The sequence below is a fragment of the Nonomuraea sp. NPDC050540 genome, assembly GCF_044457485.1.
Lineage (GTDB): Bacteria > Actinomycetota > Actinomycetes > Streptosporangiales > Streptosporangiaceae > Nonomuraea.
Genome location: NZ_JBITHA010000001.1, coordinates 55,937 through 109,808, shown reverse-complemented (window position 1 = coordinate 109,808; position 53,872 = coordinate 55,937). Strand labels below are relative to the sequence as shown.

Here is a 53,872-nt window from a genome sequence, read left to right as displayed (position 1 = left end):
GTCGCGATGCCCAGCAGCCAGGGTCGCAGCGTCCCGCCGTCCGTCTGGATCTTGCGGCGGGAGCGCCACGCCTGCCCGAACGTCGCCGCGGTCACGTCCTCCGCCGTCGACCAGTCGCCCGTCAGCCGGTACGCGTGCGCGTAGACCTGCTGGGCGAATTCGTCGAACAGCGCCGAGAAAGCGTCGTGATCACCCGCCCGGAGGCGGACGCGCAGCGAAGGCTCCACACTGATAACTGTCCGCCAGAGGGCCCCGGGTTCCGTAATGTTCGGGTTCATGAGCTTCGCCGGCACAGCGCGGCCGCGACCCCGCTGGTACCACGCGCAGACCGACCTGGACGACTTCGCCATCATCAGCTACCGGGTGGACGCCGACGCCCTGGCCCGCCACCTGCCCGACGGCTTCACCCCGATGACGCTGGACTTCGCCGACGGCCCCGGCGGCCTGGTCTCGGCCGTGGCGTTCAGGGACCGCGACTTCCACTTCCGGTTCCTCCCGCAGGTCGGCATCGACTGCGGCCAGATCAACTACCGCGCCTACGTCACCGCGAACGGCCGGCCGGGCGTCTGGTTCTTCGGCACGAGCCTCGACCATCCCGTGGTCCTGATCCCGCAGCACCTGTGGGGCATGCCCTGGCGCCGCGACCGCATCCGCATCGGCGCCGACTGGACCGGCAGCCCGGCCCACTGGCGCCTCGACGCCGGCGACGCGCGCTGCGAGGCCGAGGAACTCCCCGAACCGCCCGCCCGCCTGGACGGCTTCGCCGGCGAAGCGGACTGGCTCGAACGGCTGACCCACCCCATGGACGGCTGGTACCGGCGCCGGGACGGCGGGGTCGGCGTCTATAGCATCTGGCACCCGGTCATGCGCCCCCGCTACCTGACGGCGCGCTCGGCCCGGTTCCCGGTGTTCGAGCGCCTCGGGCTGATCACCGCGGACGCCGCCCCGCACTCGATCCTGGCGCAGCGGCATCTGCCGTTCGACATCCACACCCCGCCCCGCCGTCTCTGATGCCCCTTCGGTCAGCGACGCGGGCAGCTGTAGGGCCACGACATCGCGGTGATCGTGTGCGTCGCCTGGAACGTGCCGCGCTGACCGGGAAAGACGCACCGCTCCACGAGCACCACCGACCCGCCCTGGCGCGGATCACCGTTGGTGTAGGAGGTCTCCAGCCGCCTGACACCGCTCGTGGCGTCCGCGGTACCGCAGGAGAGCGCGAGCGCGCCGGCGAGAACGAACGGGGCGGCTCTCATGACGTTGCGCACAGCGACAACACTGCGGGGATCATCTCCCGCCGGGTACCTCGCACATCAGAGGACGGTCAGCAGCGGGTGAGCCACTGGTGGGAGCGCGCCATGTAGGTCCCGGCGAGATTGCCCTGCGCGTGGACCGAGGTGCAGCCCTTGCGGCGCTGATGGTCGCGCTCCATGTAGAAGGCCAGGGCATGGTAGGGGTCCAGCTCGTTCGCGTTGTTGAACACCGACTTGATCGGCCGGGTCAGCGCCCACTCACAGCGCCCAGGCCCGGCCGCCCAGTCCTTGCTGGTCTCCGTCCAGCTGCACATCTCACCTTTGCCGTCGTTCTCCGAGAAGAAGCACGCGCTGTTCTCGGGACAGCGGTAGTACCCGGTCGTCCCCGGCTGCTCCCGCAGACCCGCGGCGCCGAAGCCCGCGAGCGCGCCGACGACCAGCGCGGCGGCGGTGACCGCCAGGAGCCGCGGACGCCTGCGCCGCCGCGGGGTGGTCGCGGCGGCGGCGGACGCCACTCGGGGCAGCAGGGCCGCGCTCGTGTGCGCGGCGCGCTCCTCGTGGGTACGCGCCAGGCAGTCGCGCACGATCTGCCGCCAGGGCTCGGGCAGATCCGGGGACAGCCGGATCCGTTCGGCGCCCCGGCCGTAGGCCTGCACGGCGTCCCGGCGAGCGGCCGGCGTACCGCCGGGAAACGGGTGCGCGCCGGTCAGGAGGAGATGGGCCATGATCCCGAACGCCCAGACGTCCGCGCTGGGCCGGATGACCTGGCCCCGCTCGCCGATCTCGGACCAGAGCAGCTCCGGCGCGGTGTAGTCGGGGGTGGAGAACGCGGGCGCGTAGGCGTGCGTACCCTCCATCTCGGCGGCCAGGTTGAAGTCGCCGAGCCGTACCGAACCGTCCGCCATGAGCAGCACGTTGCCCGGCTTGAGATCGCCGTGCACCCACCCGGCGGCGTGCAGGTCGGCCAGGCCCTCGCAGACCTGCGCCAGCACCACCGGCCCGCCCGGGACCGGCGCCGGCGCGACGAGCGAGATGAGGGAGATCAGCGCGTCCAGCGAGCTCTCCGCGCGTTCCAGCACGAGGACGGTGGCGCCGTCCAGCTCCGGCTGTCCGGCGTCGTCGACGACCAGGGTCTGGAACATCCGGATCAGGCGCGGGCGGCGCAGGGTGCGGTGGAGATCCACCTCACGGCGTACCAGGTCCTGGTAGTGGCGCAGCCGGCGCGGGGTGCCCGTGCCCGTGGGCAGGAACTTCAGCGCCGCCACCGCGGGCAGGTCGTCCGACGCTCCCACGCGGTGCGCGAGATACACACTGCTGAACGCCCCGGTGGCCAGCGGACGGCGTACCTCCCAGTCGCCGACCCGATAGCCGGAGGGGACCGGGACGGCGAAGAGCCCGCCCGGCTCCCCGATCACGTCGCGGCCCCGTCCAGCAGCGCCAGGTCGTCCTCACCGGCCAGATCGAACCGCAGGGCCAGCGAGACGAGCGTCGCCTTCTTGCTGTGCAGGCGGGATCCGCGGTCCGCGGTCTCCGGTGCCGGCTTCAGCCGTAACTTGACGGCCAGGTAGTCGATGTTCCACTGCACGGACGTCCGTGACGCGTCTGGCCACGTGGGCCGTAAGCGCCGCACCAGCTGCTCGACGGTCGGCGGCGGCGTGTGCAGTTCGCCCCGCAGCCGCGACTCGCACAACGCCACCAGAACCAGGAAGTACCGCGTGCCGCGGTCCAGCGGGAACGCCGGCGTGGTGAGCGCACCCGCCAGCTCGCGATCGTCCACGGTGCGGTAGTCGTGCCGCGGCGCCCACACGTCGAACCCGAGCAGTTCCTCCCCCGCGGGCAGCACCACCCGGGAGAACTCGAACGGCACCGGCGCCTCGGCCCGCCCCGGAGCGATCTTGATGTGCTCGCCCGCGCCCTCGGGGTTCTCCACCACGTACGTCTGGCGACGGCTCAGATTGCTCAGCGTCCAGAAGGTGCCGGTCGCCGTGACCTCTCCGGCGACCCTGGACACCCCGCCGTGGGCGATCGTCAGGTGGGCGCCGGTCCCCGACGGAGCCCGCCCGAAGACCAGCGTCTCCCCCGGCGCCAGCCGGATCTGCTCGTCCGGCCCCGCGCAGCCCTCGGGCACGACGATGATGCTGAACATCCACAGCCCCTTCCCCGCGGGGGAATGGCTCCCTCACTGAGGTCTGGTCCGTTTCAGCGTAGCCGTGGAGATCGAACGCGCGACACCGCTACTCCGTGATGCGGACGTTGCGGAACGAGACGGTGTCACCCGTCCCGTGGTTCTGCAGGCCGATGTGCCCGTCCTTCAGCGAGCGTGCCGGGTCGGCGTTGGTGTAGTCGTTGATCTTGACGCCGTTGAGGAAGACCTGGACCCTTTCGCCCTCGACCTTGATCTCGAAGGTGTTCCACTGGCCGGGCGGGTTCAGGGCCCTGTCCCGGGCGGCGATGTCGGCCGCCTTGAAGCCGTAGACCGAGCCCGTGGTGCGATCCGCCGCGTCGGTGGCGTCGATCTGGATCTCGTAGCCGTTGTTCACCGCCGACCACGGGTCGGTGCTGGCGGGGAAGCCGATGAAGACGCCCGAGTTGTCGTCGCCGGCCATCCTCCAGTCGAGCTTCAGGGAGTAGCCCCCGGTGTACTGCTTGGCCTTGTACCAGTACAGGCCCATGCCGCCGGTGGAGGTCAGGGTGGCGTCGGCGTTGGTGAACGACCCCGGTCCCGCCTGCTCCCAGCCGGTGACCGAGCCGTTGTACAGGGTCGTGTAGCCGGTCTCGGGCCGGCAGTCCGCCTGGGCGGCGCCCATGGCGTACGCGATGCCGCCCTTCAGGTGCTGCAGGAAGGCCGGCTCGGAGTAGGACGCGACCGTGTGGCCCAGGCCGGTGTAGAACGAGCGGCCGCCCTGGTAGACCTTGCACCAGGAGATCGGGTGGTCGCCGCCCATGGTGCCGCCCGTGTAGGAGGTCTCGTCCAGGGTGGCCAGGACGCGGGCGGCGGGCCTCGGGTTGGTGCGGAAGTTGTACCACTCGTCGGTCCTGGTCACGGTGGCGCCCAGGTGGGCGGTGGCGGGGTGTGCCCGGTCCCCGACGTTGATCCTGGCCTGCTGGATCGCGGGGTGGGAGGCGAACCAGGCGCCGGCCAGCTCACCGTAGAAGGGCCAGTCGTACTCGGTGTCGGCGGCCGCGTGCACGCCGGCGTAGCCGCCGCCGCTCCTGATGTAGCCCTCGAAGGCGGCCTGCTGCTGGGCGTTGAGCACGTCGCCTGTGGTGTTGAGGAAGACCACCGCCTTGTAGCCGGCCAGGTTCGCGCCGGTGAAGGCGGCCGGGTCCTCGGTGGCGGTCACCGCGTAGCCCATGTTCCTGATCGCCTGGATGCCCGCGGGGATCGAATCGTGACGGAAGCCCGCCGTACGGCTGAAGACCAGCAGGTCACCCGCCGCCGGCGTCGGCGGCGAGAACCGCTGGGCAGCACCGCCGTTGCACGCCCTGATGACGAGTTGCGCGCGGTCGGTGGCGTCCAGGCACTTGCCCAGCGCCTTGAACGCGCCCGCGTCGACGGTCCACTTCTGGGCGGCGGTGGCGTTGCAGGTGTAGATCTGCACCCGGGTGCCGTCGGCGGGGTTGGCGCCGGCGACGTCCATGCACTTGCCGAGCGCCTTGACCGTTCCCGGGCCGGGGTCGATGGTCCATCGCTGGGCCGCGGACTGGTTGCACGCGTACATCTGCACCTTCGTGCGGTCCGCCGGGTTGGCGCCGGCCACGTCGACGCAACCGCCGGGTCCGCCGATCGGGCCGGTGACGGGCTGGGCGACGGCCTCCCTCGACAGCGTGAAGGAGTCCACGTCGAACAGCGCGCCCGTTCCTCCGGTGAAGACCAGGAACAAGCCGGTGGTGGCCGTGGTGAGGCCGGTCAGCGCGGCGCGCACGTCCACGAACGTCTCCCAGCTGCCGGTCTGCGGTACGGCCACCCTGCCCGCGACCGGTCCGGTCTGCGAGCCTGTGCGGATCTCGACGGTCCCGCCCGCGCCGCCGGAGGAGACGCGGAACGTGGCCGACCTGGCGGCGCTGAGCTCGTACGGCGTGAAGGAGATCCAGTCACCCGCGTGGATGTCGCCGACCGTCTTGCCGCCCTCGGCCGCCGCCTTGTTGTACACCCCGATGCCGGAGGCGTTGGTGTAGTGCTCGGCCTGCCGGTGCCTGGGCTGGAGGGTGACGGACTTGCCGGTGGTCAGGTTGCCGTCGTCGGTGTAGGAGGCGTTGAACACGGCGAAGATGTTGGCGGCGCTGTCGTGCTCGCCGTCGGTGGGGATGGTGAGCGTGCCCTCGCACCCGTTCGTGGAGGTGATGGGGTGGCCGTGGCTGTCGTGGCCCAGGACGTACGACACCAGGACGGTCGCGCAGTCGACGGCCCCGTCCTCCGGGTCGGTGACGGTGACCTTGAACGGCACCGTGTCGCCCCACTCGAACAGCTGGCCCTCGCGCGGCAGCTGGAAGGTGATCGCCGGTGCGGTGTTCCCGACGGTGATCGGTACGCTCGACGTGCCCGAGTTGCCCCCCGGGTCCTCGACGACCAGGGTGGCGGAGTGGGTCCCCTTCGCCGTGTAGGTGTGCGTGGGGTTGGGCTCGGTGGAGGTGGCGCCGTCGCCGAAGTCCCAGGCGTAGGTCAGCGGCTGGCCGTCGGGGTCGGCCGAGCCCGCGGAGGAGAAGGCCACGGTCAGCGGCGGCTGGCCCGAGGTCTTGTCGGCGGCCACCCGGGCGACCGGGTTGCGGTCGCGGCCCTTCACGTACTCGATGCGGTAGAGGGCCGAGTTGGCGTCGCCGCCGAAGTAGCCGGTGCCGTAGTCGAGCACGTAGAGCGCGCCGTCGGGCCCGAAGGCCAGGTCCATGACCTGGGTTCCGGTCCACGGGAACGCGGAGATGTGGTTGTCGGCGAGGCTGACGGCCTTGATCCACCGGCGACCGAACTCGCCGAGGAACACCATGTTGTCCAACTCTTCCGGAAATTTCACAGCAGAGTTGAGCAAGGGGTCGTAATGGTAGACAGGTCCGCCCATGGGTGACTCGGACCCCGTGCCGAACTCCGGCGGGCTGCCCGCGTCCCCGCCGTACCTGATCCACGCGGGCAGCGCGGCGGGCAGCGTGCTCAGGCCGGTGTTGCGGAAGGAGTTGTTGGCCGGGCCGCCCGCGCAGTCGTACGTGGCGCCCGACGGCCCCGAGGGGAAGGTGTACTCGTTGTAGGTCTCGGCCGCGGTGTTCGTCCCCGTGCAGTACGGCCAGCCGTAGTTACCGGTTCTGCCGACCTTGTCGAACTCCACCTGCCCGGAAGGCCCGCGACCGGGGTCGGTGCTTCCCGCGTCGGGTCCGTAGTCGCCGACGTAGATCACCCCGGTGGTCTTGTCCACGCTCATCCTGAACGGATTCCGGAACCCCATGGCGTAGATCTCCGGCCGGGTCCTGGCCGTGCCGGGGGCGAACATGTTCCCGCTCGGGACGACATAGGCCCCCGTAGCCGGATTTACCGTGATCCGGAGGATCTTGCCGCGTAAGCCGTTGGTGTTGCCCGCCGTACGCTGCGCGTCGTAGGCCGGATTCCGGTTGGTCCGCTCGTCAAGCGGCGCGTACCCGGCCGAGTCGAACGGATTGCTGTCGTCCCCGGTCGACAGATAGAGATTGCCCTGGGCGTCGAAGTCGATGTCTCCGCCCACATGGCAGCACATGCCCCGATCAGCCGGAACGTCCAGGACCTTCTTCTCGCTGGCCACGTCCAGCGTCCAGTCGGGCTTGACGGTGAACCTCGACAGGCGGTTCACCCCCTGCCAGGCGCTCCAGTCCGTTCCCGTCGCGGGAGCGTCCCCGGCGGGAGTGGACAGCCGGGGCGCGTAGTAGAGATAGATCGTGCGATTGGTGGCGAAGCCGGGATCGGCCGCGACCCCTTGCAGCCCTTCCTCGTCGTGGTTGTAGACGCTGAGCGCGCCCAGAACCTTGGTGTCTCCAAGCCGGTCCGTACGCCGGAGCGTCCCGTCACGGGCGGTGTGGATCACCGACAGGTCGGGCAGGACGGCCATGCTCATGGGCTCACCCATGTCCGGCACGCCCTTGGCGAGCTCGACGCGCTGGTAGTCGGCGGGATCGATGGCCTCGTGGGCGTACGCGGGCGCGACGGCCCAGGCCGAGGATAAGACGATGGCGCAGAGTAAGACCGTGCCTTGACGAATCATGCCGGTGTCCATTCGCAGGGGGGTGGCGAAGTTTCGCGGCGCTGCGCCGTAATGTAAGTCGGTTCTCACATCACGTCCATCACTTTCGCCGCAAATCGACAGAAGTCTGCCTTCACCCCAGGAAAAGCCGAAAAGTCAGGCGTGTCCGGGCTCTTTCGCCTCCTGCCCCCGTGGGACAAAATCAGTGTTCTCCGTCGAGTGTCGGCATCGACAAGGGGATGAGCACGTGACCCAGCCCGGTACGGCCGCCGCCCCGGGGCGGACTCCCGCGTGGCGCTACGCCATAGGGATGTTCGGCACCTCGATCCCGATCAACATGATCAAGGGATCGATGATCTTCTTCTACGTCGACATCCTGGGGCTCGACGTCCGCGCGTACGGCGTGGTCATGGTCGTCTACGCGGTCATCGACGCGCTCGACAACCCGCTGCTCGGCCACCTCTCCGACCGCACCAGAAGCCGGTTCGGCCGGCGGCGGCCATGGCTGCTGATCGGCGCGCCGATGCTCGCGGCCTGCATGATCGCCTTCTTCTCCGCGCCCAGCTCGCTGGAGGGTTTCGGCCTCGTCCTGTGGTTCGCGGTGTTCGCGATCCTGTGCGAGGCGTTCGACTCGATGCTCAACGCCAACTACGGCGCCCTGCTCCCCGAGCTCTATCCGCGCGAGCGCGACCGCGCCGTCGCCAACAGCCTGCGCCAGGGCTTCCAGCTCGTGGCCCTGGTGATCTCGCTCGCGGTCACCCCCTTGCTCACCACGCAGGTGTTCGGCACCGAGAAGTCCACCGAAGGCTTCCAGACCACCGCGATCATCTACGGCGCCATCGCCGTCGTCGTGATCGTGTTCATGGCGCTCAGCGCCCGCGAGAACCCCCGCTACTCCACGCAGGAGAGGCTGCTGCCCAGCCTGTGGTCGATCGTCCGCAACCCGATCTTCTGGAAGGTCGGGCTCACCGGCGCCTGCTACGGCGCGGCCATGGCGCTCGTCCTGGCCGGCATCCAGCTGTACGTGCGCTACTCGCTTGGCCTCCCCGTCGCCAACGCCCTCTACCTCCAGGGCATCGTCATCCTCATCTCCGCGCTCGGCCTCGTCGTGTGGACGCGCGTCATCGCCCGCCGCGGCGCCCTGTGGGCCTGGCGCCTGTCCTTCGCGATCCTCGCGGCCAGCTTCGCCGCCCTGTTCTTCGCCACCGACCTCGTCACCGCCGTCGCCGCGGGCGCGCTCGTCGGCGCAGGATGGTCGGGCATGCTCGCGACGAACGACCTCATCGTCGCGCGGGTGCTGGACGCCGACGCCGCACACAACGGCGAGCACCGCGAAGGCCTGTTCCTGTCCGCGTTCGGCTTCTTCGGCCGCCTGAACGGCATCGTGACCGGACTCGCGCTCACCTCGCTCGGCGTGTTCTTCGGCTACAACTCCGGCAACGACCCCGGGGCCGACCCGGGATTCGCGTTCCGCGTGTACCTGTGCGTGTACCCGTTCGTGCTGACCACGATCGGCGCGGTGGCCGCACGATTCATCTCGATCCCGCCGGCCCCATCACCCGAGCCCGGCTCTCCCGGCTCTCCCGGCTCTCCCGGCTCTCCCGGCTCGGAGGAACCCCGATGACCCGTCGCGTCGTCATCACGGCCGACGATCTCGGCCGGGAGGCCGGGACGACGGAGGTCATCATCGCCCTGCTCGCCGAGGGGCAGGTCAGCGCGACAACCCTCATCCCCGTCTCGCCCCACGCCGACCAGGCCGCCGCCCGGATCCGCGACCTCGGCCTCGTACCGCGCCTGCACGTGACGCTCACCAGCGAGCACGGACTCCCCCGCTGGCGCCCCCTCACCGGCACGACCACCCTCCCCGACCCGGACGGAACCCTCACCGACGACCCCTTCACCCTCGGCGCCCGAGGCGAGACCGAGGACGTCATCCGGGAAGCGGACGCGCAGTTGCGCTGGATGCACGACCGCGACCTCCCGCCCGTAGCCGCCGACTCCCACTCCGGCACCTTGTACGGCCTGCACGGCCGATCCTGGCTGCCCCCGGCGCTGAAGTGGTGCGCGCACCACGGCCTGGCCTTCCGGCTGCCCCGCGACGCGGAGCCGTACTTCGGCGGCCCCCTGCCGCCGGAGCCGGCGGCTGCCCACGAGAGCGCCGTCACCCTCGCCGACACGCTCGGCGTGGCCATCCCGCAGACGATCGCGACCAACCGCCGGACCGCTGCCGAACTCGGCTCCTACGAACGGCTCCGGGATGACTACCTGCGCCGTCTGGCCGACCTTCCCGAGGGGACGAGCGAGCTGTTCCTGCACCCGTCCGGTGAGGACGCCGTGAACGGACCCGACGGAGTCGTGCGCACCTGGGAGACCCGGTTGCTGCGTGACCCCGCCTGGCACAAGGCCCTTGAGAGCGAGGGCGTCGAGGTCGTCGGAGGCTGGTGGTAGCCGCCTCACGCAGGGACAGGGGAGGCGGCGAACCGTCGGGACGTCAGGGTGCGTTGAGCGAGCAGATGCCGGCCGGCCGCCGTTCGGCCCACGGGCGCAGCTGGCGCGGACCTCTACTGTCGAAGGCCGGTCGTCTCGGGACCGGCCGGGACGGCGGTGGTTCGAGACCATGTCCAGGCGGAGCGCAGGATGAAGGCCAGGAGCAGCACCTCGATTCCGATGGAGAGGCCGTAGAAGAGGGCCCAGTCCCAGGACTCCCCTACCGCGTTGAACACCGAGTACGGGATGTAGAGCGATGCGACGACGAGGTTCGTGGCGCGGTTCACCCGGGCGGGCAGCGTCATGGAGAGCATCACCATCACGGCCGGGATCGCCACGGACGCGAGCATCGCGGTCAACAACGTCGGGCTGATGTCGAACTCAAAGACGACGCCGGCCCGGATGTTGTCGACGGTGCCAGGCTTGTAAAGGTGGAAGTAGTCGACGTAGATGTAGAGGAACATGAAGCTGGTCCATGCGGCGGCCAGTTTGACCTGCACGGGGACCGGCGGGTTGGCGAGCAGGTTCGGGGCTTTCGTCCGGACGGTCATAGGTTCTTCCTTCGAGAGGAGCGGTCCGTCCGCCGGGGTGGCGGCCGGTTGGGGCGTACATACGCACGGGGTTGGGTCGTGCTCGTCGGTCCGGCCGTCAGACGGTGACGACGACCTTCCCCCCGGGGTGGCCGACCGCGAGGTAGCGGAGGGCGTCGGCTGCTTCGGCGATCTGTACGGCGAAGCGGCGCTGGCCGCCCCGACGTGCCCGTGACCAGCACCGTCTGGCCCGGTCGAACGTTCGCGATCATGCGCGATGCCTGCAACGCCGCCATGTACCGAGGCCGCGCCCACCTGGACGAGCACATCGCCTCGACCGGACAGCGGTAGCCCGGCCTCGGACGAGTCGAGCACTGGGGGGCGGCCCGCATCGTCGTCGCCCCGGGCGTGCTCCGGCCTTCGATCGCCGTTCGATTCCCACACGAACCTCCTCACGCCCGAGCCGCGACCCTCGCCGGTTCGTACACTGTACTTCGTACGCCGTACTACGGTAGTACGCTGTACGATGGCCGTACGCTGAACGATTGTCAAGCCGTTCGAGGGAGCGAGGAGACCCGTTGCCTGCAAGGGAACGCCGCCAGGTCGCGTCGGATGCGGGGCTGAGCAAGAAGCGGGTGGTGGTCGAGGCGGTCCGGCTCGCCGACCGCGAGGGGGTCGGCGAGCTGAGCATGCGCCAGCTGGCTCGCGCGCTCGGCGCGGGCGCGATGTCGCTCTACCACTACGTGGCGAACAAGGAGGACTTGCTGGACGCCATGATCGACGTCGTGTTCGAGGAGATCGAGCTCCCGCCCGAAGAGACCGACTGGCAGTCGGCGATGCGACGTCGGGCGGCATCCGCCCGGCAGGTTCTCGCACGTCACCCGTGGGCGATCGGCCTGATGGAGTCACGGACCTCGCCGGGGCCCGCCAACCTCCGCCACCGCGAAGCGGTCACCGCCTGCCTGCGGAGGGCCGGCTTCCCGGTCTTGATGGCGACGCACGCCAACTGGCTGCTCGACAGCTACGTCTACGGTTTCGCCCTGCAGGAAGCCAGCCTGCCGTTCGACACCGTCGATGAGCTCGCGGACATGACCGAGGACGTCTTCCTGCCCCAGCTTCCTCCTGACGAGTTCCCCTACCTCAACGAGTCCGCCGCGGTGCTCGCCGCCGCCGGCTACGACCCGGCGGAGGAGTTCACCTTCGGCCTCGACCTCGTCCTGGCCGCCCTCGAACCCCTGAGAGTGCCAACGTGAGCCTCCGTCCATGATGTCGTTATGTGATCGTCTGGATTTGTAGTGGCACCGCCCGTCTGCGGGTCCAGTTGCGCTGGGATGGCGCGGCGACTTGAGCGCATGCCGTACCCGAACGACTGAGCCGACTCCCAGGGCATTGATCGAACCGGTCCCCACGGTATGGAAGGCGGCGCGCCCCTCGGTCAGCGGCCACTCCATGACCCGCTGCGCTGGCACCCGCACGAGAAGAAGGGCCGATGAGCCGACCCGGGCCCGGTCGTGCTGGACACCCAGAGCGTCCACGTCGCGGCCGGCGTCCCCGCCACCACGACCGGCCGGGACGTCGCCAAGAAGGTGCCGGACGTAAGCGGGGCCTGGCCGTAGACGTGCCGGGCCTGGTCATCGCGGTCGTCGTGCCCGCGGCCTCAGCGCACGAGAACCCGGCCGGGATCGCCCTGCCGGACCGCACCAGCACCTTCGATGCCGGGCAAAACCGCGCAAGCCATGCGCCGAAGGCGCGGACGATCAAAACGCCCGAGCGCAGCGAGGACCACATACCAGGGCGGGATCCAACCGCCCAACCGGGCAACGGGTGGGGCCCCAGAAGAACGCGCGTAGCACCATGCCCTTGGCGAGAAAGAAACGCCCGGCCGGAGGGAGGACCTTCAGGGGGCGAGCTTCAGCTCGACCGGAGAAACGCCTGGAACACCAACGCGCGAAGCGCGCCCATGTGAAAGACCTTGCCTGTGGACCTCATCGTCGCCTACTCGAACACCAGGTTTCAGGAGATGACGCTGCACCAGCCGATCGTCCGCTGAAGAGGGCTGACCATGCCTGACCGGTCGGGCATGATCCTTCCTGGGAGACGAACCTCTTGCGCTAGCCTGTCGCTCCGTGCGGTCGCGTCACGGCGATCACGTCCACCAGTCGTCCCAAGCCGTCGAAGTCCTTGGGGTTTGCCGTGAACAATGGCAGTTCATTGCTGGCGGCCGTAGCAGCGATCATCAAGTCGGCGGTCCGGCTCCGTGGCTGTCGGCCTTGCGCGTACACCACGGCGCAGAGCTGCCCGAACATCCGGGCCGCCTCAGCGTCGTACGGCAACGGATCGCCGAACGCCGCCTCGGCATGCTGGAGCACCGCGACTCTTCCGGCACGCTTGACCACATCATCGGTGGCGTACGGGCCACGTGACAGTTCACCGAGTGTGACAGCCGTGATCGCCGACTCCATAGGTAGTTCGGCGGGATTGAAGAATTTAAGGGCGGCCACGATGTTCGTGTCCAGAACGCCCCGCTCATGTCGGCTCACAGGCCGGTCCCCTCGAACGGATCACGCAGGTCATCGTCGATCGCCGTGTCCAGATCAGCCCGTACCTCGTCCCAGTCAACAGCCGGGGCGGTAGCGAAGACGCCCTGCGCCTCGGTTGTAGGAACGAATCGGCGACGTTTGATCGGCTTCACTTCGGCGAGCGGCTCACCGTTGATCGTCAGAATGTAGCGCCTTCCCTCACGCAAGCCGCGCGTGACGCTACCGGAGTCGTTGACGAACTGGCGCACGCTCACCTCAGTCGGACGAGACCTCTGAGCATCCATACCTCGACCATACCCCGCGGTACCACGGCGTACCACGGATCGCTAAGTGGTTCACCGGTTCGAGCAGCCAAAACAGGCTCCAGCGACGTCTCGCCGCTGCTGCCATCAGCTCTCGGCCTGTGAGTTCAGCGTCTTGCGCCCGCATTCCAAGCGCCAGTTCAGCGCCTCCGACGACTGAACTTGCTGACTGAACGCGCAAACCGCGCGCCGAAGGCGCACACGATCAAAACGCCGAGCGAAGCGAGGACCACAGACCAGGGTGGGCTCCAACTGCCCAACCACCCAACTGGGCAACGGGCGGGACATCGAAAGAACGCCCGTGCGAAGCGAGGACGACCAGGTGTCGGGGCCGCGCCCCGACTGGAAGAACGCGCGAAGCACCCTGCCTTTAGCCCGGAAGACGCCCGACCGGAGGGAGGACCTTCAGGGGTCGAGCTTCAGCTCGACCGGAGAAACGCCTGGAACCTTGAACGCGCGAAGCGCGCCCATGTGAAAGACCTTGCCTGTGGAGCTAAGGGGATTCGAACCCCTGACCCCCTCCATGCCATGGAGGTGCGCTACCAGCTGCGCTATAGCCCCATGCCGCATCACGGCACCGCATCAGTGTATCCGACTCCCAGACTCCCCGAGTTCGGGATTAGCCTGCGTCACCGTCTTGCTACCGTGCGTAACGTGACGACTGTGGAGGCAGTGCCTTTGACGGCGCGGTGTGCGCGTATCTTCGCCGGGCGGGAGCATGCACTGCTCGGAATTAGCGCTATGAATGGATATTTCAGTCTTGGGGCTATTACGGGGCTGCTTCACTGGGCTCGGGGGCACTTCAAGCGGGTCGATGTGCTCGTTCCGGGGATCGAGCTGGCCGGGACGCTCGCGGCCCGGGGGGATCTGCCGCCGCACAAGGCCAACAAGAAGGCCCGTGCGGCGATCAACAACACGCGTAACCGCGTGGTTCACGCGCTTTCCGCCCTCGAAGCGCCGGACGTCGGCGTCTACTCCTGGACCGAGCTTCACGACCGGCCCGCCTACACCGGCCTCCGGAGCCGCCTGGACGAGCTCTATCTGGGCGATTCGGTCTTCCGCGAGCTCTGCGACGCCGCGCTGGAGCCCGTGCTGGGCACCTCGCGGCCCACCGCCGACCAGGTCCGCGAGGCCATTCCGTTCCTTTTGTCGGAATTGCCGCTCATGCTGGATACTCCGGCGATTTTGGAGACGGAGTCGTCATTGTTCTGCTATCCGCGCATGCTCCCGGTAGCGAAGTGGCTTTATGCCGGGATGATGCCGGTATATCCCAGCACTGGTCAGGGAATGTTGACGACTCGGTTGACAGGTATTGATGCAGGTGAGAACCATTAGTCCTGAGTAATTTACCGGGGTGGGGCGGGGCGGCCATGGATCCTCACGCGCGTAACGCGGGGTATGCATTCGACAGTAGCGACATGGGTCATGACGGGTTCCTCGACGAGCACGACATGATGCTCGTCGGCGTCGCGGTCTGTGATCGGCTCAGTGTTCCCGAGCCGTCCGAGCAACGCGACGCCGTCGTCTCCGCCTACCGCCAGGCCTGGCAGCACGCCGTCGACCTCATCGGGACCGACGACCAAGGGCGCATCAGCCGCGCTTCCTATGTACGGCACGCGATGCGCCCCGCCTCCGGCCGCATGACCTTCGTGGCCCGGATCGTCTGGCCCATCGGCGACGCCCTGTGGGACGCCCTGGACACCGACGGCGACGAGCAGCTGACCCGGGCCGAGTATCTACGCCTGTTCGCGGCCTACGACGTGGCCGGCCGTACCGCCAGAGAGGCCTTCGAGCGGCTGGACGCCAACCGCGACGGCCGGCTGTCGAAGGACGAGTTCGCGCAGGCCCTGTACAACTTCTACTACGGCCGCGACCCAGAGATCCCGATCTTCGGCCGCCCGGGATAGACGCTTCCCCCGGATACGGACAAACGTTCAGGCCACCTCCGCGGCCTTGCCGATCAGGGATGACAGCTCGGTGACCATCGGGTCCTCCGCGGCCGCCGACAGCCGCCCCGCGTGCTGCGCCAGCGTCCTGAGGTCCAGGCCGAAGGCCTCCCGGTCGCGCATGTACACCGCGAAGGCCGCCGCCACCACATCCACCTGAAGCCGCACCGGCGCCTTGCTCCAGAGGTCACCGCTCAGGTCACCGACGTCCACGGCCTTCCCGGCCTCGGCCGGATTGCGGGTGTCGGGATCCTGCCAGCGCACCGTCGCCGCGGCGAGCTGGCCGGTGGCCCCCGGCTTGAGCTTGACCGAGTAGAGGGCGGTCACCGAGTGCCCCGGCCCGATCTCGCCGCCGTCCTTGGTGTCGTCCCGGAACTCCTCGGCCGCCAGCGCCCGGTTGTCGTACCCGATGAGCTGGTAGGACTCCACCGCGCGCGGGTTGAAGGCGACCTGGGCCTTGGCGTCGCGGGCGCGTAGTTCGATGGTGGTGGTGAGCTGGTTGCCGAAGATCTTGGTGGCTTCCTCCTCGGTGCTCATGTAGACGGCCGCGCCGTCGGCGTTGTCGGCGAGCTGCTCCATGAGCTCGTCGCCGTACTCCCGCCCGACGCCGACGGTCAGCAGCGTGATCTGCTTGCCCGCCTGCTCCTTGACCTTGTCCAGCAGCGACCGCCACTGGGTGTCGCCCTGGTTGGCCAGCCCGTCGGACAGCAGGATCACGCGGTTCGTGGCGGCGGCGCGGAAGGCCTTGGCGGCCTCGTCGTAGCCGAGGCGCAGGCCGGACTCCAGGTTGGTGCCGCCGCCGATGGCCAGGGAGTCGACGGCCGCGTGCAGTTCGGCGCGGGAGACGAGCGGGGTCATGGACGCCAGCAACGTGCCCTGGTCGCTGAACGCCACGATGGACACCTGGTCGCCGGGCGCGAGCTGGTCGAGCAGCGTGTGCAGCGACTTGCGCACGAGGTCGAGCCGACCGGGCTCGGCCATGGAGCCGGAGACGTCGATGACGAAGGTGAGGTTGGCGGGACGGCGGGCGGCCGCCTCCGAGGCGCGCGTCTGCAGCCCGACGCGGACGACCGCGTTGTCGCCCTCGCCCATGCGGGCACCGTCGACGTGCACGGTGAAGCCGTTGTCGGCGGGCTGCGCGTAGTCCTGGCGGAAGGAGTTCACGAACTCCTCGGGACGGATCCGGCCCGCTTCGGGCCAGCGTCCTTCCGCGAGGGTACGGCGGGCGTACCCGTAGGAAGCGGTGTCCACGTCCAGCGCGAACGTGGAGACCTGGGCCGTGGTCGTTTCCGAGTCGGTCCGGGTGGTCGCCGGCCGGGGCTGCTCGGGAGACGAGTCCCGCCTGGGCGCGACGTGGGCGGGCGCCTTGGCCTCGGATCCGGAGGAGCCGCCGCCGGGCCCGCCGCACGCGGCCAGCAGCAGCACCCCGGCCAACCCGACACCTACCGCTATAGGACGAAATTTCATGGATAACCACCTCCACGCCCTATGACGGACCCGCATAACCACTGGCCGGGCCGGAGACGCAAGCGAGCACAAACCGTGTTCACCACGTGATCGGTGTTTTCGAACCGTGACCCGTTGTGCCAGGCCAGGGCCATCCGGTAGGCATGGATGCCGTGCGCGTCTATTTAGGACTGGCCGCGAAAGGCCAGGCGATAGATCCTCGTATCCTCGACCGGGCCAGGTCCGTTATCGAAACGGCCTTCCCCGTGCCCCCCGACGTCATCCGCGGCCAGGAATGGCACGGCGCGGGCGTCTCCCTGTTCGCCTGGTCCAACGAACCCGACGACACCCGCCACCCACCCCTCCTCCACCGGCGCCCCGGCGACGGAAAGGTCACGGGAGTCAACGGCCACCTCGCCGACCCGGCCGACGTCACCCGCCTGCCCGACCCGTCCGTAGGCGGCTGCTACTCCGCCTGGACCGCGAGCGACCGGGCGCTGACCGCCACCACCGCCGCCAACCGGATCTGCCCCGTCTTCCACGCCGAGACCACCGGCCTGCACATCGTCGCCAGCCGCGCCCTCCTCGCCCACCTGGTCGCCCAGCGCGACGAGAACCTCGCGTTCGACGTGATGGCCTTGCAGACGATGGTCAGATCGGGCTACTTCCTGTCGGATGAGACCCCATACCTGGGCGTGACGGCGCTGCCGCCGAACTCCCGGCTCGACGTGCGCGGCGGCAGCCGTACCGTCACCGGGGAGGAGTTGCCGCGGGCGGCGCCCGCGCCCACGACGCGGCGGGAGAAGCGTGCGGCGCTCGACGAGCTGGCGGCGGCGCTGCTGGCGACGGTGGCGCCGCTGCGGTCGGCGGCCGAGCCGGTGAACCTGGCGCTGACCGGCGGGCGCGACACCCGCGTCCTGGCGGCGCTGCTGCATGCCGCGAAGGTGCCGTTCCGGGTGACGACGAACGGGCTGGACACCCATCCGGACGTGATCCTCGCCCGCCGGATCGCGGCCGAGCTGAAGCTGGAGCACACGGTCATCGCGCCACCGCAGACGGAGGACCGCGACGCGATGCTGGTGGAGCACCCGCTGGCGCGCGCCTGGGAGACGCTGCGCACCTGTGAGGGCATGACCTCGGCCTACGAGTCGATCGTGGGCTACCTGCCGTACTCGGCCACGCCGACCATGTCCGGGCAGGGCGGCGAGACGCTGCGCGCCGGGAGCCTCAACCTGCTGCAGACGGATCTGAGTGACAGAGCGCTGCTCAGGCGGATCGGCGCCACGTTCCTCAAGGACGAGAAGCTGTTCACCGCGGCGGCCAACGAGCACGCGCGCGAACAGGCCAGGCCGTGGCAGGAGCGCCAGGACAAGCTGGAGGCGCTGCACCACATCTACCTGTCGTACCGGGTGGGCCGCTGGCAGGCCGGTGCCCGCGCGGGCGCGCTGCGCCGCGGCGACTCGGTGCGGCCCTACCTGGACAACCGGGTGGTACGCGCCGCGCTGAGCCTGGACCAGCGCTGGAGCCTGTCGGAGGAGCCGATCTACTCGCTCATCCTGCGCTTCGCCCCGAAGCTGCGGAAGATCCCGATCGAGGGGAAGCCGTGGCGGTTCGTCGACGGGCGGGCCGGGCGATGGCCGTGGTCGCACGTGCCGCCGCCGCATCTGCCGACGGCCAGGACGGGCGGCGGGTGGAGCTGGCGCACCAGCCCGGGTCCGGCGCTCACCGACGTGCTGCGCGAGCAGGTGCTGGGCGGCCTCGACGCGCTGGAAACGATCGTGAACCCGGACGAGGTACGCGCGATGTTCGCCGGCCCGGTGGTGAGCAAGCCGGCCACCGCCTGGAACCTCTACACGGTGAGCACGCTGCTGACCGGCCTCTACCCGGGCAAACGCCCCGAAGCGCTCGAACGCGTCACCGTGCACCGGCCGTAGGTACTATCCGGCCATGATGCCGTTCAGGCCGCACACCGTCGCCGTGCTCGCCTATGACGGGATGGCGCCCTTCGAACTCGGCTGCGTGGTCGAGATCTTCGGCCTGCCCCGCCCCGAGCTCGACGTCCCCTGGTACGACCTGAAGGTCTGCGCCGAGACCGGCGGCCCGCTGCGCGTGGTCGGCGGGTTCACGATGCGCGCCGAGCACGGACTCGACGTGCTCACCTCGGCCGACACGGTCATCATCCCCGGCGCCGACATCACCAGGCCGGTGTCCCCAGCGCTGGTCGGGGCGGTCCGCGCGGCGCACGCCCGCGGCGCCCGCGTGGTCTCCATCTGCTCCGGCGCCTTCACCCTGGCCGCCGCCGGCCTGCTCGACGGCCGGGACGCGGCCACCCACTGGAAGTACGCCGATCTGCTCCAGCACCGTCACCCCGAGATCCGGGTCAACCCCGAGGTGCTCTACGTCGACGACGGCGACGTGCTGACCAGCGCCGGCAGCGCCGCCGGGCTGGACCTGCTCATCCATCTCGTCCGCAGGGACCACGGCGCGAGCACCGCCAACGCCGTGGCCCGCCGCCTCGTGGTGCCGCCGCACCGGGAGGGCGGGCAGGCGCAGTTCATCGAGGCCGCGGTGACGCCCGTCGGCGAGGACGACGGCGTGGCCAGGGCGATGGCGTGGGCGCTCGACCATCTCGCCGAGCAGATCACGGTGCGCGAGCTGGCGAGGCGGGCGCACATGTCGCAGCGCTCGTTCATCCGTCACTTCAAGCGGCAGACCGGCACCAGCCCGCTGCGCTGGGTGATCTCCCAGCGGGTGGCGGCCAGCCTGACCATGCTGGAGTCCACGACCGCGCCGGTGGAGGCGATCGGCGCGGCGGTCGGGTTCGAGAGTCCGGTCACCTTCCGCCACCATTTCACCCGCGCGATGCGTACCTCTCCGTCGGCCTACCGGCGCGCGTTCAGCGCGTGAGGGTCAGCCGCCACAGCGAGGTGACCTCGGCGGCGCGCGCCCGGTGCAGCGGGTCGTCGCTCTTGGCGGCCCGCCCGTGCCTCGGCGTGGTCTGGAGCTGACCGGCGACCGCCAGCCCGGCCTCCTCGAACCAGTCGAGCAACTCCTGCCGGGAGCGCAGCTCAAGATGTTCGGCCAGGTCGGACAGGATCAGCCACGCCTCCCCGCCGGGTGACAGGTGATCACGCAGCCCGTTCAGGAAGCCGCGCAGCATCCGGCTGTCCGGGTCGTAGACGGCGTGGTCGAGCGGGGACATGGGCGTGGCCGGGATCCACGGCGGGTTGCACACCACCAGCGGCGCCCGTCCCGCCGGGAACAGGTCGGCCTGTTCGACCAGGACCCGGCCGGACAGGCCCAGCCGTTCCATGTTGTCGCGGGCGCACTCCAGGGCGGAGGGATCGAAGTCGGTGGCGATCACGCGGCGTACGCCCCGCCTGGCCAGCACCGCCGCCAGCACGCCGGTGCCGGTGCCGACGTCGAAGGCCACCTCGGCGTCGGGCAGCCGCGCCCGGGCGACGAGGTCCACGTATTCGCCTCTGACCGGGGAGAACACCCCGTAGTGCGGGTGGATGCGCTCACCCAGCGCCGGGACCTCGACGCCCTTGGCCCGCCATTCGTGCGCCCCGATCACGCCCAGCAGCTCGCGCAGCGACCCGACGGCCTCGCCGGCGGCCGGGCCGTAGACCTCGGAGCAGGCCTCGCGCACGTCGGGCGCGCGGCGCAGCGCGATCTCATGCTCTCCCGTGTACGGCACCAGCAGCATCCCCAGAATCCTGGCCCGCTGCGACTGGGCCTGGCGCTGCCGGTGGAACCCGCTGCCCGGCCTGGGCCGGGGACAGCGCCGGTCCATCGCCCTGAGCAGTTGCCGGGCGTTGTGGTAGTCGCCCGTCCACAGCAGCGCGGTGCCATCGGCGGCCAGGCTGTGCGCGGTGTCGGCCTTGGTGGCGTCGTCGGCGAGTTCGACGTGTGCGGGCTCGGGTGCTCCCGCCGCCGATCGCCAGGCTGCTCGCCGCTCGTGTCCCGCCTCGTTCCAGGAGATCATCGTCTTCCGACGGTGTCACGCCACCTGGTCACGGGCAACCGGTTTAACACCTGCGATCAGCCAAAAGGGACCTCAGACCAGCACGCCGGGATTGAGCACGCCCGCCGGGTCCAGCGCGTCCTTGGCCGCGCGCAGCGCCAGCGCGAACGGCTCGGGACGCTGCTCGTCGTAGAAGGGGCGATGGTCGCGGCCGACCGCGTGGTGGTGGGTGATGGTGGCGCCGTGGTCGAGCAGGATGCGCGAGACCCGGGCCTTGAGCTCGTCCCACTGCGCGACCTCCGCGCCGCGCTCGGCGGGCAGGGAGACCGTGTAGTAGGGCGCCGGCCCGTCCGGATAGACGAACGCGAAGCGGCAGGTGGCGTCCACCGCGCCCGTGACAGCCTCGTGCAGGGCCGGGAACCGGTCCCACGTGACCGCGGTCTCGAACGTCTCCACCACCCTGCCCATCCCTGGAAAGGCGTTGCGGAAGTAGGGCATCCGGGTGAACGTGCCCTTCCACTCCTGGTCCTGGCGTACCCCTCCGGTCTCGCCACCGGCGATCTCCAGAGCCCTGGCCATGGCCGCGTCCACGGGGTGGTCGGCCGACTCGAAGCCGAGGATGAGGACCGCGTGCTCGCCGTCGCCTCCCGCCGCGAGCTGGGCTTCGGCGGCGTCGAGCAGGCGGCAGTTCGACGGGTGCAGCCCCGACTGCGACAGCTCGCGCACCGCCTCGACCGCCCGCGCCCACGAGGCGAACCGGACCGACGCCGACAGTTTGTGCGCGGGCCGGCGCTGCAGCCGCACCCACGCCCGGGTGATGACGCCGAGCGCGCCCTCTGATCCCAGCAGCATCCGGTCGGGCGAGGGTCCCGCGCCCGAGCCGGGCAGCCTGCGCGACTCCCACACCCCGGCCGGGGTGATCGCGCGCACCGACTCGACCAGATCGTCGATGTGGGTGTGCAGGCTCGCGTAGTGGCCACCGGCCCGCGTCGCGATCCAGCCGCCCAGCGTCGAGAACTCATACGACTGCGGGAAGAAGCGCAGCTGCAGGCCGTCGGGCAGCTGGGCGTTGAGCGAGGGCCCGCTCGCCCCGGCCTGCACGAGCGCCGCGCGCGAGACCTGGTCCACCTCCACGACCCGGTCCATCCCGCTCAGGTCGAGACAGATCGCCGGCCCGTCGAAGCGGGCCTCGACACCGCCGACCACGCTCGTGCCGCCGCCGCGCGGCACCACCGCCACCTGCCGCGCGGTGGCCCACTCCAGGACCTGCTCGACCTCGGTCTCGGTGCGGGGCAGCGCCACCAGATCGGGCGCGCAGGTGAAGTCGCCCCGGTAGGCGCGGATGAGGTCGCGGTAGGCCTGGCCGTAGGTGCGGCCCGCGCGGGCGCGCGCCTCGCCGGTAGCGAACTCCTTCCACGCCTCCGGTACGGCCAGCCGTGGCGGCGGCAGCCGTACCCGGTCGAAGGGGACGGGTTCCTCGAAGTCATCGCTTCCGCTGATCATGCGGGCGATGCCCCGCAGCTCGTCCAGGTCCGGCTCGGCGCCCCACGCCCAATGGCTCATGGGTCCTTGCTACATCATCGGCGGCTTGGACATCATCGGAGCCATGGCTCGAACGGTACCGGCGTGATCAAGGCCGTGCTGGCCCTGCTGGCCGTGGTCGTGCTGCTGCTGGGGTTGCTCTGGGTGTTCCAGCGGCGGCTCGTCTACCTGCCCGACGCCGCTCCCGTGCCGCCGGCCGCCACGGTTCTGCCCGGCGCCCGCGAGGTCACCTTCACCACCGCCGACGGGCTGAAGCTCGGCGCCTGGCACCTGCCCGGTGACCGGGGCGTCACCGTCATGGTGATGGGCGGCAACGCGGGCAACCGCCTGCATCGCGCGCCGCTGGCCGCGGCGCTGGCGCGGGAGGGCTTCGCCGTACTCCTGATGGACTATCGGGGCTACGGCGGCAACGCCGGCTCGCCCACGGAGGACGGGCTGGCGCTCGACGCGAGGGCGGCCCGCGCGACGTTGTCAGGGAAGGTCCTCTACTACGGCGAGAGCCTCGGCGCGGCCGTCGCCACGCGCCTGGCGACCGAGATCCCGCCGGACGGCCTGCTGCTGCGCTCCCCCTTCACCGACCTGGCCGACGCCGGTCAGCACGCCTACCCCTTCCTGCCGGTACGCCTGCTCCTGCGCGACCGCTTCCCGCTGAAGGAGCAGCTCGCCACGGTGCGGGCCCCTGTCACCATCGTGTACGGCTCCCGCGACACGATCATCCCGCCCGCCCTGAGCCGGGCCGCCGCCCCGCCGGGAGCGACTCTGGTCGAGGTCCGGGACGCCGACCACAACGACCGCATCCTGCTCGACGGCCCCGAGCTCGTCGCCGCCGCGGTGGCGCTGGCTCAGAGGGTGTAGTCGAGGACGTAGGAGTGCGAGCCGTCGGGCGCGATGAGGATGTCCATCTCGCCCCTGATCCCGGCCAGTCCGCCGACGCCGGAGTCGGGCACGATCGTGACGCGCAGCGACTGGCCATCGGGCTCGCTGACGGCCGAGTGCGCGACGGTGAAGGCGCCGGTGCGGCCGTCCAGGGTGGCGTCGATGCGCTCCAGCGCCACGTACGCCTTCGACTCCTCCACCGGAGTGCTCACCATCAGCATCGTGACCAGGCTGGTGCCGGTCAGGTCGCCGTGGAAGGTCTTGGTCAGGGTGACGACGCCGAGCGAGACTCCGTCGCGGTCGTCGTAGGGCGGCTGAGGGGTCCAGTCCGCGAGGTCGAAGGTGCCTTTCGCTGTCATGGAGCCCAGCGTGGCACAGGTGCCTGTCATCTTCTGTCAGGTACCGGCCAGCCGTTCCACGACCGGGGCGAACTTCTCCATGAACTGGGCGCTGATCGAGACGTAGGAGATGCCGAGGCGGTCGCGGCGGCTGCGCAGCGTGTCGGCGATCTGGTCGGCGGAGCCGGTCATGATGCCGTAGCCGCCCCTGGCCACGATCTCGCGCGGGTCCGCGCCGAGTTGCTGGGACAGCCAGCCCGGCAGCTCGTCGCCGACGGCGGCCAGGTTGGTGTTGATCTCCAGCCGGTTGAAGCGGTCGCCGGCCAGCTCGTAGAGCTCGTCGAGCTTGGCGGCCAGGTCGTCCTCGGTGGCGGTCGCGGGCAGCCCGAGCGCCACCGTGTCGGCCCGCTCGGCGGCCAGGCGCAGCAGCCGGGTGCTCGCCGCAGCGATCAGCACCGGGACGTCCTTCACCGCGTCGAGGGTCTCCTCGACCCGTTCCACCCGCTCGGACGGCGTGCCGAACCGCACGCCGAGCGCCGCCGCCTCCTGCTCGGCGCCGGGCCGCCCGGCGCCGATGCCGAGTTCGAAGCGCCCGCCGCTCAGCGCCTGCAGCGTGCTCACCTCGCGGGCCACCACCGCCGGAGTCCGGTACGGCGCCGCCGCCACATACGTGCCGACCCGCAGTCTGCTGGTCACGGCGGCGGCAGCGGCGGCGGCCGTGAACGGGGAGAGCGTGTTGAGCGTGTCCGGGATCAGCAACGTGGAGTATCCGAGCTCCTCGGCGCGCCGGGCCAGCCCGGTCCACGCCTCGCCCGTCGCCGCGAAGCCCCCGACGGTTCCGAATCTGAACGCGTGAGAAGTCATGCCTCCCACCTTCTCTCCGGACGGCCGCCGGGACATCGTCCACAGGACCGGTGATCTCCTACCGCACCGGACGCAGCGGGCCGCCGGCGCCGTACTCCCGTGGCTGTACAGGGGTCGGTGCGTCTGTTACCTTCCGCCCGTGCTGTACCTCTACCAAGCCATGGGGCTGGCCACGCTGGTGCTGTGGATCTACTGCCTCTTCGACGCGATCACCACGCCCGACGAGGCCGCGCGCAACCTTCCCAAGATCCTCTGGGTGATCATCGTCCTGCTGTTCCCGCTGGTCGGCTCGCTCTTCTGGCTGGTGGCGGGCCGTCCACAAGGTCAGGCGCCGCCGCGCATGGCGGGCCAGGCGAAGGCGACCAGCCCGGACGACGACGAGGAGTTCCTGCGCCGCCTGCGCGAGCGCGCCGAGGAGCAGCGCAGGAACGCCCCGAAGGACAAGCCGGACGACAAGGAGTAACCAGGTCCTACAGGGCCACCGCGCAGCGGCCGCGGTCGGCCCTGCGGGGGCCCTCGGCAGTGGGCTTGATGTCGAAGTCGAAGATGGCGGTCGGCAGGTAGAGCGAGCAGCACGCGTTGGGGATGTCGACCACGCCGCTCACCCGTCCCTCGATGGGCGCCGAGCCGAGGATCAGGTAGGCCTGCTCGCCGCTGTAGCCGAACTGCTTGAGGTACTCCACGGCGTTCAGGCAGGCGTTGCGGTAGGCCAGGGTGGCGTCGTTGTAGTGGTTCTCGTTCGTCTTGTGGTCGACGGAGATGCCGATGAACGACAGGAACTCGGTGTAGCGCGGCTCGACGTTGCCCGGCATGAAGATCGGGTTGGTGGAGACGGCGTACTTGCTCATGCCGTCCTTGATGAGATCGACGTGCATGTCGATGAAGCCGCCCATCTCGATGGCGCCGCAGAAGGTGATCTCGCCGTCGCCCTGGCTGAAGTGCAGGTCGCCGCCGGAGAGCTTGGCGCCGGGCACGTGCACGGGGTAGAGGACGCGCGAGCCGCGGGAGAAGTTCTTGATGTCGTGGTTGCCGCCGTTCTCGCGGGCGGGGACGGTGCGGGCACCCTCCCTGCCGACGCGTTCGAGGTCGGCGCCGTCGAGGGTGCCGGCCAGGACGCCCTCTTCCAGCGGGGGCAGGGCGAGCGGGGGCACCCGGCCGGGGTCGGTGGCGATGAGGGCGCGCTCGCGTTCGTTCCACTTGGCGAGCAGGTCGTGCGAGGGCGCGGTGCCGAACAGGCCGGGGTGGGTGATGCCGGTGAAGCGCACGCCGGGCAGGTGACGGGAGGTGGCGATCTGGCCGCGGAAGTCCCAGACGGCCTTGCAGGCCTGCGGGTACTCCTCGGTCAGGAAGCCGCCGCCGTTCTCCTTGGCGAAGATGCCCGTGTACCCCCAGCCTTCGCCGGGCGCCTCGCCGCGGGTCTGGGGAACGGGACCGAGGTCGAGGATGTCGACCACGAGCAGGTCGCCGGGCTCGGCGCCCTCGATCGCCACGGGTCCGCTGAGCATGTGCGCCACCGACAGGTCGACGTCGCGTACGTCCTTGGCGGTGTCGCTGTTGAGGATCTGGCCGTCGGTCCATTCGCGGCATTCGATGCGGATCGAGGTGTCGGGCGGGACGGTGGCGACGGCGGGGATGTCGGGGTGCCAGCGGTTGTGTCCCGGCGCGGCCTGGTCGCGCATGGATCGGGACTGGTCGACGGAGAAGACGACGTCAGGCATGGGACGGCTCCCGTTCTTTGGGGAGGCGGGCGTACATCCACAGGCCGCCGAAGGCGACGACGCAGACGCCCGCCAGGATGAGCGCGAGGGTGGCCGAGGGGGTGTAGCGGCCGGTGAGCAGGAGGAAGGCGGGGATGACCGCGGTCAGCCAGGCCTCGACGAGCGTCACCCAGCCGGTGTAGCGGGTGAGCTCCGCGCGCCCGAGGCCGAGCACGAGGAAGAAGAGCAGCCACAGGAACGACCACAGCACCCAGATGACCGCGAAGGGGTAGTCGCCCACGACGAAGGCGTTGTGGGCGGCGTAGACGAGCGCGGTGATCGCCACGAACAGGGAGAACCACCCCACGCCCGTGCCGGAGAGCCCGGCCAGCAGGCCGATGCCCACGTAGAGGTAGGTGAATCCGAACAGGTAGATGCCGGAGGCGCCCATGATCGTGGGCAGGTCTCCGCCCGCGGTCATGATGATCACCGTGGGCGTCACGACCTGCAGCGCTCCGACGAACAGGTTGAGGATCGCCGCGGCCTTCTCCTCGACCTTGCCGAGCAGCATCATCGCGTTGACGAACAGCACCGCGCCGACGTACAGCAGGCCCACGCTGGCCATCGCCGTCACCTCCTGACGACTCGGGGCTCGTGCGCGCTGGCCTCCTGCGCGTCCAGGGCCCGCCGCAGCCCCGGCGTGATCTGGCGTACGGCCGGCGGCGAGAACCGCCGGGCAGCGGCGGCGCCGCATCCTTCGCAGGCGGCCTGCTCGGGCGCCTGCCCGATCGGGTGCCGGGCGTCGAAGGGCCCGCAGGTCCGGCACGTGTACTCATAGACAGCCATGGCCACTCCTCCGCCCAGATACTTCACACAGAAACTATTATCCTGGGAAGTATTGTCAAGACCTCAGAGTTGCTGCAGCACGCGGAAGTCCATGCCTTCCGCCTCCGCGAGGAACACGGCCTGCTCCAGATGACGTCCGCGCATCCGCATCGTGCCCCGCGGGCCCTCGTACACCAGGCCCTCGGCGATCCGCCCGATGCTGCGCAGATCCAGCTCCCCCGCCCGGTTGAGCAGTTCGCCCAGCAGCAGCACGCCCTCGAAACAGGACTCCCCCATGCTGTTGAGCACCGGCGCGTCGGGCCCGAACCTGGCGTGGTAGCGCCCGCCGAGGTCGAGGCTGCCCGCGGTCCCCAGGCCCTCGAAGAATCCCGCCGCCGAGTACAGCCCGCGCGTGCTGGCCGCGCCGGTCGCCATCAGCATGTTCTCGTCCATCAGCGGGCTGAAGCGCACGTGGTCGCGGTCGAGTCCGGCCGCGGCGAAGGCCCGGTTGAAGGCCACCGCGTCCTGGCCGACGAGCAACATGAGCACGCCCTCGCCGCGCCCCTGGGCGATCCGGCCGAGCGCGCCGCCGAAGTCCTCGGTGCCCAGGCGCACGTAGACCTCGTCCACGATCTGGCCCCGCGCCTGCCTGACGTAGCGGCGGGCCGCCCTGGCCGACTCCCTTGGCCACACGTAGTCGTCGCCGACCACCGTCCAGCGCCGGACGCCGAGCTCCTCGGCCATCCAGCGCAGCGCCGGGCGCAGCTGCCGTCCCGGCGTCTCGCCGGTCAGGAAGACCCACGGGGTGTGCTCGCCGCCCTCGTAGAGCGGGGTGTAGAGGTACGGCACGCGCCCGGCTATCCGGGGGGCCACGGCCTGCCGTACCGCGGAGATGTGCCAGCCCGTGACGGCCTGCACCTGGCCCGCGGTGATCAGCCGGTCGACCTCGTCGGCGACCTCGCGCGGCGGGCGGCCGCCGTCGACCACGCGGAAGACCAGCTCGCGGCCGAGCAGCCCGCTCCTGGCGTTGATCTCGTCGGCGGCCAGCCTGGCGCACAGCTCGCACGAGGGACCGAAGATGCCGGCCGGCCCCCGCAACGGGATCACCAGGGCTACCGCGAGAGTGTCCATGGCGCGCCCCTTTCGCGGTCACTTTATCCGCGAAGTATTTGCGCGTGAACTGTTAATCTGGAGTGAACATGGAGACAGCACGCCTGCTCACGCTCGCCGAGCGCCAGTTCACCCAGCGGATCTCGACCGCGCTCACCTCGGTCGGCGGCACGGTCGATCAGTGGCGCGTGCTGGGCCTGCTCGCCGACGGCCAGGGGCACCCGATGACGCAGGTGGCCGAGCACGTCATCCTCGCCGCGCCGACCGTCACCAAGATCGTGGACAGGCTGGTGTCCCAGGGGCTCGTGTACCGGCGGGTCGACGACGCCGACCGCCGGCGGGTGCTCATCTACGCCTCGGCCCGCGGCAAGGCGGCCCTGCGGCGGTGGGACACGGCCGTCGAGGGCGAACGTGCCCGGCTGGAGCAGGAGGCGGGCGAGGACCTGGCCCAGCTCGCCGAGGTCCTGACCAGGATCGTCGCCCGCCTGCGCTGACCTACGCGCCTTTCTTCCAGATCTGGCTGCGCAGGTCGGTACCGCGGATCACCTGCACCCGCCACGGATCCAGCCGCAGCACGTGCAGCTTCGGGTCGGTCGGACTGGTCCAGAAGTTGCCCAGGTCGTAGCCTGCGCCCCGCGGGCTGGTCTTGCGATACAGGTCCCACACGCGGCGCTTGACCTCGACGTCCGTCACCCATTCCGCGACCGTGTCGACGTTCACCGCGTTCTGGCGCGCGGTCCAGTAGGAGAACGTGGTGTGCGGGTTGTTCGCCAGATGCGCCGCCTTCACCGGAGTCCTGTACGTGGCCAGCCAGCCCAGCGGCTCGCCGTCCACCACCTCCCAGATCGGGATCAGCACCCGCGCCCTGGGCCGGTTCCGCTTGTCCACCGTCGTCATGGTGGCGTACACGATGTCGCCGATGTAGGCCTCGAAGGCGTCCTGGATCTCGCTGAACTTCGTCATGCCGTCTCCTCCAGCACCACGACGGGGATCTCGCCCCTGGCCGCGTTCGCGTAGCGCTGGTAGACCGGTTGGCGGGCCACCAGCTCGTTCCACAACCTGCGCCGCTCTGCGCCGTGCGCGGTGTGCGCGCGGACGCGCAGCTTCTTGTCGCCCAACTGGACTTCCGCCTCTGGCTGGGCAACCAGGTCCCGGTACCAGCCGGGCAGATGCGGACCTCGTTCCGAACCTGGGCCTATCAGCACCAACTGCCCTTCGTCGGAACTGTAGGCGTGTGTCGTCGTTCGCAGGCGGCCGGTCTTGCGGCCCACTGTCGTGATCACCAAGTCACTCATACGGGCAGCATGGAGGGCGGGACTTCAGCTTTCCTCCAGACTCCCTCCGGGCCCTTAGGCTGCTGTGTCATGTCTGAGGAACTCGCCCGCGTCCACCGGTTCCAGCGGGACTTCAACCTCCGCAAGGCGCGGCGGACGATCGAGGTACCCGGAGGCGTGGCCGTCCTGAACGACCGCTTCCCCGCCTCGCACGACGACAACAAGCTGCTCCTCTGGGCGGGCGACGCCCCCGCCCCCGCCGTCCAGGCCGCCGACGAGGCGCTGGCCGGGCTGGGCCACCGCTACGTCCACGTGCTCGACGACGACCTCGGCGCCGCCTTCGCACCCGCCTTCACCGCCGCCGGGTACGAGCACTCGCCGTACCTCACGATGGTCTTCCGCGGCCAGGCGCCGGCCGGCGTGCCCGCCGCGGACCAGCTCGGCCTCGACGAGATGATCTCGGTGCTGCGGGCGAACTGGCGTGAGACGCTGCCCGGCGCCGCGGACGAGGAGGTCGAGGCGCTGGCCCTGCGCATCGAGGACCGCGTGCGCGGCGCCGCGACGGTGGCCTTCCGCGGCGTACGGGCGCCGGACGGGGAGGTCGCCGCCCGTGCCGACCTGTACGTGCACGACGACATCGCCCAGATCGAGAGCGTGTACACCGCCGAACGGCACCGAGGCAAAGGCCATGCCCGCACGCTCATGGAGTCGATGCTGGCCGAGGCCGCCGGCGCCGCATTGATCTTCCTCTACACCGGAACCGACAACTGGGCCCGCGACTTCTACACCCGGCTGGGCTTCGAGCCGCTGGGCCGTACCCACGGCTTCCTGCGCATCGAGTAAAGCCGTGTTGTGCGGGATGTCCAAGATCGCCTAGGGTGGGCGCTTCCACCAGAGGCAGGGGGCTGCTGCGTGCCGAAGCGTCACCCGGCGACACCCGACGACTGGTCGGTCGCCTACACCCGGGCCGTCGCCGGCAACATCCGCGCCCACCGCGAGCGCCGCCGCATGTCCGTGCAGGCGCTCGCCGATCGTTGTACCGCCCTGGGCTATCCGCTTGAACGGACGAACCTGAACAAGCTGGAGTCCGGCGGCCGCGCGTCCATGTCCGTGGCGGAACTGCTGGTGCTGGCTCGCGCGCTCGACACCCCGCCCATGCTGCTCCTCGTCCCCCTGCACGACGAGCCGGTGGAGATCCTGCCCGGCGTCGAGGCGCCGGCCGCCGAGGCGGCCGCGTGGCTGGACGGTACCGCTCCCGCCCCTGACGCCGACGACGCAGAGGCGGGCGAAGAGCGGCGCGACGCGTTGCGGCTGCTGCGCGACCACCACCGCGCCGTCGAGGAGTGGACGTCGCGCTCGCGTGCCGCACGCACAGCGGGTACGCGCGCCGCCGACGCCCAGGACCCCAACCAGCGGGAGTGGCAGGAGGCGGCCCACCAGCACGCCGACCAGGCGCGCCACGCCGCCGACCGGCTGGGCTTCCTGCGCGACGGCATGCGGTTGCGCGGCGTGCCCCTGCCGGAACTGCCGCCCGGCCTGATCCACCTGGACGACACCCCGGCCTGACCATCAGGACGGTTGGCCACTCAGCTGGTCGGCCCAGAAGCGGCGGGCGTACATGCGGCGCCACACGCTCATCATGAACGTCAGGGCCTCGATCTCCGGCGGCGTCAGTTCCGGATGCCAGAAGTCGAAGAGCAGAACGGTCCGGCGCTGATCGCCCTCGTTCCACACCTCGTGCTCGAAGGTGTCGTCGAAGACGAAGGCCCTGCCCTCCCGCCACCCCCGCGTCTCGTCCGCCACGCGGATACGCGAACCCTCCGTCGCGACCAGCGACAGATGACACCGCAGGTGAGCATTGGTGAATCCGGTGTGCGCCGCGATATGAGTGCCCCTTTGGACACTGGAGAAGAAGGTCATATCGCAGTTGGAGGCTCCGGGCAGGGCCGAGAGGATCTTGAGTGTCAGGGGGAAGGCCTGGAGGTTCTTGGCGTACGGCCTGCCCATGGTGCACAGGTACAGTGCGCGCCAATCGCCTTTCGCCGTGTGTTCTCCCCAGTGCGACAGGGGCGGACTGGTGTCCAGGTCAAAGGCCAGGAGTTCCTGGCGGATGGTGGGCGCCGCCGCCTCCAGCTCAGCCAGCCAGGGAAAGTCCGCGCCGCTCCACCAGGGCCGGGCGGTCAGCCCGGGAAAGAAGACCTCCGGCCCCTGGAGCTTCGCCACCTCCCGGATTCCCCCGTGAGCCGAGATCTCCAGCCCCTCGGAAACACGCGACACGTCATCGCGATCGACGCTCCCCCGCGCCAGCCAACGCTCGAACTCGCGAGGCCCTTCGGTAACCCATGGCTTCATCGTCGTTTCTCCCGTCGGTCGTCGATGGCGAAGGGTCAGTCGGACCCGAGCAAAGCCGTCAGGCGTGCGAAGTTGCTCATGGAGCCACGCTGCTCGTCAGGGGGATCGGCGGCGAGGAATCCCGTCAGCGTCTGCCGATGCACCGAGCCGGCTGTTCGATCCACCCGTTGAATGCAGTGGATCGTGCCTTCCTTGACCAGGACGAGCCGGTTGGGTTTGGGCACGATGGCCGTCAGGCAGTGCGGCGCCTGGTTCACCTTGGCCGCGACCAGTTCCCGTGGCGGCAGCGTGGGGTCGGCGACCTCGATGGTCTCGGGGTCGGCGTCCAGGAGGAGGAGTTCTCCGCTCCACGACGCCTGCCAGGTCGGGTGGAGGAAGAGGATGAATTCGCCCTGCCGGCCGCTGGCGACGTCGTTGTGCCAGCTGAGCCGGTTGCCGGCCGTGTACTTCCAGAAGCTGAATCCGATGATGGACCAGGCGTCGCCGGGTGCGCCGAACAGGTCGGTGTGCGCGCCCAGCCCTCGGATGATCGAGTTGTAGGCGTTTCCCTCACGGGCCGTGTCGTGGCGGAGCACGGAACTCCGTGAGCGGAAGGCGGTCCCGTCGGTCTCGGGGTCGACGACGCTGGCCACCTCCTCGAAGGTGCTCCTGTCCATCAACTGGCGGACTTCCTCCAGTTCTGCGGGGTTCAGGAAGTCGTCGATGACGCGGAAGCGCGCGCCGCCGGCCACACGTTTCATGGGCAACTCCATTCCGTGAATACCGTCCATCAGCGCGTGGGCCAGGCCCAGGACCGTGTATGCCTCGGGTGCGGAAGCGAACTCGTCGGGGAAGACGAGGCCGAACCTGTTCTCCAGCGCGGTCAGGATGGCCATCCAGGTCAGCGAGTCGACCCCGTGGGTGGCCAGGGAGAGGCGTAGGTCGCTCTCCTGGGAGGTCATCAGAGCGCGCAACCGGGCGAGGGTCGTGTCGTCGGCCGCCATGTTCTTCGCCGCGTCCAGAGCCTCGCTGATCACGGCTCCGACGGCACGCTGCGCGGAGTCATCCATCTCGCCTGATCCATTCTGTGAGCGCGGTTCTGTCGAGTTTGCCGAGGACTGTGCGTGGGAGTCGCTCGTAAAAGCGGAGGCGGGGGACGAGGCCGCGGTGCGCGGTCGTGCGGATGGCCTGCTCCGCTGTCGCGCGGTCGACCCGGGGACCGGCCACCACGGCATAGACGTCGTCACCATCGGGCTGACCGGCCCGAGGCAGGACGACGAAGGCCACATCCCTCACCCCGGCGATCTCGGCGAGGGCCTGCCGTACCGGGCCGACGTCCACGAACGCGCCGTTGGCCCGGACCGAGCCCTCTGCCCGTTCGGCGAACCAGACCTGCCCTGAGGCGTCGCGCTCGACGATGTCCCGCGTGTGCCACAACGTGGCCGGTGGCCGTCCGTCTCCCAGGTAGCCGAGTACGGGTGCGCTCGTCGTCACCACCAGCTCGCCGCGTTCCCCGGCTCCGGGCGCGACGATCTCGACCGAGGGGATGGGCCGGCCGATCCCTCGCGGCCCGATGAAGATGCCGCCGGTCTCGGTGGATCCGTAGCCACGCGTCAGGGCGACTCCGAACCGCTCCTGGCAGGCGGCCTCCAGCTCCGCGGAAGCCGGGCCCGCCCCGACGAGGATGCCGCGCGGCCGTTCGCCGCCCCTCGGCCTCGTCCGCACCAGCAGCCGGGCCAGAGGCGGGGTGAGGGCGACGTGGGAGGCCTGTCCGGTGTCCAGATCGGCGGCCAGGCTCGCGGGCGTGGTGCACGCGCGGACGTCGGCTCGGCAGCCCGACAGAAGCGCGCTGAGCGCGACGCCCCAGCCGAGGGAGTGGGTGACGGGCAACGGCACGCGCACGGTGTCGCCAGGGGTCAGGCCCAACCCCTGCCGGTAGCCGATCTGTTCGGCGAGGAGGCTGGCGACGCTCCGCTGGACGAGTTTGGGAGTGCCGGTGGAGCCGGAGGTCTCGTGCACCACGGCGAGGCATTCGGGCGCCTGACCGGGTACGGCCGGGCCACGCCGTACCTCCGAGTCTGCTGTGACCAGGACGGACGCCGGCTCCGGCGGCCGGTCGAACCCGCGGGGGGACACCCAGACCGCCGCCCCCAAGCTCCAGCAGGTGATCGCCATGGTCAGAAGCGTCTCCGGCGGCAAGGCGGCGAGGAGGACGAGATCACCCTCGCTGACGCCGGCTTCACTCAGCACGTCGTGGCCCGGTGCGCCGATCACCCCGCCGGAGGCGACGATCGTGTGGGCGAGGTGACGCCGTCCCTCAGCCATGACTCGTACGCCCCTGGAGCAGTCGATCCATCCCGAGGATGGGAAGGACCGTCAGGCAGGTTCCGGCCACGCCCAGCCACATGGCGGGCACCACTCCCACCTGGGCGCCGAGCCATCCGGCGAGAATCGCGGCCGGCGGCATGCTGCCCCACACCACGAAGCGGATCGAGGCGGTCATCCGGGCCAGTAGTTCCTTGGGGCAGACCCGTTGCCGCACGCTGACCTGGGTGATGTTGAACGTCACCGCGCCCCACGTCATGCCGAACTGGCCGAGGGTCAGCAGCGCCGCCGACCACAAGGGCGACCACTCCCGCAATGACCCCGCGATGGGGAAGGCGGCCGTGGAGGCCGCCGCCAGGAGCAGGCCGGCCGCCATGACCGTGCCCGCGCGCCGGCGCTGACGAAGCCTGGCGACGACGAGCGAGCCCGCGAGACCGCCGAGCGTCCCCACGCCCAGAATCACGCCCATGGCGGTCGCGCCCAGGCTCAGCTCGGTCAGGATCAGCAGGGGGGTGAGCGTCATGACGATGGTGGCGAAGAAGTTGGAGACCCCGACCGCGAGGCACAGTCTCCGGACCACCGGGTTCCCGAGCACGAAGGCGATCCCGGCGCGGATCTCGGCCGCCAGCGAATGCCCGGCCCGCTGCCGGGGGCGACGGCGGGGCTCGGTGTCCTTGATTGTGGCCAGGAAGCCCGCGGACAGCACATAGGCCAGGGCGTCGAACGCCAGAACCAGCGGAGCGCTGACGACCTTGAGGAGGAGCCCCGCCAGGGCGGGTCCGCCGGCGGCGGAGATCTGGGCGGAGGCTTCCAGCCGTGCGTTGGCCGGTTCGATGGCCGCGTCGGAGACGATGAAGGGCAGGTACGACTGGTAGGCGACGTCGAAGAAGACGGAGGCGATGCCGATGACGACGGCGGCGCCGTACATCCACGTGAGCGTGAGGTGCCCGCCGGCCCACAGCCCGGCGAGGAAGGCGAGCGCGAGTGCCCGCACCAGAGCCGAGGACATCATCGTGGTCTTCTTCGGCCATCGATCGACCCAGGCGCCGGCGGGCAGGCCGACGAGCAGATAGCAGACGGTCAGCGCCGCCGTGAGGTAGCCGACCTCCGTGCTGCCCGCGTGCAGGATGTCGATCGCGGCGACGGGCAGGGCCAGGAGGCCGAACCGCTGGCCGAGCTGGGACAACGATTGCGCGGCCCAGAACCGGGGGAAGGCGCCGGAGGTCGTCTCGGCCGCGGCGTTGGTCATCGCCGGCCTGCTTCGGTCGTCGCCTCGTTCAGGAAGGCCGATCCGCGCAGGTCCAGGCCCGAGGACTTTGCCACGCTCCGCACGTGATCGAGGGTCACGACGAAGCGGTCCTTGCCGTAGATGAGGTAGCGCTTCTGGTTGGCGGCGCCGGAGAAGTTGACCGTCATGACGTTCGCGCCCGCTTCGAGCCCGCGCGACTGGCCGCCGTCGTCCACCCGCTCCAGCGCGCTGACCGACGGGATGAGCAAGTGCGGATAGCACAGCCGCAGGCAGGCGATCACGTTCAGCGCGAGCTCGTTGTCACCCATGGGCGCCACGCTCAACGGGGTGTCGGGGGCGGGGATGAACGGGCTGACACTGCACATGTCCACCTTGAGCGCGCCGGCGAGGCCGATGTCGTCGATGACGCTGTCCAGCGTTTGGCCCGGCAGACTGGAGATGAGGCCGGTGCCGACCTTGAACCCCACTTCCCGCAGGTCCCGCAGACACCGCAGGCGGGTTTCCAGCCCCTCATGGCGGATCGCCCTGTGCAGCTCGGGATCACTGGTCTCGTGCTTGAGGATGTAGCTCAGCGCGCCCAGATCACGCAGCCGCTGGTACTGGGAGCGCCGCAGGTTGCCGAGGTTCAGCAGGATCTCGACCCGGTCATGGAACAGGTGACGGATCCGGGGAATCGCCTCTTCCAGGATCGGCAGCACCGACGGCGTCTCCCCGCCCTGGAGCAGGATGATGTCGATCCCCGCGCCCTTGATCGCCCTGGCCCCCTCCACGATCTGATCACTGGTCAGGAAATAGCGGTCGTTGACCGGAATGTTGTCGCGCCGCATGGGGCAGTAGTCGCAGTTCACGCGGCACACGTTGGTCAGCTCGATGACCCCGCGCACGACGGCCTTCCTCCCCCAGCGGGCGTCCCGGGCCTGGCGTGCTCGCGCGAACCACTCCTGCTGCTCGTGCCCACGAGCCAGGAGCAGCCTGCGTATCTCATTGCGAGTCAGCATCGCCTACCTTCTCACCACTGGTCTCGGACAGCTCGATGTCCGCTGCCATCTGTGCCATCCGGCCGGGATCGGCGCCCGCCGCCCGATAGCCGGCTATCGCCGCGTGCGTCGACGGCGTGAACTCGACGTGCCGGGTGACCCCGTTCACCGTGACGCGGATCCGCCCCGGGTTCACGATCCGGTCGCTGAGGAACAGCCGGAGATACGCCGCGTGGGCCGTCCGGATCTCCACGTGCGAGCGGCTCGCCACCCGGGCGTCCACCCAGCCCGTACGCCCCGGAGTGATCCGCTCGATCGCCACCCAGTGCGCGCGCCCGCCGTCGCACTCACGCGCTTGGTGACGCACCCGCGCGGGCCAGGTCCGGCGCCGGCCGGACCGCAGCCGCCGGATGACGAGATCGGTGTGCGGGCTGCCGGGGGTCCAGCTCATCGTGCTGAGCCTGTGCTCTCCTCCAGCCACTTCGAGGTACGACAGGTCCGGGTGACCGAGGGCGCGAAGCCTGGCCACGCCTTCCTTGTCCAGGGCGGGCGGGATCTGCTGGTCCATGCTCCCGTGCACCACCACGAACGGCAGGTTGACGAGGTTGGGCAGAAGGTCACGCATGGATTGGTCCGGCCCGAAGAGTTCCCAGATCGAGGGCGCTCCGTTGATCGACGCGGCCAGGCTGAGCTCGTCCCAGCGTCGTGCGGCCAGATTCCAGGCCGTGATACCGCCCATGGAGGTGCCGGCCAGAGCGCAGCGGTCGGCGTCGACCGCGAGGTGCTCCCGCGCCCAGCGCAGCGCCTGAGCGGGAAAGTCGCCCGGAGCCGGCGTCCAGCGCGCCTCGGTGAACCGGCTGCCGAACAGCCCGGCCAGGTCGAAGTTGCCGGTCCGGCCCACCGGACGCTGTGCGGTCGGGCACAGCAGGACCGCGCCGCAGGCGTCGGCAACGGGACGGAAGTACGGCTCGAGATCCGCGCCGGAACCGCCCACGCCGTGCAGGGCCACGATCACGCCCAGCGGGTGACCGCCGTGCGTTTCCGGCACGTACACCGTCATCTCGGTGGTCCGTCCCCAGCCGTCCGTCAGCGGGACGGTTTCCGTGCGGGCGGGTTCGGGTTCGCGGGCCACCGCGCTCAGCAACGACCGGAGCCGGGACTGCCCGATGCCGCGTCGTTCCAGCGCCGCGGCCGCCTCGTGGACGGTTCCGGTCAGGCACAGCCGACGTGCTTCGCGTGGGCTCGTCATCGCGCCTCGGCCCCGAAGGTCGCGACGCCCAGGCTCACCGGGGAACGGCTGAGCCGCTTGGCGCCCATTCCGGCCAGCTGAAAGGCGGTATGAAGGTCGGCTGCCTCGAAGAGAACCTCGATGCCGGTCGCCCCGGTCGCCGCCGCGGGCGTCGCCGTCGCCGCCACCAGGACCGGCAGGTCGGTGACCGTGGCACAGGGGTTGCCGCTCAGCAGCAGGCGCGTACGGTCCAGGGCCCAGCCCAGGCGGGTGTTGCCCGGATCGTCCTGCTCAAGGCCGAGCAGCTCCTTGACCATGGGGGCGCCGTCACCGGGAACGGTCACGATCCCGGTCGCGGGTACGGCAGGCGCCGCGCTGCCCGGCGAGCACGGCAACGGGATGAGATAACGATGGAGAAGCGGGCTGGAGGGCCGCAGGCGCAGCCGTTGAGCGAGGTGCGATTCCGGACGGCCGTGCTCGATCCAGGCGAGAATGCCCGCCAGGTTCTGCTGCCGGGCCCACTCGCGGATGGCGAAGGCCGCGCGCAGACCCACGCCCGATTCCCGGAACCGGTCGGCGACGAACAGTCCCTTGAGCAGCAGGTGCCGGTGCCAGCGCATGCCGCGGTGCAGGGCGGCCGGCGTTCCGTCCGGCGTGTACAGCCCCATCCAGCAATACAGGCTCCCGGCGCTCAGCTCCCGCTCCACGACCGACGCGTCGACGTCGTCGAAGGAACAGAGACTCAGCACGGCGTCCGCTTCACCGGCGACCAGCGGACGGGCGTGTAGGTCGCGGAGGTCAGAGGTCACTACCACGGCCTTCCACGCGAGTGGCCAGCGCGAGATAGGTCACCCCGGGCCGCGATGCGACCGTGGCCATCCTGCGGGCGGCGACGCGGCCGGCGAGCAGGTTCATCATCAGAGGGGGGCTGATGAACCGCGCATCCAGATCCTGGAGGACCCAGTCGAACAGAGCCAGGTCGAAGGGATAGTAGGTGGGATAGAGGAGCGCCTCCTCGTCCGTCCCCACCTGGCGAGACAGAGCGGTGCTGGGCAGAATGCGGTAGCCGATGTGCATGACGAGTTCTTCGGCGCTGAGATGGTCGTTGATGAAGCGCGCGCTGTTGCGTACCGTCTCGCGTGTCTCGCCCGGCCCGCCGAAGACCACGTTCACCCGGACCGGCAGCTCGTTCTTCCGGCTTCGCTCCAGGAAGCGCGCCATGTGCCGGGTGTCGAAAGTCTTGCCCAGATTGCGCATCACCTGGTCATCCAAGCTGTCGGGAGAAACCACGACCGCTTCGACGCCACTGCCGACAAGAATGTCGCCGAACTCGTCGTCGAAGGGCTTGGGGGTGAAATACGCCGACCACGTCATCGCCTTGAGCGCGAGTTCGTGGAGTAGTCCGACGACCTGCTTGGAGTAACGCAACTCGCTGTTGAAGATTCCGTCGGTGAAGAAGATGCGCCGGAATCCCGCATCGTAGATGCCCTGTATCTCGGCGGCCAGGATGTCCATGGGTTTGAGGTCGCCGGCGTTGTCGCCGTCGATATAGGCGTAGGGGCAGTAGACGCATCCCTGGTAACACGTCTTGCGCCGCGTTTCCACACCGATCATGGCTCGGTGGGCATTCGTGTAGGCACCCATGAGGGACGTGGGGTGACTCAAGGTCTCCGACAGGAATCCGGCGTGTCGCTTGCCCTGCAGAACGGCCTTGCGGCCCTTGAACGCGCAAGGGTTGCCGGCTATCTCCAGCATGACCTGCTCGCCGGGGCCCACGACGCCCACATCCAGTCCGAGCCTGTCGAGAAGGACACCGGCGAAAAGACTGAACCCCGGGCCGCCGCCGATCAGCACCGGATCCCGGCCACACCGGTCGAGCTCCCGCCGGACCCTGTCGACGAAGGCGATGTAGTCGTCGACATGAGTACCGCAGGAAATCTCGATGGGATCGATGTTCCGCAAGGTGAACCCGATGACATCCCAGTCATGGCCGAGCCACTCCAGGCTCGCCAGTTCCCCCGGCGCCTCGACGAAATCTACCAGCGCCGTCACGTGGCCGGCCCGATCCAAGGTGTCCTGAACACAGCGGACGCCGATCGGGAAAATCGGTTCGTTGCCGGCCATGGGAAGGCTGGCCAGATTGACGAGTGCGACGCGCGCCATGCGATACCTTCCCCCACGGGCTTGGCCAGGGCACGCCGATCCGGAGTGCCCTGGCGCCGGGCCGCGAATTGACTCAGCCGCAGGACGGGACGCCCATGGCGACGAGGAAGTCGGAGTCGACCAGGTCGAACAGCGCCTCGGACACCAGGTCGAAGCGTGCGGGGTCGACGAGCATGAGTGCCTCCATCGACTCCTTCTCCAGCGTCAGCCCGGCGTCGGCCAGGGTTTGGCGGGGGCTTTCCTTCAGCGCCGCGGCGAAGGTGTCGTCGTCGCCGAGCCGGCGCACCAGCGCCTCCAGGGCCTTCGCGGCGTTCTCCGCCTGAGCCATTTGCTCGGTTGTGAAAGTGCTGGTGGAGTTGACCATTTCTCGTCTCCTTCACAGAGCGGTGATTGACGTGCTCCTGATGGTGCGGTCACGGAATGTCACGTGCCCGATGACAGAACTCCCTCGTCATAGGACTTACACCGGCGAGATATGACGATAGAAGCGCGGCCTACATTTCCCCTATATTCCATATCTCGCTAGTTCTGCTGGAGAAAGGCGAGTACGGCCAGCACGCGGCGGTGGTCGTCGCGGGCCGGTGGCAGGGTCAGTTTGGTGAAGATGTTGCTCACGTGCTTCTCCACGGCCCGCTCGCCCACCCGCAGCAGCCGCGCGATGGCCGTGTTCGAGCGGCCCTCCGCCATCAGCGCGAGCACGTCGCGCTCGCGCCCGGTCAGTACGGCCAGCGGATCCCTGCGCCGCCCGGCCCGCATCAGCTGGGCCACGACCTCAGGATCGAGAGCGGTGCCTCCGGCTGCCACGCGGTCGAGGGCGGCCAGGAAGTCCTCGACCGCCGAGACCCGGTCCTTCAGCAGGTAGCCGACACCGCCCGGGTTGCCGGTCAGCAGTTCGGTGGCGTAGCGGGTCTCGACGTACTGCGAGAACAGCAGGATGCCGACGCCCGGGTGGCTTCCGCGGAGCGCGATGGCCGCGCGCAGTCCCTCGTCGGTGTAGCCGGGCGGCATCCGGATGTCCACCACGGCCAGGTCGGGCAGGTGCTCGGCCACGGCCGCCCGCAGTTCCTCGGCCCTTCCCGTCTCGGCCACCACCGTGTACCCGTGGTGCGTCAGCAGCCGGGACAGCCCGGCCCTGATGATGGCCGAATCCTCGGCGATCACGATGCGCACCCCGGTCACCGCCGGTGCGGCAGTTCGACCACCGCCGTGGTGGGCCCGCCCGGAGGGCTGGAGATGCTCAGCCGGCCGTCGACCGGGCGCAGGCGATTGGCCAGCCCGTCCAGCCCGCCGCCGGGTGTGGTGGCGGCGCCGCCGTACCCGTTGTCGTGGACGCGCAGCACCAGAACGGACGGCTCGCGGCGCACCTCGATCGCGGCGCGGGTGGCGTGGCTGTGCTTGAAGACGTTGGCCAGCAGTTCGGCGGCGCAGAAGTACAGGATGCTCTCGGTGGCGCGGTCGGCGCGCCGCGGCATGGAGACGCTGACCTCGACCGGGATGCCGCCCCGGGACGTGGCCAGCGTGGTCAGCGCGGTGTCCAGGCCGTGATCGAGCGCGGGCGGGTGGATGCCCCTGGCCAGGTCGCGCAGCTCGGCCACGGCGCCCGCGGCGTTCTGACGGGCCAGGTCGAGGAGTTCGCGGGCCTGGTCGAGCTGGGTGGCGTCCCGCAGCAGCTTGCCGGCGGTGATCAGGTCCATGGTGACGGCGACCATACGGGCCTGTGCGCCGTCGTGCAGGTCGCGTTCGATCCGGCGCAGGGTGGCGGCGGCGTCGTCGACGGCCTGGGTGCGGGTGCTTTCGAGGTGGCGCAGGCGGTCCGCGCCCGTCGGGGTCAGCAGGGCTCTGGCCAGGAGGCGTTCGAGCGCGATCGTGCCGCGGACCGCCCAGGGGGCGCCGGCCAGCAGGAGCACGCCCGTGCCCGCGGCGAGCAGGGAGTGAGGCTCGATTCCGCCCCATACCTGGGTGAGGCCGCCGATGTGCCGCCAGACGGGGTACGCGAGCTCGGCCACGCCGACGGCCCAGAAGAGCAGGGCGGCGGAGAAGGACAGCAGCGCGGTAAGCGGCTTGAGCAGGGCGAACGCCACCGCCCGCCAGCCGGCCCCGTGTTTGAGCCGGGCGGTCAGCCATCCTCCCGGGCCCGGTCCCGGCGGGGTCTCGATCCGGATGCCGAGCAGGCTCGCCTGGCGCCGCCGTTCGACCGAGGCGAACCATCCCGCCAGATCGGCCGCGGCGGCCACCAACGGCAGTCCGGCGAGGACGAGCGCCAGAGCCAGGCCGGGGACGAGCAGCACGCCCACCCCCACCAGGCCGGCCAGCGCGATCGGCAGCGCGGTGACGGCATAGCGGAATTCCGCCCAGATGCGTCGCACGCTCCCAGCCTGCCAAGGATCACGCCCGTGTCCATCGGGTAAACCGAACCATCGACGGCCGAACGGCACGATCGCCCGCGCGCCGCCGGGTTCCCAGCGTCGGCGGCATGCTGACACCACTGATGCTCACCCTCGCGCTGCTCGCGCCGCCGCCCCAGGACGCCTGGTTGCGGCGCGGCCTGGACGCCGTACGGGATCTGGGCGTGATCGGCGCGGTCGCCGAGGTCCGCGACGGCGCGCGCCTTCTGAGCGCGCGCACCGGCACGGCCGACCGCGCCACCCGGCGCCCGGTCCCCCGCCGGCCGCAGATCCGCATCGCCAGCGGCACCAAGGCGTTCACCGCCACCGTGCTCCGGCAACTCTGTGGCGAAGGCAAGCTCTCCCTGGACGACTCCGCCTCCCGATGGCTGCCCAGGCTCGACGCCCGGATCACCGTCCGCCACCTGCTCCAGCACACCAGCGGCCTGCCCGACTACTTCCGCGACCCCGCCGCCTGGCCCCAGCTCCGCGCCGCCGCCGGCTTCCTCGCCCGGCGGCTGCGTACCCACCGGCCGTCCGAGCTGGTGGCATTGGCCCTGAAGCATCCGCCCCTGTTCCCGCCCGGCACCCGGTGGTCCTACTCCAACACCAACGACATCCTGGCCGGGATGCTCATCGAGAAGATCACCGGACAGACCTGGGCTCAGCAGGTACGGCAGCGCGCCATCCACGGCCCCCACGCCCACGCCTACCGCCGCTACCCCGACGCGCCGGGCCCCACCGACGTCACCGAGGTCAACCCGTCGATGGGCGGGGCGGCAGGCGCGATCATCACCTCCGCCACCGACCTCAACCGCTTCCAGCAGGCCCTGAACTCCGGCCGCCTGCTCCGCCCAGCTCAGCTCTTGGCGATGCGGACCACGGTCGAGACCGACGCCGAGGCTCAGTCGGTCTGGCCTGGGGCGGTACGGGCTCGGGCACCATCTCCAGCCTCTTGGCGTAGCTTGGCCGGGACCCCTGTTTGGCCTGACGACCACATGACGCAACTCGACGTGAAGTGCCGCCTGCCCCACGCCTGACCCGGCCCGCCGCGCAAGGCGCGCACGGTCAAGGCGTTCGAGCGAAGCGAGGACCACTGACCGGGGTGAACTCCAGCGGCGACGCCTCGCCCGTGCCCCCACCTGGCCGGCGCCCGCCTGGACGGACCACCTCTGACCGACCAGGTTCACAAAAGTCCGCGCGCACCGGCGTGGCCCCTCGGAGATCTTGACGCCGTTGGTGCCGCATGTTGTGATCCACACATGCGCTATTTCGCACTGATTTAGTAGGAAATGAGGCGGTTGTGAGGTTACTCCGGCGTGCCGCTGCGGTTGTCATGCTCCTGGTGAGCGCGGCGGGCATCCAGATCGTCCAGGGCGGACCGGCGCAGGCGGCTCCGCCCACCGCCGCCGTCGCGCTCGGCGACAGCTTCATCAGCGGAGAAGGCGCGGGGAACTACCAGCCCGTCGTCGACACCTCCGGTACGGCACAGAACTTCCCCGGCTGGTCGGCGGCCAACAGCAACGCCTACTTCTGTCACCGGTCGGCGAACGCCTCGGTGTTCGCGGCAGCGCTCCCGGGCATTCAGCAACGATTCAACCTCGCCTGCTCCGGCGGTCAGCCGGCCGACATCGCCGCCCCCTCCAGTGCCCGGGCCGGGGGCCGTACCGTCGCCTCGCAACTCGATCAGCTGCGCGCCGTCGCCCAGACGCACGACATCGATGTCGTCCTCGTCGGCCTCGGCTCCAACAACACCCAGTTCACCTTCGGTGACGTGGCCACGCTGTGCGCCAACCGCTTCATCGCCGACGCCTGGACCGGCTGGTGGGAGTTCTGGGCCTATCTGGGGGGCCCGGTGCCGCAGAAGCCCTGCAGCGCCTCGGACCTGGCCACCGACACCGAGGTCGCCGCCGCCACCACCGAGACCACCGCCGCCCTGCGCCAGATCCTCGACACCCTCGCCCAGATCGACGCCGACGGCACCCACCAGGTGATTCTGCAGACCTACACCAACCCGCTGCCCCCCGACGTCGCCTCGCGCTACCACGAGGAGGACAACCGCTCCGACACCCGCGACAAGTTCCGCGCCCTCGGCGCCGAGCGGTACGCCGCCGGATGCCCGATCCACCGCGCGAGCCTCGCCCCCGGGCACGTGTTCTCCCAGAACCTCGGCTCCCTGGTCAGGAACGCGCACAGCACGCTGGCAGCCGAACGTCCGGGGGCCGACCTGCGCGTCCTGGACGTCCAGCAGGCTTTCGACGGGGCCAGGCTCTGCGAGAACCCCGACAGCCCGGCGAGCGCGCTCGCGACGCCGGTCCGGGTACAGGACGGGCCGTCCGGCACGTTCGTCACCAGCCTGTCCGGCTGGGACAAGATCGATATCCAGCGGGCGGCGAACACCTGCGTCACCTACTTCCAGACCTGCCAGGAGTCGTGGCACCCCAACGCCGCGGGCCACGCGGTCCTCGGCCAGTGCCTGACCGCCGCCTCCGCCGCGGCGCCCCGCGCGATCGTCGCATGCGCCCGTAACCCGAACGGCACACTCACCATCTCCTGACACCTCCTCGGCTTCGCGTCCGGCCTTCGGAAGCCGGACGCGAAGCCGAGGACGCGATCGCCTGGGCAGCACAGCGGAGCCGGACGCGAAGCGAGAAGACGACCGGCCTGAGCAGCACAGCGGAGCCCCACCTCCCGCGCGCGTCCATGAAGCCCACGCGCGGAAATCCGGCGGACTCCGCGCCCCGCGACCAGCGAGGACCTACAGGGGCTGGAAGCACGCGCGGAGCATCGCTGACCAGGGCGGGATTCACCTGCCCAACCACCCGGCCGGGCAACGGGCAGGCCCCAGAGGGCGCGCGAAACACCATGCCTTTGACCCGGGAAAGCGCCCGGCCGGAGAGAGGATCTTCAGGGGTTAAACTCCAGCCCGACTGGAGAAGCGCCCGGAACCCAAATGCCCGAAGCACGCTGATGTGAAAGACCTTGCCTGCGGACCTCATCGCCACTTACTCGAACGCTGCACCGCAGGTGCCGGTTCTGCGCCACGCAATCAGGCGCATCGGCTGTGATCGGTCAGATCAGCCATTGGATGCCCCCGAATCAACGATCACTTCGGCAGCCCCGTCGCCTCGTCATACGGCATCGCGTCGAAATCCTGGGACACAGAGTCCTCACCCATGCGTCGCGCCATGTCCCGGCCGATCGCCAGCAACCGCTCCGCTTTGTCCGTCTCCCGCTGTTCGAGTCGCCTCAGCCTCTCGGTCATCGCGATGATGACGGTCTGCGTCAGGCTCTCTCCCGTCAGCCTCTGGAGCTTGCGTGCGAGCTCTTCAGCCTCGGCGTTCTTGATGTTCACGGATGTCCACCACTCCACCTCGGCATAGAAGAATTCCACCGTCGAAATCGGGCTGACGGGAAGAAATTCGCAACACCCAGCGATCAGCCGACCACACCGGAGTGAGGGCGCATGCCCGAAGATCAATGAAAGGCGCGGGGGCAGCCTCTCTACGTCATCACGCACCTCCACCGGCGAGACTCGGGAAACCACGGGCCCGCGATCTCGTCATTTGGTGCGCTGGCAACCGCCTTAGGGCGACGCCCACCACTAGACAGCGGCAGCATCATGTCCTCACACGTGACATCCCGCACACGTGGGCCCCCGGGCTTCACGCATCACGCCGATCAGAGCATCCGCCCACCTGTTCCAGCCCGCAGCCGGCGTGGAGTTCAGCGCCTTTCGCCCCGTGTTCCGAACGCCGGTTCAGTGCCTTCGACGACTTGGCATGCTGGCTGAACGCGCAAGCCGCGCGCCGAAGGCGCGGACAATCAAACACCCGAGCGCAGCGAGGACCATCGTCCCGGGGCGGGATCCAACTGCCCGACCACCCAGCCGGGCAACGGGTGGGGCCCCAGAAGAACGCGCGAAGCACCATGCCCTTGGTCAGAAAGAACGCCCGACCGGAGGGAGGACCTTCAGGGGTCGAGCTTCAGCTCGACTGGAGAAACGCCTGGAACCTACACGCGCGTAGCGCGCCCAGTGTGAAAGACCTTGCTTGTGGAGCTATGGGGATTCGAACCCCAGACCCCCTCCATGCCATGGAGGTGCGCTACCAGCTGCGCTATAGCCCCTTGCGGTACGGCCCAAGTGTATCGGAACTTGGAGGGGCTCATGTCACGCCAAACCCCGTGTGATACGTCTACCTTCTATGTTCGAGGAGTACCGCCATCTGCTGACCGGGGTCGCCTACCGGATCCTTGGCACCATGGCCGATGCCGAAGATGTCGTGCAAGAGGCGTGGTTGCGCTGGTCCGGGGTGGACCAGGCGGCTGTGGAGGATCCCAAGGCCTATTTGATCAGGGTTACCTCGCGGCTGGCGATCGATCGGTTGCGGTGGGCCAAGTCTCGGCGGGAATCCTATGTGGGGCCTTGGCTGCCTGAGCCGATCAGTACTGCGCCGGATGTGGCTGAGCATGTCGAGCTGGCCGAATCCGTTGAGCTGGCCATGCTGGTGGTGCTGGAGACGTTGTCTCCGCTTGAGCGGGCCGTGTTCGTGTTGCGGGAGGCCTTCGACATGCCGTTCGCGGAGATAGCCGAGATCATCGGACGGGCTGAGCCGGCCACTCGGCAGCTGGCTCGCCGGGCTCGTGAACATGTCCAGGAGAAGCGGCCTCGGTTCGCCACGGATCGGGGCGAGCGGCGGGAGATGACCGAGCGGTTCATCAACGCCTCCATGAACGGTGATCTCGACGATCTGATCGCCATGTTGTCGCAGGACGTGACGATGGTCAGCGACGGCGGCGGGAAGGCTCGGGCGCCGTTGCGGGTGCTGCTGGGCGTGGAGAACGTCACGCGCTTCCTCACGTCGATCACCAGCCCGGACGGCATCACGAAGTTCATGGCCTCCATCGGGATGCCGGGGGATGCGGGGGTGGAGCTCCGGATCGAGGAGATCAATGCCGCTCCGGCCGTGGTGCTGACCGTGGGGGGCCGGGTGGTCACGGTGTTGTCGCTGCTGGTCGTGGAGGGGCGGATCGAGACGATCTACCTGATGGCCAACCCGGACAAGCTCCGGCGACTCACCTGACATCACGGCCCCGGCCCCACCAAGGGCCTGCGCGGGCGCGGCCTCACGAAGAGCCTGCAGCGCCCCGGGTCTCACGGAGGACCTGCGCGGTGGGGGTTTGGCGACGCCCCGATGGTGGTCGGGGTGAGTCGGCGAAGACCGATCGGGGCCCGCGAAAGAGGCGGCGGCTACTGCAGTGGCCCATGCGCGGTCACGTGCCGCGAGGAGGTGGTGGTGGACGGGCCGTGAAGGGTTGGGTGTGGGCGGGTTAAGGAGTGGGCGGGCCAAGCAGTGTCAGGAGCGGGTGGGCATGCCGACCTCACTGACCAGTGCCCGCACATTCACCCCGGCCCCCTGCAGATGCCGAGCCGCCCCGTTGTCCCCATCCGCCAGCAACCCCCACAACAAGCTCTCCCCGGTAACAGCCCCAGGCCGCCACATCGCCACCTCGACCACCTTCCGGGCACCCCCGGTCAACGCGATCTCCCCCCGAGGCCCATAGAGGACGACATGGAGGGGCCGCAGCCGGTGCCGGGCCAGCCGCCACTCCCCCACCCCAGGCAGTGCCCGCCCGCGCACCTCGTCTAGAGAGATCCCCAGCCCGGCCAGCAACGCCCGCGTATCCCGAAGATCCAGCCGCTCCCGGAGAGAGGCGGCCGTGGCGGTGAACGACGTCAGCTCGAACGGCCGGGTCTCAGCCAATGCGAGCAACAACATGTCCGTGCCCAGCCGCCGATGCCCGGCCTCCAAGGCAAGCACTCCAGCGGTGACGAAGGCGTGACGAGCGGTGTCGGTGAATCTCGCGAACATGAACTACCTCCCGATCCGCCGGGCGTGCTTGCGATGGGCGGTCTGCCGCCGCACGCCCAGCGCGTCGGCGACCTGCTCCCATGACCAGCCCTGCGCCCTGGCATTGGTGACGTGCACGGCTTCGAGCTCTTCCAGTAGGGTCCGCAGCGCCGCGACGGCCTGCAGGCCGGTTCCGGGTTCGCGGTCGGCGGCGGCCTGCGCCAGCTCGGTGACGTTCATGTCTGTCAGCATAAGCTGACAAAGGAGCAGTTGTCAGCTAATGCTGACACGAGTTTTCATGGCGAGCGACTGCTCCCCCAGTTCCAGCGCCACCGTGACGTCCCCGAGCTCCGAGGTCCGCCGCACGTGCGTGCCACCGCACGGGATCGAGGCCTCCCCTTCGGGCAGCGCGCAGTGCCAGGTACGCCGGGCCGTCAGCCCAGGCCCCGGCACATCCACCCAGACCGGCACATCGGCCGCCACCCACTCCTTGAGCCGCTCGTTCACAAAGGCCGCGACGGTAGCGGGCTCCAGCGCGTCCGCGGCGAACCCCTTCTTCCGCAACGACTTGCCCAGCCGGTAATCGTCAACGCTCGCGTACGAGGAGATGCGCGAGGACGTGATCGCGCTCTGGTCGAAGTCGGGATGGCCCAGCGCGTCCAGCCGGGGCGCCTTGCGCCACAGGCCGGCGACGGCCGCGTTGAGCGCGAGCGCCGCCAGGTGACACGCCGTGTGCCCGGCCGACAGCGCCGCCCGGTACCCGGCGTCCACGTCGAGCTCCACCTGCGTGCCGACCGGCAGGGGCGTGTCGGTGACGTGGACGACCAGCCACTGCCATCCGTCCTCGCCCCGCCGTACCGGAATGTCGGCGGCTTGGAAGACCTCGCCGGAGGGTGAGCGGGCGGCGGTCACGCAGTCGGCGACCGGCAGGCCGCCGATCAGGCCGCGGTCGGCGGGCTGGTCGGGCCAGGTGTGGTCGAGCGGATGGAAGGGCGTCTCGGCGACGACGAGGCCGTGCCGGTCCCCCGCCGGCACGGTCCCGACGATCTCTGAGCGGCCGCTGACCTGGCCGTTGGGGAAGGTGACGAGCGTGGAGTTCACCTCTTGATTGTCTCAGGCAGGCTCTCCGCGACCGCCTTGGGCAGCCGCTCGTCCTCCAGGTACCGGTTGCGGCCGGCGTACAGGCCCGTGAAGAGCTGCACGACCAGCACCCCGAAGATCAGCGCGTACGGCAGCGCCCACCCGTCGGTCACCTGGTGCAGCACGCCGACGACGAGCGGACCGGCGCCGGCGATGAGGTACCCGGCGCTCTGGCCGAACGCCGACAGCGCGGCGGTCGCCTCCGGCGTGCGGGTGCGCAGGGCCAGCATCATCAGGGCCAGCGGGAAGGAGCCCATGCCGATGGCCACGAACACCACCCAGACCAGCGCGGTCGAGGGCGGCGCGAACCAGAGCCCGGCGAATCCGATGACGTAGGCGACGACCAGGCCGACCACGACGGGCCGCTGGTCGCGGAAGCGGGAGGCGACGGCGGGCACGAACATGGAGACCGGGATGTTCAGGGCGGTGAAGATGCCGAGGATCACTCCGGCCTGCGAGGTCGAGTAGCCGCTGTCGGTGAGGATCGTGGCGAGCCAGCCGAACATGATGTACGCGATCATCGACTGCGTGCCGAAATAGATGGCGACCATCCACGCCAGCCTGCTCCTGAGCAGGCGCTTCGGCCCGGCGTCCGCGGTGCCCGCGGTCCTTTCCGGCTCGCTGCGCAGCAGCGCCAGCCACGGGACGACGGCGATGGCGGCCAGCGCCGCCCAGACGCCCAGCGCCACGTGCCAGTCGCCGCCCGCGGCCCGCTCGATCGGGACGGTGGCCGCGGCGGCCAGCATCGTGCCGGCGGCCAGCGAGGTGGTGTAGACGGTGGTCATGATGCCGGTCTTGGCCGGGAAGTGGCGCTTGATCAGTGTCGGGATCAGCACGTTGCCGACCGCGCCGCCGGACAGCGCCACGGCGCTGGTCAGCAGGAAGACGGGCGCGGAGTCGACCAGGCTGCGCACGAGCAGGCCGAGGCCCAGCGTGACGAGCGCGGCGAGGAGCAGGCGGTGCTCGCCGAGCTTCCTGGCCATGGCCGGGGTGACGGCGCCCACGGTCGCGAAGGCGAGCACGGGCAGAGTCGTGAGCAACCCCGTGCCCACGCTCGTCATGCCGAGGCTTCCGGCGAGCTGGTCGAGCAGCGGCCCCACGCTGGTGACGGCGGTGCGCAGATTCAGCGCCGCGAGGACGATTCCCAGCACGAGCAGCCAGGCGAGGGGTGCGGTTCTGCCTCTGGTCTCTTGGGCTGCCATGCTCATGCGGGGAGAGTCCTCCAATCATGGGACGAATCAACACGCAGACTAACAGGCCCAAAACACCTCTTTATTCCTGGCCGTTACGCAGATCACACCGGGCGGCGGCGCAGCCAGAAGAGCCCGATCAGGGGAAGGACGAGCGGGATGAACAGGTATCCGCGTCCATAGGCCGACCACACGGTGTCGTGCGGGAACGCCGCCGGGTCGAGCAGGCTGGCCGTACCCACGACCAAGACGCCCACGAGCTCGATCAGCAGCGACACCAGCGCCAGGCGACGCGCGCCCCGCCACAACGCCACCGTGAGCAGGACGTAGACCGCCGCCGCGAACGCCGACAGCGAGTACGCCAGCGGCGCCTCGGAGAAGCGCCCGATGATCTGAACCGCCGCCCGCGCACCCGCGGCCAGCGCGAACAACCCGTAGACGGCGATCAGCACCCGCCCCGGACCGGTGCCGAGCGGCGCGCTCACTGCCCCTGCCAGATCTGCTGCAGCCGCGCGGTCATCACCGCGATCGCGAACCCGGCCACGGCCAGGATCCCGGAGCCCCACCGGCTGCGCTCGGCCAGCGCCAGGAACACCCCGGCGGGCGGGATCAGCGCGGCGCCGCCGAGGTAGCCGTAGAGGGTGCCTTTGGAGACGTGCTCCCCCTCGCCGCCGGCGACCGCGGCGATCACGAACCCGGCCTGCACCAGCACGGCCACTTCGAGCAGGCAGAACCCGACGAGCAGGACCATGCCCATGGCCCGGTTGCGGATCGCGCTGATCAGGCTCGCCAGCATGAGCAGGACCGAGAGGGCGATGACGACGGTCGCGACGATGGTGTTCATCGCGCAAAAGGCTACCGCCGCACCCCGCCGCCCCCGGCGACAGGCCGCATAGGATCGAGCGCGTGGAGAGGATCCTGGTCAGCGCGTGCCTCATGGGCAGGAAGGTGCGCTACGACGGCGGCGCCAAGACCAGCGCCGACGCGCACCTGGCCGCCTGGCGCGAAGAGGGCCGCCTGGTCGTCTTCTGCCCGGAGGTCGAGGGCGGGCTGCCCACGCCGCGTCCGGCCGCCGAGATCGAGGGCGGCGCCGGCGGCGAGGCGGTGCTGGCGGGCGCCGCGCGCGTGCTGACCGCCGAGGGCGGCGACGTGACCGCGCAGTTCCTCGCGGGCGCGCAGGCCGCGCTCGCCTTCGCCCAGCACTTCGGGGTACGGCTGGCCGTCCTCAAGGAGGGCAGCCCGTCCTGCGGATCGCTGTCCATCTACGACGGCACCTTCCACGGCCGGCGCACCCCGGGCCACGGCGTCACGGCCGCCCTGTTCGCGCTGCACGACATCAGGGTGTTCTCCGAGGAGCACATCCCCGAGGCCGCCGACTACCTGCGCGCCCTGGAGACGTAGAGCGTGCCGCCCAGGCCCAGGACCAGGACGAGTGCCATGACCCGGTGGTACCAGGTGGTCAGCGGGGTGCCGCCGCCGGGACCGAGCGCCATGGCCAGCACGCCCAGCAGCACCCCGCCCAGCGCGGTGGAGTAGGCGTACACCAGCCAGTCCCATCGTCGGTGTCTGATCGCGCCGTAGCCGCCGATCAGCAGGCCCGTGCCGCAGATGGTCTCCACCACCACGGCGGGCACGATCCTCGGCTCGAACCAGACCCCGCTGTGCAGAGCCGCGAAGCCGTAGAAAACGGCCGCGAGTACCACGGCCAACACACCCAGCGCCTTCCCCATGACTCCAACGCTGCCACTCGGGCCCGGGGAGCGAATCATCCCTCGGATGACGCCGGTGCTACATCAGGAGCCGTAGACAGCATCCGCCGGACCACCGCGATCACCGCGTCGATGGTCACCCGCGCCTCCTCCTCCGACTCGCAGGCCGCCACCTCCCGCCCCGACTCGCCCATCACGGTCGTCAGCAGCACGACCAGCATGTGGCTCTGCCGGTTGTCGGCGAGGCCGAGCAGCTTCTTGTTGCCGCCGATCCAGTCCCAGCCGCGCTGCCTGCGCAGCGTCGTGAACTCCGCCGGTCCGTCGCTCTCCAGGAACAGCCGGGCCACGTCACGCTGCTCCCACGAGCCCTCCAGGTAGGCGCGCGCCCCGGCGAGGAACCGTTCCGTGGTGCCGCCGACCGCCTTGGCGGCCTTGGCGGTGCGTTCCTCCTGGTTGCGCATGAACTGCTCCCACAGCGCCAGGAACAGCCCCGGCTTGCCGCCGAAGTGGTGGTACAGGCTGCCCACGCTGATCCCGGAGTCCTCGACGATGTCGGCCACGGTGGCCTCGCCGTACCCCTTGGCCATGAAGACCTTCCTGGCCGTGCCCAGCAGCGCCTCCCGGGTGCCGCTCGATCGGCTCCACTGCCTGCTCATCAGTACTCCCAGGTGTCGGTACGCCGCTCCGCCCCGATGCAGAACACCGCCGAGCCATGCTCGGCCTGCACGAGGTCTACCCGGATCCAGCCGTCGTTCTTGCTCACCTTGGCGGTGTATCCGCTGCTGGGCGTCGCCGAGACGAGGCGGCACCCGGCCGCGCCGATCGTGAAGGCCACCTCGCCGCCCTTCACCGTGACCACCCTGACGTCCCCGCGTGGCTTGGGCGTCTTCTTCACGGTACGGCGGGGCGTGGGCGTCGGCGTGGGCTCCGGAGTGCTGGTGGCCGAAGGCGCCGGGCTGTCCCCCGGCCGGAGCGCGTCGTCGCCGTCGGCGAGCGTGTTCGCCGCCATCGGCTGGACCCGCACGTCCGGCACGAACTCCTCGCGTAACACGCCCCGCACACCGAACCACGAGACCGATATGGCCACAGCGGTCGCACCGCACCACGTGGCAACATATCGAAGGGTTCGCCGCATGGGTTGCATTATGTACGGTTAGGCGCCATGGCGACGGTACTCGTAGTCGAAGACGATGACTTCGTCCGGTCGGCGATGATCCGCGAGCTCGACCGGCGCAACCATGCCGTGCGCAGTGCCGGATGCGCGCTCGACGCGCTCAGGGAGATCTCCCAGCGGCCGCCGGACGCCGTCATCCTGGACCTCGGGCTGCCCGACCTCGACGGCTCCGAGGCGCTGCGGATGGTGCGCGGCATCTCCGACGTGCCCGTGATCGTGGCCACCGCGCGCGACGACGAGGCGGAGATCGTCAGGCTGCTGGAGGCCGGCGCCGACGACTACCTGGTCAAGCCGTTCTCCGGCGACCATCTGGGCGCCCGGCTGGACGCCGTGCTGCGCCGGGCCAGGTCGGCGCCGCCGCCGCAGGTGCTGCGCGTCGGCGGGCTGGTCATCGACGTCAACCGGCGTGAAGCGGCGCTGGACGGCCTCCCGCTGTCGCTGACCCGCCGCGAGTTCGACCTGCTCGCCTACCTGGCCGCCCGCGCCGACCGGGTGGTGGGCCGCAAGGAACTGCTGACCGAGGTGTGGCAGCAGTCCTACGGCGACGACCAGACGATCGACGTGCACCTGTCCTGGTTGCGGCGCAAGCTCGGCGAGAGCGCCTCCAAGCCCCGGTACCTGCACACCGTCCGCGGCGTGGGCGTGATGCTCTCCGCCCCGCGATGAGGCGGACGCTGGCCGTCCTCATGGTGGCCGTCACCTCGATGGTGGCGCTCGCCTTCCTCGTGCCGCTCGCCATGATCGTCAAGGAGACGGCGCAGAGCCGGGCGGTCGCCGACGCGGAACGGCAGGCCTCCTCGCTCGTACCGGTGCTGGCGCTGACCACCAGGACCGGCGACCTCGACCTGGCCATGGCCCGCACCGCGGCCGGCCGCCGCGGCCACCTGGCCATCCACGTCAGCGGAGCGCCCGCCTCCGGCAGCACCCGCGCGCCGGCCGCCGAGGTCGCCAAGGCCGCC

59 protein-coding genes and 2 tRNA genes (2 of these 61 cut by a window edge) are annotated in these 53,872 nt (G+C 70.1%); 19 read left to right on the top strand and 42 right to left on the bottom strand.

Annotation, left to right across the window (positions count from 1 at the left end; translation table 11 throughout):
• On the bottom strand, nt 1-278 hold the start of the coding sequence (locus ACIBI5_RS00575) for an RNA polymerase sigma factor (protein ID WP_397241709.1). Its footprint begins 742 nt before the window's first position; 278 of the gene's 1,020 nt are visible here — the first part of the coding sequence; the start codon lies at nt 276-278; the stop codon falls past the left edge of the window.
• Here ACIBI5_RS00575 and ACIBI5_RS00570 point away from each other — a divergent pair.
• Nucleotides 277-1,011: a DUF2071 domain-containing protein gene (locus ACIBI5_RS00570; RefSeq protein WP_397241707.1), complete on the top strand. Its 735-nt coding sequence runs from the start codon at nt 277-279 to the stop codon at nt 1,009-1,011. The two genes, ACIBI5_RS00575 and ACIBI5_RS00570, sit on opposite strands and share 2 nt — an antisense overlap.
• 11 nt (nt 1,012-1,022) lie before the next feature.
• Here the strand turns inward: ACIBI5_RS00570 and ACIBI5_RS00565 are convergent, their stop codons facing one another.
• The 4 genes from ACIBI5_RS00565 to ACIBI5_RS00550 form a co-directional block, all read right to left on the bottom strand.
• Nucleotides 1,023-1,265 (bottom strand): hypothetical protein, encoded by a 243-nt coding sequence (locus ACIBI5_RS00565; RefSeq protein WP_397241705.1) that lies wholly within the window; start codon nt 1,263-1,265, stop codon nt 1,023-1,025.
• A 56-nt stretch (nt 1,266-1,321) separates the two neighbouring features.
• A complete protein-coding gene (locus ACIBI5_RS00560; protein WP_397241703.1) occupies nt 1,322-2,665 on the bottom strand; it encodes a protein kinase in 1,344 nt (447 codons plus the stop codon).
• Entirely contained in the window at nt 2,662-3,396 is a 735-nt protein-coding gene (locus tag ACIBI5_RS00555) for a hypothetical protein (RefSeq protein WP_397241701.1), read from the bottom strand. The genes ACIBI5_RS00560 and ACIBI5_RS00555 overlap by 4 nt, the downstream gene beginning before the upstream one ends.
• Nucleotides 3,397-3,484: 88 nt before the next feature.
• On the bottom strand, nt 3,485-7,468 hold the full coding sequence (locus tag ACIBI5_RS00550; protein WP_397241698.1) for a ThuA domain-containing protein: 3,984 nt from the start codon (nt 7,466-7,468) through the stop codon (nt 3,485-3,487).
• Between the two features lie 226 nt (nt 7,469-7,694).
• Between ACIBI5_RS00550 and ACIBI5_RS00545 the strand changes: the two genes are divergently transcribed.
• Nucleotides 7,695-9,071: an MFS transporter gene (locus ACIBI5_RS00545; RefSeq protein ID WP_397241696.1), complete on the top strand. Its 1,377-nt coding sequence runs from the start codon at nt 7,695-7,697 to the stop codon at nt 9,069-9,071.
• Nucleotides 9,068-9,895, top strand: coding sequence for a carbohydrate deacetylase (locus ACIBI5_RS00540; protein WP_397241694.1), 828 nt, complete (start codon nt 9,068-9,070; stop codon nt 9,893-9,895). The genes ACIBI5_RS00545 and ACIBI5_RS00540 overlap by 4 nt, the downstream gene beginning before the upstream one ends.
• A gap of 113 nt (nt 9,896-10,008) precedes the next feature.
• On the opposite strand, the gene ACIBI5_RS00535 is transcribed toward ACIBI5_RS00540, so the two are convergent.
• Nucleotides 10,009-10,485, bottom strand: a complete 477-nt coding sequence (locus ACIBI5_RS00535; RefSeq protein ID WP_397241692.1) for a DUF6326 family protein — start codon at nt 10,483-10,485, stop codon at nt 10,009-10,011.
• 557 nt (nt 10,486-11,042) lie between these two features.
• Between ACIBI5_RS00535 and ACIBI5_RS00530 the strand changes: the two genes are divergently transcribed.
• On the top strand, nt 11,043-11,717 hold the full coding sequence (locus ACIBI5_RS00530; RefSeq protein WP_397241690.1) for a TetR/AcrR family transcriptional regulator: 675 nt from the start codon (nt 11,043-11,045) through the stop codon (nt 11,715-11,717).
• An 858-nt stretch (nt 11,718-12,575) separates the two neighbouring features.
• Here ACIBI5_RS00530 and ACIBI5_RS00525 read toward each other — a convergent pair.
• From ACIBI5_RS00525 to ACIBI5_RS00515, 3 genes are all read right to left on the bottom strand, one after another.
• The gene (locus tag ACIBI5_RS00525; protein ID WP_397241688.1) at nt 12,576-13,004 is read right to left on the bottom strand and encodes a type II toxin-antitoxin system VapC family toxin; all 429 of its coding nucleotides are present in this window, start codon (nt 13,002-13,004) and stop codon (nt 12,576-12,578) included.
• Nucleotides 13,001-13,252, bottom strand: coding sequence for a hypothetical protein (locus ACIBI5_RS00520; protein WP_397241686.1), 252 nt, complete (start codon nt 13,250-13,252; stop codon nt 13,001-13,003). The genes ACIBI5_RS00525 and ACIBI5_RS00520 overlap by 4 nt, the downstream gene beginning before the upstream one ends.
• Before the next feature lie 542 nt (nt 13,253-13,794).
• A tRNA-Ala gene (locus ACIBI5_RS00515) sits at nt 13,795-13,867 on the bottom strand.
• A gap of 93 nt (nt 13,868-13,960) precedes the next feature.
• Here ACIBI5_RS00515 and ACIBI5_RS00510 point away from each other — a divergent pair.
• Both ACIBI5_RS00510 and ACIBI5_RS00505 read left to right on the top strand, forming a co-directional pair.
• Nucleotides 13,961-14,641: a tRNA-dependent cyclodipeptide synthase gene (locus ACIBI5_RS00510; RefSeq protein ID WP_397241684.1), complete on the top strand. Its 681-nt coding sequence runs from the start codon at nt 13,961-13,963 to the stop codon at nt 14,639-14,641.
• Between the two features lie 83 nt (nt 14,642-14,724).
• Nucleotides 14,725-15,213 carry an EF-hand domain-containing protein gene (locus ACIBI5_RS00505; RefSeq protein WP_397241682.1) on the top strand — a complete coding sequence of 163 codons (489 nt, stop codon included), beginning with the start codon at nt 14,725-14,727 and terminating at the stop codon, nt 15,211-15,213.
• Between the two features lie 27 nt (nt 15,214-15,240).
• Here ACIBI5_RS00505 and ACIBI5_RS00500 read toward each other — a convergent pair whose 3' ends face one another.
• Nucleotides 15,241-16,719, bottom strand: a complete 1,479-nt coding sequence (locus ACIBI5_RS00500; protein ID WP_397241680.1) for a von Willebrand factor type A domain-containing protein — start codon at nt 16,717-16,719, stop codon at nt 15,241-15,243.
• Between the two features lie 143 nt (nt 16,720-16,862).
• On the opposite strand from ACIBI5_RS00500, the gene ACIBI5_RS00495 reads away from it, so the two are divergent.
• Nucleotides 16,863-18,632, top strand: coding sequence for an asparagine synthase-related protein (locus ACIBI5_RS00495; RefSeq protein ID WP_397241678.1), 1,770 nt, complete (start codon nt 16,863-16,865; stop codon nt 18,630-18,632).
• Between the two features lie 13 nt (nt 18,633-18,645).
• Nucleotides 18,646-19,605 carry a helix-turn-helix domain-containing protein gene (locus ACIBI5_RS00490; RefSeq protein ID WP_397241676.1) on the top strand — a complete coding sequence of 320 codons (960 nt, stop codon included), beginning with the start codon at nt 18,646-18,648 and terminating at the stop codon, nt 19,603-19,605.
• Here ACIBI5_RS00490 and ACIBI5_RS00485 read toward each other — a convergent pair.
• Nucleotides 19,595-20,686, bottom strand: coding sequence for a methyltransferase (locus ACIBI5_RS00485; RefSeq protein WP_397241674.1), 1,092 nt, complete (start codon nt 20,684-20,686; stop codon nt 19,595-19,597). The two genes, ACIBI5_RS00490 and ACIBI5_RS00485, sit on opposite strands and share 11 nt — an antisense overlap.
• Before the next feature lie 72 nt (nt 20,687-20,758).
• Nucleotides 20,759-22,228, bottom strand: coding sequence for an FAD-binding oxidoreductase (locus tag ACIBI5_RS00480; protein ID WP_397241672.1), 1,470 nt, complete (start codon nt 22,226-22,228; stop codon nt 20,759-20,761).
• 63 nt (nt 22,229-22,291) lie between these two features.
• Between ACIBI5_RS00480 and ACIBI5_RS00475 the strand changes: the two genes are divergently transcribed.
• On the top strand, nt 22,292-23,062 hold the full coding sequence (locus tag ACIBI5_RS00475; RefSeq protein ID WP_397241670.1) for an alpha/beta hydrolase: 771 nt from the start codon (nt 22,292-22,294) through the stop codon (nt 23,060-23,062).
• On the opposite strand, the gene ACIBI5_RS00470 is transcribed toward ACIBI5_RS00475, so the two are convergent.
• On the bottom strand, nt 23,050-23,442 hold the full coding sequence (locus ACIBI5_RS00470; protein ID WP_397241668.1) for a DUF3224 domain-containing protein: 393 nt from the start codon (nt 23,440-23,442) through the stop codon (nt 23,050-23,052). The genes ACIBI5_RS00475 and ACIBI5_RS00470 overlap by 13 nt on opposite strands.
• Before the next feature lie 36 nt (nt 23,443-23,478).
• Nucleotides 23,479-24,285, bottom strand: a complete 807-nt coding sequence (locus ACIBI5_RS00465) for an LLM class flavin-dependent oxidoreductase (protein WP_397241666.1) — start codon at nt 24,283-24,285, stop codon at nt 23,479-23,481.
• Nucleotides 24,286-24,424: 139 nt separating this feature from the next.
• Between ACIBI5_RS00465 and ACIBI5_RS00460 the strand changes: the two genes are divergently transcribed.
• Nucleotides 24,425-24,748: a PLD nuclease N-terminal domain-containing protein gene (locus ACIBI5_RS00460; RefSeq protein WP_397241664.1), complete on the top strand. Its 324-nt coding sequence runs from the start codon at nt 24,425-24,427 to the stop codon at nt 24,746-24,748.
• Nucleotides 24,749-24,755: 7 nt separating this feature from the next.
• Here the strand turns inward: ACIBI5_RS00460 and fmdA are convergent, their stop codons facing one another.
• The 4 genes from fmdA to ACIBI5_RS00440 form a co-directional block, all read right to left on the bottom strand.
• Nucleotides 24,756-26,003, bottom strand: coding sequence for a formamidase (gene fmdA, locus ACIBI5_RS00455; protein ID WP_397241662.1), 1,248 nt, complete (start codon nt 26,001-26,003; stop codon nt 24,756-24,758).
• Nucleotides 25,996-26,607 carry an AmiS/UreI family transporter gene (locus ACIBI5_RS00450; RefSeq protein ID WP_397241660.1) on the bottom strand — a complete coding sequence of 204 codons (612 nt, stop codon included), beginning with the start codon at nt 26,605-26,607 and terminating at the stop codon, nt 25,996-25,998. Before ACIBI5_RS00450 ends, fmdA begins: the two co-directional genes overlap by 8 nt.
• A gap of 5 nt (nt 26,608-26,612) precedes the next feature.
• Nucleotides 26,613-26,828 carry an FmdB family zinc ribbon protein gene (locus tag ACIBI5_RS00445; RefSeq protein WP_379619323.1) on the bottom strand — a complete coding sequence of 72 codons (216 nt, stop codon included), beginning with the start codon at nt 26,826-26,828 and terminating at the stop codon, nt 26,613-26,615.
• Between the two features lie 63 nt (nt 26,829-26,891).
• Complete coding sequence (locus ACIBI5_RS00440) at nt 26,892-27,938, bottom strand: substrate-binding domain-containing protein (RefSeq protein WP_397241658.1); 1,047 nt, start codon at nt 27,936-27,938, stop codon at nt 26,892-26,894.
• Between the two features lie 68 nt (nt 27,939-28,006).
• Between ACIBI5_RS00440 and ACIBI5_RS00435 the strand changes: the two genes are divergently transcribed.
• Nucleotides 28,007-28,411: a MarR family winged helix-turn-helix transcriptional regulator gene (locus ACIBI5_RS00435; RefSeq protein WP_397241656.1), complete on the top strand. Its 405-nt coding sequence runs from the start codon at nt 28,007-28,009 to the stop codon at nt 28,409-28,411.
• 1 nt (nt 28,412) lies between these two features.
• On the opposite strand, the gene ACIBI5_RS00430 is transcribed toward ACIBI5_RS00435, so the two are convergent.
• Both ACIBI5_RS00430 and ACIBI5_RS00425 read right to left on the bottom strand, forming a co-directional pair.
• Nucleotides 28,413-28,880: a pyridoxamine 5'-phosphate oxidase family protein gene (locus ACIBI5_RS00430; RefSeq protein ID WP_397241654.1), complete on the bottom strand. Its 468-nt coding sequence runs from the start codon at nt 28,878-28,880 to the stop codon at nt 28,413-28,415.
• Nucleotides 28,877-29,212, bottom strand: coding sequence for a nitroreductase/quinone reductase family protein (locus ACIBI5_RS00425; protein WP_397241652.1), 336 nt, complete (start codon nt 29,210-29,212; stop codon nt 28,877-28,879). Before ACIBI5_RS00425 ends, ACIBI5_RS00430 begins: the two co-directional genes overlap by 4 nt.
• Before the next feature lie 69 nt (nt 29,213-29,281).
• Here ACIBI5_RS00425 and ACIBI5_RS00420 point away from each other — a divergent pair, with 69 nt between their 5' ends.
• Nucleotides 29,282-30,034: a GNAT family N-acetyltransferase gene (locus ACIBI5_RS00420; RefSeq protein WP_397241650.1), complete on the top strand. Its 753-nt coding sequence runs from the start codon at nt 29,282-29,284 to the stop codon at nt 30,032-30,034.
• A gap of 69 nt (nt 30,035-30,103) precedes the next feature.
• The gene (locus ACIBI5_RS00415; protein WP_397241648.1) at nt 30,104-30,757 is read left to right on the top strand and encodes a helix-turn-helix domain-containing protein; all 654 of its coding nucleotides are present in this window, start codon (nt 30,104-30,106) and stop codon (nt 30,755-30,757) included.
• A gap of 3 nt (nt 30,758-30,760) precedes the next feature.
• Here the strand turns inward: ACIBI5_RS00415 and ACIBI5_RS00410 are convergent, their stop codons facing one another.
• From ACIBI5_RS00410 to ACIBI5_RS00360, 11 genes are all read right to left on the bottom strand, one after another.
• A complete protein-coding gene (locus ACIBI5_RS00410; protein WP_397241646.1) occupies nt 30,761-31,414 on the bottom strand; it encodes an aspartyl/asparaginyl beta-hydroxylase domain-containing protein in 654 nt (217 codons plus the stop codon).
• A gap of 164 nt (nt 31,415-31,578) precedes the next feature.
• Nucleotides 31,579-32,592 (bottom strand): 2OG-Fe(II) oxygenase family protein, encoded by a 1,014-nt coding sequence (locus ACIBI5_RS00405; protein WP_397241644.1) that lies wholly within the window; start codon nt 32,590-32,592, stop codon nt 31,579-31,581.
• Nucleotides 32,585-33,847, bottom strand: a complete 1,263-nt coding sequence (locus ACIBI5_RS00400) for a class I adenylate-forming enzyme family protein (RefSeq protein WP_397241642.1) — start codon at nt 33,845-33,847, stop codon at nt 32,585-32,587. Before ACIBI5_RS00400 ends, ACIBI5_RS00405 begins: the two co-directional genes overlap by 8 nt.
• Nucleotides 33,840-35,096: an MFS transporter gene (locus tag ACIBI5_RS00395; protein ID WP_397241640.1), complete on the bottom strand. Its 1,257-nt coding sequence runs from the start codon at nt 35,094-35,096 to the stop codon at nt 33,840-33,842. The genes ACIBI5_RS00400 and ACIBI5_RS00395 overlap by 8 nt, the downstream gene beginning before the upstream one ends.
• Nucleotides 35,093-36,094, bottom strand: a complete 1,002-nt coding sequence (locus ACIBI5_RS00390; RefSeq protein WP_397241638.1) for a radical SAM protein — start codon at nt 36,092-36,094, stop codon at nt 35,093-35,095. The genes ACIBI5_RS00395 and ACIBI5_RS00390 overlap by 4 nt, the downstream gene beginning before the upstream one ends.
• The gene (locus tag ACIBI5_RS00385) at nt 36,078-37,322 is read right to left on the bottom strand and encodes an alpha/beta hydrolase (protein ID WP_397241636.1); all 1,245 of its coding nucleotides are present in this window, start codon (nt 37,320-37,322) and stop codon (nt 36,078-36,080) included. The genes ACIBI5_RS00390 and ACIBI5_RS00385 overlap by 17 nt, the downstream gene beginning before the upstream one ends.
• Nucleotides 37,319-38,110 (bottom strand): hypothetical protein, encoded by a 792-nt coding sequence (locus ACIBI5_RS00380; protein ID WP_397241634.1) that lies wholly within the window; start codon nt 38,108-38,110, stop codon nt 37,319-37,321. Before ACIBI5_RS00380 ends, ACIBI5_RS00385 begins: the two co-directional genes overlap by 4 nt.
• Nucleotides 38,100-39,464, bottom strand: a complete 1,365-nt coding sequence (locus ACIBI5_RS00375) for a B12-binding domain-containing radical SAM protein (RefSeq protein WP_397241632.1) — start codon at nt 39,462-39,464, stop codon at nt 38,100-38,102. Before ACIBI5_RS00375 ends, ACIBI5_RS00380 begins: the two co-directional genes overlap by 11 nt.
• Nucleotides 39,465-39,537: 73 nt before the next feature.
• Nucleotides 39,538-39,792: a hypothetical protein gene (locus ACIBI5_RS00370; RefSeq protein ID WP_397241630.1), complete on the bottom strand. Its 255-nt coding sequence runs from the start codon at nt 39,790-39,792 to the stop codon at nt 39,538-39,540.
• 194 nt (nt 39,793-39,986) lie between these two features.
• Complete coding sequence (locus tag ACIBI5_RS00365) at nt 39,987-40,634, bottom strand: response regulator (protein WP_397241628.1); 648 nt, start codon at nt 40,632-40,634, stop codon at nt 39,987-39,989.
• 5 nt (nt 40,635-40,639) lie between these two features.
• On the bottom strand, nt 40,640-41,830 hold the full coding sequence (locus ACIBI5_RS00360; RefSeq protein ID WP_397241626.1) for a sensor histidine kinase: 1,191 nt from the start codon (nt 41,828-41,830) through the stop codon (nt 40,640-40,642).
• A gap of 107 nt (nt 41,831-41,937) precedes the next feature.
• Here ACIBI5_RS00360 and ACIBI5_RS00355 point away from each other — a divergent pair, with 107 nt between their 5' ends.
• Nucleotides 41,938-42,888, top strand: a complete 951-nt coding sequence (locus ACIBI5_RS00355; protein ID WP_397241624.1) for a serine hydrolase domain-containing protein — start codon at nt 41,938-41,940, stop codon at nt 42,886-42,888.
• 263 nt (nt 42,889-43,151) lie between these two features.
• Complete coding sequence (locus ACIBI5_RS00350; protein ID WP_397241622.1) at nt 43,152-44,405, top strand: hypothetical protein; 1,254 nt, start codon at nt 43,152-43,154, stop codon at nt 44,403-44,405.
• 549 nt (nt 44,406-44,954) lie between these two features.
• Here ACIBI5_RS00350 and ACIBI5_RS00345 read toward each other — a convergent pair.
• Together ACIBI5_RS00345 and ACIBI5_RS00340 are read right to left on the bottom strand one after the other, a co-directional pair.
• Nucleotides 44,955-45,242, bottom strand: coding sequence for a type II toxin-antitoxin system VapB family antitoxin (locus ACIBI5_RS00345; RefSeq protein ID WP_397241620.1), 288 nt, complete (start codon nt 45,240-45,242; stop codon nt 44,955-44,957).
• A 661-nt stretch (nt 45,243-45,903) separates the two neighbouring features.
• Nucleotides 45,904-45,976: transfer RNA gene (locus ACIBI5_RS00340), tRNA-Ala, on the bottom strand.
• Between the two features lie 77 nt (nt 45,977-46,053).
• Here ACIBI5_RS00340 and ACIBI5_RS00335 point away from each other — a divergent pair.
• Nucleotides 46,054-46,932 (top strand): RNA polymerase sigma-70 factor, encoded by an 879-nt coding sequence (locus ACIBI5_RS00335; RefSeq protein ID WP_397241618.1) that lies wholly within the window; start codon nt 46,054-46,056, stop codon nt 46,930-46,932.
• A 273-nt stretch (nt 46,933-47,205) separates the two neighbouring features.
• Here the strand turns inward: ACIBI5_RS00335 and ACIBI5_RS00330 are convergent, their stop codons facing one another.
• The 6 genes from ACIBI5_RS00330 to ACIBI5_RS00305 form a co-directional block, all read right to left on the bottom strand.
• Complete coding sequence (locus tag ACIBI5_RS00330; RefSeq protein ID WP_397241616.1) at nt 47,206-47,721, bottom strand: Clp protease N-terminal domain-containing protein; 516 nt, start codon at nt 47,719-47,721, stop codon at nt 47,206-47,208.
• 3 nt (nt 47,722-47,724) lie between these two features.
• A complete protein-coding gene (locus ACIBI5_RS00325) occupies nt 47,725-47,940 on the bottom strand; it encodes a helix-turn-helix domain-containing protein (RefSeq protein ID WP_397241614.1) in 216 nt (71 codons plus the stop codon).
• Between the two features lie 33 nt (nt 47,941-47,973).
• On the bottom strand, nt 47,974-48,801 hold the full coding sequence (locus ACIBI5_RS00320; protein ID WP_397241612.1) for a metal-dependent hydrolase: 828 nt from the start codon (nt 48,799-48,801) through the stop codon (nt 47,974-47,976).
• The gene (locus ACIBI5_RS00315) at nt 48,798-50,048 is read right to left on the bottom strand and encodes a CynX/NimT family MFS transporter (RefSeq protein WP_397241610.1); all 1,251 of its coding nucleotides are present in this window, start codon (nt 50,046-50,048) and stop codon (nt 48,798-48,800) included. Before ACIBI5_RS00315 ends, ACIBI5_RS00320 begins: the two co-directional genes overlap by 4 nt.
• 86 nt (nt 50,049-50,134) lie before the next feature.
• Nucleotides 50,135-50,515 (bottom strand): hypothetical protein, encoded by a 381-nt coding sequence (locus tag ACIBI5_RS00310; RefSeq protein ID WP_397241608.1) that lies wholly within the window; start codon nt 50,513-50,515, stop codon nt 50,135-50,137.
• Nucleotides 50,512-50,874 carry a hypothetical protein gene (locus ACIBI5_RS00305; RefSeq protein ID WP_379619281.1) on the bottom strand — a complete coding sequence of 121 codons (363 nt, stop codon included), beginning with the start codon at nt 50,872-50,874 and terminating at the stop codon, nt 50,512-50,514. The genes ACIBI5_RS00310 and ACIBI5_RS00305 overlap by 4 nt, the downstream gene beginning before the upstream one ends.
• 62 nt (nt 50,875-50,936) lie before the next feature.
• On the opposite strand from ACIBI5_RS00305, the gene ACIBI5_RS00300 reads away from it, so the two are divergent.
• On the top strand, nt 50,937-51,431 hold the full coding sequence (locus tag ACIBI5_RS00300; RefSeq protein ID WP_397241606.1) for a DUF523 domain-containing protein: 495 nt from the start codon (nt 50,937-50,939) through the stop codon (nt 51,429-51,431).
• On the opposite strand, the gene ACIBI5_RS00295 is transcribed toward ACIBI5_RS00300, so the two are convergent.
• The 3 genes from ACIBI5_RS00295 to ACIBI5_RS00285 are packed head-to-tail and all read right to left on the bottom strand — an operon-like array spanning nt 51,407 to nt 52,799.
• Nucleotides 51,407-51,760 carry a hypothetical protein gene (locus ACIBI5_RS00295; RefSeq protein WP_397241604.1) on the bottom strand — a complete coding sequence of 118 codons (354 nt, stop codon included), beginning with the start codon at nt 51,758-51,760 and terminating at the stop codon, nt 51,407-51,409. The genes ACIBI5_RS00300 and ACIBI5_RS00295 overlap by 25 nt on opposite strands.
• Nucleotides 51,761-51,795: 35 nt before the next feature.
• Nucleotides 51,796-52,395: a TetR/AcrR family transcriptional regulator gene (locus ACIBI5_RS00290; RefSeq protein WP_379619275.1), complete on the bottom strand. Its 600-nt coding sequence runs from the start codon at nt 52,393-52,395 to the stop codon at nt 51,796-51,798.
• Nucleotides 52,395-52,799, bottom strand: coding sequence for a hypothetical protein (locus tag ACIBI5_RS00285; RefSeq protein ID WP_397241602.1), 405 nt, complete (start codon nt 52,797-52,799; stop codon nt 52,395-52,397). The genes ACIBI5_RS00290 and ACIBI5_RS00285 overlap by 1 nt, the downstream gene beginning before the upstream one ends.
• 102 nt (nt 52,800-52,901) lie before the next feature.
• Between ACIBI5_RS00285 and ACIBI5_RS00280 the strand changes: the two genes are divergently transcribed.
• Together ACIBI5_RS00280 and ACIBI5_RS00275 are read left to right on the top strand one after the other, a co-directional pair.
• Nucleotides 52,902-53,579 (top strand): response regulator transcription factor, encoded by a 678-nt coding sequence (locus ACIBI5_RS00280; RefSeq protein ID WP_379619271.1) that lies wholly within the window; start codon nt 52,902-52,904, stop codon nt 53,577-53,579.
• A protein-coding gene (locus ACIBI5_RS00275; protein ID WP_397241600.1) for a sensor histidine kinase crosses the window boundary here: on the top strand, nt 53,576-53,872 show its 5' end (the start). Its footprint extends 999 nt past the window's final position; only the first 297 of its 1,296 coding nucleotides appear in the window; its start codon is at nt 53,576-53,578; the stop codon falls past the right edge of the window. Before ACIBI5_RS00280 ends, ACIBI5_RS00275 begins: the two co-directional genes overlap by 4 nt.

What these genes read in the sequence shown, in the direction of transcription:
- ACIBI5_RS00435 (WP_397241656.1), top strand. Translation starts at nt 28,007, where the DNA reads ATGGAGACAGCACGCCTGCTCACGCTCGCCGAGCGCCAGTTCACCCAG.
- ACIBI5_RS00325 (WP_397241614.1), bottom strand. Translation starts at nt 47,940, where the DNA reads ATGAACGTCACCGAGCTGGCGCAGGCCGCCGCCGACCGCGAACCCGGA.
- ACIBI5_RS00500 (WP_397241680.1), bottom strand. Translation starts at nt 16,719, where the DNA reads ATGAAATTTCGTCCTATAGCGGTAGGTGTCGGGTTGGCCGGGGTGCTG.
- ACIBI5_RS00375 (WP_397241632.1), bottom strand. Translation starts at nt 39,464, where the DNA reads ATGGCGCGCGTCGCACTCGTCAATCTGGCCAGCCTTCCCATGGCCGGC.
- ACIBI5_RS00405 (WP_397241644.1), bottom strand. Translation starts at nt 32,592, where the DNA reads ATGGATGACTCCGCGCAGCGTGCCGTCGGAGCCGTGATCAGCGAGGCT.
- ACIBI5_RS00390 (WP_397241638.1), bottom strand. Translation starts at nt 36,094, where the DNA reads ATGCTGACTCGCAATGAGATACGCAGGCTGCTCCTGGCTCGTGGGCAC.
- ACIBI5_RS00440 (WP_397241658.1), bottom strand. Translation starts at nt 27,938, where the DNA reads ATGGACACTCTCGCGGTAGCCCTGGTGATCCCGTTGCGGGGGCCGGCC.
- ACIBI5_RS00385 (WP_397241636.1), bottom strand. Translation starts at nt 37,322, where the DNA reads ATGACGAGCCCACGCGAAGCACGTCGGCTGTGCCTGACCGGAACCGTC.
- ACIBI5_RS00395 (WP_397241640.1), bottom strand. Translation starts at nt 35,096, where the DNA reads ATGACCAACGCCGCGGCCGAGACGACCTCCGGCGCCTTCCCCCGGTTC.
- ACIBI5_RS00355 (WP_397241624.1), top strand. Translation starts at nt 41,938, where the DNA reads ATGCTGACACCACTGATGCTCACCCTCGCGCTGCTCGCGCCGCCGCCC.
- ACIBI5_RS00555 (WP_397241701.1), bottom strand. Translation starts at nt 3,396, where the DNA reads ATGTTCAGCATCATCGTCGTGCCCGAGGGCTGCGCGGGGCCGGACGAG.
- ACIBI5_RS00450 (WP_397241660.1), bottom strand. Translation starts at nt 26,607, where the DNA reads ATGGCCAGCGTGGGCCTGCTGTACGTCGGCGCGGTGCTGTTCGTCAAC.
- ACIBI5_RS00370 (WP_397241630.1), bottom strand. Translation starts at nt 39,792, where the DNA reads ATGGCTCAGGCGGAGAACGCCGCGAAGGCCCTGGAGGCGCTGGTGCGC.
- ACIBI5_RS00445 (WP_379619323.1), bottom strand. Translation starts at nt 26,828, where the DNA reads ATGGCTGTCTATGAGTACACGTGCCGGACCTGCGGGCCCTTCGACGCC.
- ACIBI5_RS00425 (WP_397241652.1), bottom strand. Translation starts at nt 29,212, where the DNA reads ATGAGTGACTTGGTGATCACGACAGTGGGCCGCAAGACCGGCCGCCTG.
- ACIBI5_RS00295 (WP_397241604.1), bottom strand. Translation starts at nt 51,760, where the DNA reads ATGGGGAAGGCGCTGGGTGTGTTGGCCGTGGTACTCGCGGCCGTTTTC.
- ACIBI5_RS00535 (WP_397241692.1), bottom strand. Translation starts at nt 10,485, where the DNA reads ATGACCGTCCGGACGAAAGCCCCGAACCTGCTCGCCAACCCGCCGGTC.
- ACIBI5_RS00290 (WP_379619275.1), bottom strand. Translation starts at nt 52,395, where the DNA reads ATGAGCAGGCAGTGGAGCCGATCGAGCGGCACCCGGGAGGCGCTGCTG.
- ACIBI5_RS00335 (WP_397241618.1), top strand. Translation starts at nt 46,054, where the DNA reads ATGTTCGAGGAGTACCGCCATCTGCTGACCGGGGTCGCCTACCGGATC.
- ACIBI5_RS00490 (WP_397241676.1), top strand. Translation starts at nt 18,646, where the DNA reads ATGATGCCGTTCAGGCCGCACACCGTCGCCGTGCTCGCCTATGACGGG.
- ACIBI5_RS00470 (WP_397241668.1), bottom strand. Translation starts at nt 23,442, where the DNA reads ATGACAGCGAAAGGCACCTTCGACCTCGCGGACTGGACCCCTCAGCCG.
- ACIBI5_RS00480 (WP_397241672.1), bottom strand. Translation starts at nt 22,228, where the DNA reads ATGAGCCATTGGGCGTGGGGCGCCGAGCCGGACCTGGACGAGCTGCGG.
- ACIBI5_RS00550 (WP_397241698.1), bottom strand. Translation starts at nt 7,468, where the DNA reads ATGATTCGTCAAGGCACGGTCTTACTCTGCGCCATCGTCTTATCCTCG.
- ACIBI5_RS00505 (WP_397241682.1), top strand. Translation starts at nt 14,725, where the DNA reads ATGGGTCATGACGGGTTCCTCGACGAGCACGACATGATGCTCGTCGGC.
- ACIBI5_RS00485 (WP_397241674.1), bottom strand. Translation starts at nt 20,686, where the DNA reads ATGATCTCCTGGAACGAGGCGGGACACGAGCGGCGAGCAGCCTGGCGA.
- ACIBI5_RS00495 (WP_397241678.1), top strand. Translation starts at nt 16,863, where the DNA reads ATGGATGCCGTGCGCGTCTATTTAGGACTGGCCGCGAAAGGCCAGGCG.
- ACIBI5_RS00280 (WP_379619271.1), top strand. Translation starts at nt 52,902, where the DNA reads ATGGCGACGGTACTCGTAGTCGAAGACGATGACTTCGTCCGGTCGGCG.
- ACIBI5_RS00420 (WP_397241650.1), top strand. Translation starts at nt 29,282, where the DNA reads ATGTCTGAGGAACTCGCCCGCGTCCACCGGTTCCAGCGGGACTTCAAC.
- ACIBI5_RS00540 (WP_397241694.1), top strand. Translation starts at nt 9,068, where the DNA reads ATGACCCGTCGCGTCGTCATCACGGCCGACGATCTCGGCCGGGAGGCC.
- ACIBI5_RS00570 (WP_397241707.1), top strand. Translation starts at nt 277, where the DNA reads ATGAGCTTCGCCGGCACAGCGCGGCCGCGACCCCGCTGGTACCACGCG.
- ACIBI5_RS00315 (WP_397241610.1), bottom strand. Translation starts at nt 50,048, where the DNA reads ATGAGCATGGCAGCCCAAGAGACCAGAGGCAGAACCGCACCCCTCGCC.
- fmdA (WP_397241662.1), bottom strand. Translation starts at nt 26,003, where the DNA reads ATGCCTGACGTCGTCTTCTCCGTCGACCAGTCCCGATCCATGCGCGAC.
- ACIBI5_RS00465 (WP_397241666.1), bottom strand. Translation starts at nt 24,285, where the DNA reads ATGACTTCTCACGCGTTCAGATTCGGAACCGTCGGGGGCTTCGCGGCG.
- ACIBI5_RS00305 (WP_379619281.1), bottom strand. Translation starts at nt 50,874, where the DNA reads ATGAACACCATCGTCGCGACCGTCGTCATCGCCCTCTCGGTCCTGCTC.
- ACIBI5_RS00400 (WP_397241642.1), bottom strand. Translation starts at nt 33,847, where the DNA reads ATGGCTGAGGGACGGCGTCACCTCGCCCACACGATCGTCGCCTCCGGC.
- ACIBI5_RS00430 (WP_397241654.1), bottom strand. Translation starts at nt 28,880, where the DNA reads ATGACGAAGTTCAGCGAGATCCAGGACGCCTTCGAGGCCTACATCGGC.
- ACIBI5_RS00330 (WP_397241616.1), bottom strand. Translation starts at nt 47,721, where the DNA reads ATGTTCGCGAGATTCACCGACACCGCTCGTCACGCCTTCGTCACCGCT.